Below are 57671 nucleotides of genomic sequence, written 5' to 3'. Positions count from 1 at the left end.
GGATCGACGTTCTTGTGGAAAATCCGAACGAATTGGGTGCCGACCGGCGTCTGAACGGTCTGGCAGGACGTGAAATTTATGGCACGCCTCTGATCGTTGTTGATTTTGGCACTGCGACGACGTTCGATGTGGTCAATACGGCAGGCCAGTTCTGTGGGGGCGCTATTGCTCCGGGTGTGAACCTGTCGATTGATGCGCTGCATCGTGCTGCGGCGCGACTGCCACGTATGAGCATCGGACGTCCTTCAACGGCGATTGGCCGCAACACGAGCGTTGCGATGCGCTCTGGTCTGTTCTGGGGCTATGTCGGCCTGGTTGAAGGATTGATCCGTCGTATTTCCGATGAAATGGACGCAAAACCGACTGTGATCGCAACGGGCGGTCTGGCTCCACTGTTCTCTGAGGGAACGCCGCTTTTTGATGTGCTGGCGCCTGATCTGACACTGGATGGCCTGCGCCTTCTGGCCGACCGCAATACGGGTCCGCCCCTTTCCTATTCCCCTGAGCGCCCACAGGGCGCTGGGCAATGACTCTCGCTTTAATTTTATATCGCATCTGTAAGGAACAATCATGACGGAAAAACCGGACGGTCTGTCTTTCCTGCCCTTGGGCGGGACGGGCGAGATCGGCATGAATTTCAATCTCTACTGCCTCACGAAGAACGGTCGCGACACCTGGCTTGCCATTGACTGCGGTATCGGGTTTTCGGGCAACGACACACCTGAGGCCGAAGTGCTGATGCCGGACCCGACCTTTATTGCGGATCGCGCGCGGGACCTGTGTGGTCTGGTGATTACGCATGCGCATGAAGACCATCTGGGTGCGGTGGCGCATCTGTGGCCGTATCTGCGTTGCCCGGTTTACGCAACGCCGTTCGCGGCTGCCGTTCTGCGGCGTAAGTTGCAGGAAGCGCATCTGAACAACCAGGTGAAGATCCACGTCATCCGTCCGGCTTCGCGCTTTGAGGTGGGGCCGTTCGATCTTCAGTTCGTTTCCGTGACGCATTCCGTCGCCGAGGCGCAGGCGGTGGCACTGCGAACGCCGCATGGCCTGATCGTGCATACGGGTGACTGGAAGCTGGACGAGAACCCGCTGGTTGGCCCGGTGACGGATCTCGAAACGTTCGGCAAGCTGGGTGACGAAGGCGTTCTGGCCATGGTCGGCGACAGCACCAATGTGCTCAAGCCGGGTAAGTCTGAATCCGAAGCAGACGTCCGCAAGGGCCTGACGGATCTGATCATGGGGCTGGAAGGCCGCATTGCCGTGACGTGCTTTGCCAGTAACGTGGCGCGCGTCGAGAGCATCGCCAAGGCGGCCCAGGCTTCGGGACGTGTAGTCATGATCGTCGGCCGTTCGCTGCGCAACCTTGAGACGGCGGCGCGTGAGTGCGGTTATTTTCAGGACCTGCCACCATTCCTGACCGAGCAGGATGCGCGGGACGTGGATGATGACAGCCTGCTGATGATCATCACGGGCAGTCAGGGTGAGCCGCGCTCGGCCCTGTCTCGGATTGCGTCCGACACGCATCCGAACATCGCTCTCGGTGAAGGCGACACGGTGATTTACAGCTCGCGGATGATCCCGGGCAACGAACAGGCCGTCATGGCCGTGCAGGACAATCTGTCGCGTCGTGGCGTGACAGTCCTGACGGACAAGGATGCGAAGGTCCACACGTCCGGTCATGCGACTAGCGAAGATATCCGCACGCTCTATCGGATCGTTCGTCCGAAATACAGCATCCCGACCCATGGCGAATGGCGTCACCTGACGGCCCATGCCGCACTGGCGCATGAAATGGGTTCCGAACCGATCCTGCTGGAAGATGGCGATATCCTGAACCTTTCACCGGGCGAGGTGAAGGTTGTTGATACGGCGCCGACGGGCCGTCTGGCCCTGGACGGGGGCCGTCTGCTGCCCATGACGGGTGGTGTTCTGGCTGCGCGTCGCAAGATGCTGTTCAACGGCATCGTGCTGGCCAGCTTTGCCGTCGATGACGAAGGTTATGTCATTGGCGAGCCGAAGATCAGTGCACCGGGTCTTCTGGAATCCGACGATCCCGAAAGCATCCGGATCCAGGAGGAATTTGCCGACTCCATCGACCAGATCCCCGACGAACTGCGTCAGGACGACGCAGCCTTCCGGGATGCGGCCAAAACGGCCCTGCGTCGTGCTCTGGGGCGCAAACTTCAGAAGCGCCCGCTTGTCGATGTTCATCTGCTGCGCGTCTGAGAGAAGTAACACATGCGTTTGACGAAAGCCTTTCAGCCCACGCTGAAGGAAGTTCCGGCCGAGGCGCAGATCGCGTCTCACCGCCTGATGCTGCGGGCTGGCCTTGTGCGCCAGACCTCTTCGGGCATCTACGCCTGGCTGCCGGCAGGCCTGCGGGTTCTGCGCAATATCGAGCAGATCGTCCGCGAAGAGCAGGATGCTATCGGTGCACAGGAAGTCCTGATGCCGACGCTGCAGTCCGCTGATCTGTGGCGTCGCTCGGGGCGTTATGACGCTTATGGTCCGGAAATGCTCCGGGTTCAGGACCGTCATGGCCGTGATCTGCTGTACGGGCCGACGAACGAGGAAATGATCACGGACATCTTCGGAGCGTCCGTGAAGTCCTACAAGGATCTGCCCAAGGCGCTTTATCACATCCAGTGGAAGTTCCGTGACGAGGTGCGGCCCCGTTTCGGTGTGATGCGTGGGCGCGAATTCCTGATGAAGGATGCCTATTCCTTCGATGCGACATACGAGGATGCCGTCGCCAGCTATCGCCGGATGATGTTGTCCTATCTGCGCATCTTCCAGCGTCTGGGTGTTCGGGCCGTACCAATGGTGGCCGATACGGGACCAATCGGCGGCGATCTGAGCCACGAATTCCTCGTTCTTGCCCCAACGGGTGAAAGCGGCGTGTTCTTCGACGCGGCTCTTGAGGAACAGGACTGGCTGGGTCGTCCGGTCGATTGTGATGACGCTGAAAGCCTCGCCACGTTCTTCTCAACTGTGACAGATCATTATGCGGCAACGGACGAAAAGCACGACGAAGCCGAATGGGCCAAAATTCCGGATGAGCGCAAGCGCGAAGGCCGGGGGATCGAAGTCGGTCACATCTTCTATTTCGGTACGAAGTATACGGAATCGATGGGCATTGAAGTGATCGGCTCTGACGGGGCGTCGTTCCATCCGCAGATGGGTTCCTACGGTATCGGCGTGTCACGTCTGGTCGGTGCGATCATCGAGGCGTCGCATGATGATGCCGGCATCATCTGGCCTGCATCCGTCGCACCGTATCGGGCCGCAATCCTGAATCTGCGTCAGGGTGATGAAGCCTGCGATGCGATCTGTGAGAGCATCTACGGCACCGATCCTGAGAGCCTGCTGTATGATGATCGTTCAGACCGTGCGGGTGTGAAGTTCAACGATGCGGATCTGATGGGACATCCCTGGCAGATCATCGTCGGGCCGCGGGGCGCCAAGGAAGGCAAGGTCGAACTCAAGCAGCGCGCCACGGGCGAGCGGTTTGAGCTGTCGGTCGAGGATGCTCTGGCCAAAATCGGAGCCGCCTGATGTTCGGCCGCTTCGAGCGTATGGTGGCGGGACGATATCTCCGTGCCCGCCGTGGCGAGCGTTTCGCCTCGATCATCGCCATTTTCTCCCTGATCGGGATTGCGCTCGGAGTGGCGACGCTCATCATCGTCATGTCGGTGATGAACGGTTTCAAGGCCGACCTGATGGGGCGTATCCTCGGGCTGCACGGGGATCTGACCGTGTATGGCTACGGGCGTCCTATCGAGGTTTATGAAAACGACGTGGCCGCCATCCGGCAGGTTCCGGGTGTAAAATCCGTCATCCCCATGGCGCAGGGTACTGTTCTGGTAGAAGCGGGACGCTTCTCGTCCGGAGCGGAAATGCAGGGCGTGTCCCAGCAGTCTCTGCGGGACTGGACGGCGCTGAGCAGCGGGATCATTGCTGGAAGCCTGAACAATTTCACGGGTGACGATGCGGTTGCGATCGGCACGACGATGGCTGATCGGGCCGGGCTGTCGATCGGTTCTCCGATCACGCTTCTGTCGCCAGACGGGCAGGCCACGCCGTTCGGAACAATGCCACGGGTCAAAACCTATCATGTGGCCGTCATTTTCGACGCGAACTGGAACGATTACAATTCCAGCATCGTCCTGATGCCGCTGCCTGCCGCACAGAAATTCCTGATGCTGGGATCTTCAGCTGTTTCCCTCATTCAGGTTTCGACGGATGATCCGTCCAATGTCCAGCCGACGCGCAAGGCGATTGCCGAGCGTCTGGAAGATCCGCGCCTGCGGGTACTGGACTGGACCCAGAGCGCCAACGGTTTTCTGGATGCGGTGACGGTCGAGCAGAACGTCATGTTCCTGATCCTGACGCTCATCATTCTGGTGGCTGCGTTCAACGTGATTTCGTCTCTCATCATGATGGTCAAGGACAAGACGCGGGATATCGCGGTGCTGCGGACGCTTGGAGCGAGCCGGGGTGCCATCATGCGGATTTTCCTCATGTGCGGTGCGTCTGTCGGGATTGTGGGAACCGTGGCGGGATCTGCGCTGGGAATTGCTTTTGCGCTGAACATCGAACGAATCCGTCAGTGGCTGCAGTCGCTGACCGGAACCAACCTGTTTAACCCGGAAGTTTATTTTCTGGAGCGTCTGCCCGCGAAACTGGTGTGGTCTCAGGTGTGGGAAGTGATCGGAATGTCTCTGGCTCTCTCGCTTCTGGCGACGCTCTATCCGTCCTGGCGCGCGGCCAGAACCGATCCGATCGAGGCCCTGCGTCATGAATGAGCATTCCGTCGGGGCAAGTGCCCTGCGTCTTGAAGGTCTGAAGCGCCGTTTCCGGTCGGGTGAAGAGACGCTTGAAATCCTGAGCGGTGCCGAGTTCGACTTGCGGGCTGGTGAGATTGTGGCTCTGGTGGCACCGAGTGGTACCGGAAAGTCCACGCTTCTGCACCTTGCAGGTCTGCTGGAAGCGCCGTCAGAAGGTAAGGTTTTCGTGGCGGATCGTCCGGCAAGCGGATTGAGCGATACATTGCGAACGGCGATCCGTCGGGACCAGATCGGGTTCGTGTATCAGTTCCATCACCTTCTGGGTGAGTTCACTGCCTGCGAAAACGTCATGCTCCCGCAGCTTATTGCGGGCGTTTCCCCCCGAAAAGCACGTGAACGTGCCAAAGACCTTCTCGGACGGTTTGGCCTCTCCCATCGCCTTGAGTCGCTGCCCGGTCGTTTGTCCGGCGGAGAGCAGCAGCGGACCGCGATTGCGCGTGCTCTGGCCAATCGGCCCAAGCTTCTTCTGGCGGACGAACCGACAGGTAATCTGGATATCGGAACCGCCGATCATGTGTTTGGGGAGCTCCTGCGCGTTGTGCGGGAAGAGGGCGCAGCGGCGCTGATTGCCACGCATAACGACGAACTGGCCTCACGTATGGACCTGACAGTGACATTGCGGGACGGAAAACTGGTTTCGCTGTAGGGCGCTGAATCGGAGCGGCAGGCCTCAAAAACCCCTGCATCTGATGCCCGTCCCTGATAGACTTGTGGCATGTCTCATGCCGATTTTGTTCATCTCAGAAACCACTCTGCCTATTCCCTGAGTCAGGGCGCAATCCGGATTCCGGAACTTGTGAGTCTGGCCGCCAAAAACGCAATGCCAGCCGTGGCCCTTACGGATAGCGGCAATCTTTTCGGAGCGCTGGAATTCTCGCTCTACTGTCGGAGCAATGGGGTGCAGCCGATTGTGGGCTGTCAGATTTCGCTTCCAGCGCGCTCGACCAAACCCGGAGCCGTTTCAGAGCCCTTGGTCATTCTGGCGCGGAATGAGGAAGGGCTCGCAAATCTTCAGATCCTGTCTTCTGAAGGGTTTCTGAACGGCGATCCTGCAGATCCTTCCATTGCGGTCGAATTTCTCTGTCAGCACGCGGCGGGGTTGTTCCTGCTGACGGGCGGCAATCGCGGTCCGATCAACAGACTGATTCTTGAAGAGCAGAAGTCTGAGGCAAAAGCGCTTCTGACACGGCTGGAAGAGGCTTTCCGGGGAAATATCGCGGTCGAACTGAACCGGCTTGGAGAGGCTGGAGAACAGGAAGTCGAGAGCGTTCTGATCCCGATGGCGGATGAGATGAACATTCCTCTGGTGGCGACCAATGAATGCTTTTTTCCCAAGCCTGAAATGCATGAGGCCCATGACGCTCTTCTCTGCATCGCACAGGGGCGGACCATTGCTGAAGATGATCGCTGGCATGTGTCTCCGCAGGCTTGGTTCAAGACCCCGGCGGAGATGCGGGCTGTCTTTCATGATCTGCCGGAAGCCTGCGACAATACGCTGATCATTGCCCGGAAATGCGCCGTGGCGGCCTGCACGCGCAAGCCGCTTCTGCCAATCTGCCCGAAGGTTCGAGAAGGCTCGACGGAAGAAGAGACCCTGCGGGCCATGGCCTGGGAAGGGCTCGAAAAGCGTCTTGAAGCAGTGAGTGCGGATGAAGAAAAGCGCAGGCTTTATTCCGAACGTCTTCAGATTGAACTCGATATTATCGCAGGGATGGGGTTCCCCGGTTACTTCCTGATCGTTGCCGACTTCATTCAGTGGGCGAAAGCGCACGATATTCCGGTTGGTCCGGGGCGTGGATCAGGCGCAGGGTCGCTTGTGGCCTATGCTCTGACGATTACGGATATCGATCCCATTCCGTTCGGGCTGCTGTTCGAAAGGTTTCTGAACCCCGAACGTGTCTCGATGCCGGATTTCGATATCGATTTCTGTCAGGACCGTCGCGACGAGGTGATCCGTTATGTGCGCGAGGAATACGGCGGAAGTCGTGTGGCGCAGATCATCACGTTCGGAAAGCTTCAGGCCAAGGCGGCGGTTCGGGACGTGGGCCGTGTTCTGGGATTGCCTTATGGCATGGTCAACCGTGTTGCCGAACTGATCCCGAACAATCCCGCCAAGCCCGTGTCGCTCTCGGACGCGATTGATGGAGAGCCACGGCTTCAGGAAATGCGCGACAGTGATGAGTCGCTCAAGCGTCTCATGGAAATCGCGTTGCAACTTGAAGGGCTGTACCGTCATGCCTCCACCCATGCTGCGGGTGTGGTGATCGGTGATCGGGAACTGGTGGAACTTGTCCCACTGTACCGTGACCCGAAGAGCGACATGCTCGTTACGCAGTACAACATGAAATATGTCGAGCAGGCCGGTCTGGTAAAGTTCGACTTCCTTGGTCTGACGACACTTACAATCCTCAAACGTGGCCTAGATTTCCTTAAAGAACAGGGCATTACAGTCGATCTCTCACGCATTCCACTGGATGATGCCAAAACCTTCGAAATGCTGGCCAAAGGCGATACGGCCGGCGTGTTCCAGTTCGAAGGCGCAGGCATGCGGGACATGCTCAAGCAGATGGCGGCCAGCAGGCTCGAAGATCTGATTGCGGGTGTGTCGCTGTATCGTCCGGGGCCAATGGCCAATATTCCGGATTACTGCCGTCGCAAACATGGCGAGCACTGGGAGCCTCCGCACGAGGAAATCCGCGATATTCTTGAAGAGACCTACGGCATCATGGTCTATCAGGAACAGGTCATGCAGATCGCGCAGAAGATGGCTGGCTACAGTCTGGGTGGGGCTGACCTGCTGCGGCGTGCGATGGGCAAGAAGATTGCCTCTGAAATGGAAAAGCAGCGCGCGATCTTTACCGAAGGTGCAACGGCACGCGGAATCCCACAGGATAAAGCCGTCGAAGTCTTTGATCTTATGGCTCGTTTTGCCGATTACGGCTTCAACAAGTCTCATGCGGCTGCCTATGCGCTGGTGTCCTATCAGACGGCCTGGATGAAAGCGAACTATCCTGTGGCGTTTCTTGCTGGCTGCATGTCTCTGGCCCGGGAAAAAACGGATAAGTTGGCAGCACTCTGCCAGGAAGCGCGTCGGATGAAAATTCCCGTGTTACCCGTTGATATTAATAAATCTATGGCGGATTTTTCCATCGAGACGCTGGAGGACGGACAGCAGGGTATTCGTTATGCGCTTTCCGCGATCAAGCGTGTGGGGGCAGCGGCGATGGAAAGCGTTGTTGCTTCGCGCGGCGATCGTCCGTTTCAGGATCTGACGGATTTTTCGGAGCGCTGTGATCCCCGGAGCCTGAACAAGATTCAGATCGAAAGTCTTGCAAAAGCAGGGGCTTTCGACAGTCTTCTTAAAGACAGACATACTGTTTTTGCCAGTGCGGACATTCTTCTGAGGCGCGCGCAGGCGCGTGCGCAGGAAGAAAAAATGGGCCAGACCGGACTTTTTGGTGGAGCGGGACAGGAGCGCGAGATCCTGCGACTGAACGAAGGTCGCCCGTGGCCGGATTTCGAGCGTCTTTCGCTTGAGGCTTCGGCTATCGGTTTTCACATGAGTGCCCATCCGCTGGATGCCTATCGCAGCGTGTTGCGCAGGCTTGGGGTTACCCCATCTAACGCTCTGGAAAATGCCGCAAAAACAGGCACTACCCGTGTCAAAATCGCAGGGTGTGTTGTAGATCGTAAGGAGCGTCCAACCCGGACGGGCAAGAAGATGGCCTGGGTCAATCTGTCTGATAGCGGCGGAGGATGTGAGGTCACGCTCTTCTCGGAAACGCTGATTTCCTGCCGCGATCTGCTGGTGGCCGGACAGGCCATTCTGGTGAATGCCGAACTCAAGATTGACGGGGATGCGCTGCGGATTACGGCTCAGAGCGTCATTGATCTCGAGGCTGCGGCCGCTGCAGAGCGTTCTGAAATCCGGGTCTGGCTGAAGCAGGAAAGCGCTCTGTCCGAGCTCACGGCTCTTCTCGAAGAAGTTCAGGGCGGCTTTGGCCGGGTGAAACTCCTGCCGTCCGTTGAGGAGACGCAGGACGTGGAAATCTCCATTCCGGGGCTGTATCGCGTGACCCCCCGGCTGGCGGAACGACTACGGACAATCCGGGGCGTCGAAAAGGCGCAACAGGTCTGATCCCGTGTGCGGATACTGTGTGAAATCCTGCGGACAGACCTTGCGTCCGCAAGGATTTTCCGTCATATCGCGACCGTTCTTCATCGGGATCTCTCGATGGGAACAATCCGCACGCATGGCTCTCGGGTTTTCTGGTGTCCTGATTTTAAGGACGTTGCCATGCGGAGGTTCAACCAGACGCAAGGAATTCTGAATCATGGCAATGCCTGATTTCACCATGCGCCAGCTGCTCGAAGCCGGCGTTCATTTCGGTCACCACACCCGTCGCTGGAACCCGGCCATGGCGCCGTACCTGTTCGGTGTGCGCAACCAGGTTCATATCATTGACCTGCAGCAGACGGTCCCGATGCTGGACCGCGCCCTGAAGGTTGTTCGTGACACCGTTGCAAATGGCGGTCGCGTCCTGTTCGTTGGCACCAAGCGCGCTGCGGCTGACCATGTTGCTGAAGCTGCACAGCGTTGCGGCCAGTACTATGTCAATCATCGCTGGCTCGGCGGTATGTTGACCAACTGGAAGACCATCACGGGTTCCATCAAGCGTCTGCGCCAGATCGACGAAATGCTCTCCGGTGGCACGGCTGGTCTGACGAAGAAGGAAGTTCTCGACATCACGCGTGACCGCGAGAAGCTCGAGCGTTCCCTCGGTGGCATCAAGGAAATGGGCGGCCTGCCTGACCTGCTGTTCGTGATCGACACGAACAAGGAAAAGCTGGCGATTGAAGAAGCTACGAAGCTTGGCATTCCGGTCATCGGCGTTCTGGACAGCAACTCCAACCCTGCCGGCGTGACCTATCCAATCCCGGGTAACGATGACGCCATCCGCGCCATCACCCTGTATTGCGATCTGGTTTCCGGCGCGGTTCTCGACGGCATTTCCGCCGAGATGGCTGCTTCAGGTCAGGACATCGGTGCTGCCGAGGAACTGCCGGCTGAGACGGCTGTTCTGGAAGCCGCCGCTGCTGAAGGCGCAGAAGCTCCCGCTTCCGCAGGCTGAACAGACTGCCGGGGTCCGGTCATGGAAAACGGCAACTGAAACATGGCATGCGGCCGGGCGAGTTCGTCCGGCCGCATGATCTTTTTTGAGGGATGAGATAAATGGCAGAAATCACAGCAGCCCTGGTTCGCGAACTGCGCGAAGCCACTGGCGCAGGCATGATGGATTGCAAGAAGGCCCTGACGGAAGCTGCCGGCGACATGGACGCCGCCATCGACTGGCTGCGCACGAAGGGTCTGTCCCAGGCTGCAAAGAAGTCCGGTCGCACGACGGCTGAAGGTCTGGTTGGCGTTGTGTCCGCCAAGAACCGCGCCGCCATGGTCGAAGTCAACGCCGAGACGGACTTTGTTGGCCGTAACGAAGCCTTCCAGGCATTCGTCGAGCAGGTTGCTCATGTTGCGCTCGAAGTCGGTGACGATCTGGACACCATCAAGGCTGCAAAGGTTCCGTCCGGCCGTACGGTTGCTGACGAACTGACACACCTGATCGCCACGATCGGCGAGAACATGGCCATCCGTCGGGCCAAGGTCCTGTCGGTCGAGTCCGGCGTTGTTGCCAGCTATGTCCACAGCGCACTGCGCCCGGGCATTGGCAAGATCGGCGTTCTCGCCGCTCTGGAAGCTCCGTCCGAGTCCGATGCGCTGCTGACGCTGGGTCGCCAGATCGGCATGCATGTTGCGGCAACCCGTCCGGCTGCCCTGAACGTTGCCAGCGTCGATCCGGAGTCCCTGGAGCGCGAGCGCGCTGTTCTGATCGAGCAGGCCCGTGAGTCCGGCAAGCCGGAAGCCATCATCGAGAAGATGGTCGAAGGCCGTATCCGCAAGTTCTATGAAGAAGTCGTTCTTCTGGAGCAGGTGTGGGTGCTGGACGGCGAGAGCCGCGTGTCCAAGGTCGTCGAAAAGGCTGGCGCAAAGCTGGCCGGTTTCGAGCGCTTCCAGCTCGGTGAAGGCATCGAGAAGGAAGAAAACGATTTCGCTGCCGAAGTCGCTGCTGCCGCTGGCACCAAGTAAGGTTTTCCGTTTCTGTCCTGAGCCGGGTCTGTCTGGTTCAGGTTGGAGGTGAAAGTCTGTAGAAAGGCCCCTGTGCGCTTTGGCGTACGGGGGCTTTTTTCGTTTTTGGCCGTTTTGGAAGGATCAGGGATGGAATGGGAAGCGGCGGCGCTGGTTCTGTCGGTCCGGCCTTATGGCGAGGGCAGTGCACTGGTCCATCTGTTCAGCGAGGAGCAGGGCGTCTCGCATGGAATGGTGAGGGGCGGTGCTTCGCGTCGGCAGGCATCCCTGTGGCAGACGGGCAATCTGGTTATGGCGCGTTGGCGGGCGCGGCTGGCGGATCAGCTCGGCACATTAACAGCCGAGCCTGTGCAATGTGTGGCAGGGCGTATTCTGGATGCACCGCTACAGCTTGAGATGGTGAGCAGTGCGTGCGCCCTGGTGGACGGAGCCTTGCCACAGGGCGAGGCGCATCCGGAACTGTTCATGCGGCTGGTGCGGCTTCTGACGCTGATCAGTGTAGCCCCGGAACCGGCCCCAATGGGCGCCTATCTGCGCTGGGAAAGCCAGCTTCTGACCGGGCTCGGTTATGGACTGGATCTTTCGGACTGTGCGGTGACAGGTTCGGCGGACGATCTGGTGTACGTGTCGCCACGCTCTGGTCACGCCGTAAGTCGGAATGCCGCAGGAGAGTGGCGGGACCGTTTGTTGTCGTTGCCGGCGTTGATGATGGATGAGGCCGATGACGGGACGCCTGAAGACTGGAAAAACGGTCTTGCGCTGACAGGGCATTTCCTGTCGCGCTGGGTCTTCGGTGTGCGGCATCAGCCCCTGCCGGCAGCGCGGGAGAGGCTGGTCGATTATGTGCAGCGGCTTCAGATTGGTCCGGATAATGCCGCGGACCCGGCTCAGTAGGAAACGTGGCTGGGGCCGGGACGCAGGCCGCTGACGACATCCACGTCGGCCGTACTCGCCCAGACGGACCAGTCCCAGCCAGGATGTTGATTAATCTCGGCTGTCATGCGCTGTTCCTGCGCAAGGTCGACCGGATGGCTGGCTCTGTAGGCAGCATAGGCGCTTTTGTCGCCCATATAGACGCAACCACACGCGATGGGGTCGGCGTAGAGCAGGACCGGCTGTCCGTTCTGCATGCGATAGGCCAGCGTGTCGGGGGGCAGGAGGTTCATCATCGCCCAGCGTGCCGTCGTGTCGGCCGGGTGCGCCGTAAACCCTGCCAGTGCGAGAGACATCTCGGCTTTCTGGATCGGACGGTATGGTGAGCAGGCGGCCATACCGATGAGGAGAGCGCTGGACAGAAGAGCATGCCAGTGTCTAAGTCCTGCACGAAAGAGGGGAGAAGCATGGGAACGGATCTGGCGGGTCATATCGAGGATACCAAGCTCGCTGAGGCTCTGAGCGAGCGATATATTGCGTATGCGATGTCGACAATCATGTCGCGTTCCCTTCCGGACGTGCGTGATGGCCTGAAGCCGGTCCACCGCCGCCTCCTTTATGCGATGCAGCAGTTACGCCTTGATCCCACATCAGGGTTTAAAAAGTGTGCACGTGTCGTCGGTGACGTGATTGGTAAATTCCATCCGCATGGCGATGCGTCCGTATACGAGGCGCTGGTGCGTCTGGCGCAGGATTTTGCGGTCCGATACCCGCTGGTCGAGGGTCAGGGTAATTTCGGCTCCATCGACGGTGATGGCGCGGCAGCCATGCGATACACGGAAAGCCGCCTGACGGAAGTCGCACAGGCGCTGCTGGACGGCATTCAGGACGATGCGGTCGATTTCCGCGCGACATACGACAACGAAGATCATGAACCGATCGTGCTGCCGGGGACGTTCCCGAATCTGCTGGCTAATGGTGCCGCAGGCATTGCCGTTGGTATGGCCACGAGCATTCCGCCCCATAATGCCGCTGAAATCTGCCGGGCCGCGAAGCTTCTGATCGAAAAGCCGGATGTGACGATCGCCGAGCTGGTGGATCTGATGCCGGGGCCGGATTTCCCCACCGGTGGCATTCTGGTCGAAGAGCGCGACTCCATTATCCGCTCTTATGAAACAGGACGCGGCAGTTTCCGGACCCGCGCGCGCTGGGAAGTCGAACAGGGACGTTTCGGCACCTGGATGATTATTGTTACCGAGATCCCGTATCAGGTGCAGAAATCGCGCCTGATCGAACAGATCGCGGACCTGATGGAACAGCGTAAACTGCCGCTTCTGGGCGATGTGCGGGACGAGAGCACGACCGATATCCGCCTCGTGCTGGAACCCAAGACCAAGGGTGTCGAGCCCGAAGTCCTGATGGAGACGCTGTTCCGCAATACGGCGCTTGAGAACCGTTTCAGTCTGAACATGAATGTTTTGGGCGGTGATCGCGTTCCGGGTGTGTTGTCTCTGAAAGAGGTTCTGCGGGCGTGGCTGGACCATGTGCACGAAGTGCTGGTGCGGCGGTCGAACCATCGTCTGGCGGCGGTGCTGCGACGGCTGGAAATCCTTGAAGGTTTCCTTGCGGTTTATCTGAACCTTGATGAGGTCATCCGCATTATCCGCGAGGAAGACGAGCCCAAGGTCAGCTTGATGGAGACGTTCAGCCTGACGGATATTCAGGCTGAAGCCGTGCTGAACATGCGCCTGCGCTCTCTGCGTCGGCTGGAGGAAATGGAAATCCGGCGTGAGCGGGACAAGCTTGCTGACGAGCAGAAGGCGCTTGAAACGCTGCTGGGTTCGGAGCGTCGGCGTTGGACGCGGATCTGTAAGGATCTGGATGGCACCATCAAGAAGTTCGGCTCCGGCCCGCTTGGGGACCGGCGGACGCTGATTGCGGCGGCACCGGAACCCATTGATATTTCCGCAGCATTGGAAATCGACCGTGAACCGCTCACGGTTCTGCTGTCTCGCGAAGGGTGGATCCGGGCGATGAAGGGCCATGGGCTTGATCCGCAGGGACATCGCTTCAAGGAAGGCGATGAAGGCTGGCTGTCGGTGGAATGCCAGAGCACGGACCGGCTGTGCCTGATCTCCAGCAGTGGCAAGGCCTATACCATCAAGGCGGCTGACCTGCCGCGTGGACGAGGGTTCGGGCAGCCGTTCCGGACCGTCGTAGAGGTGCCGCAGGAAGACCGGGTTGTGACCCTTTTCCCGGTTTCAGACGAGGGACGTCGCCTGATCGCCTCTGCATCGGGACGCGGGATGATCGTGTCCGAAGCTGGTCTTGTGGCGGAAAAGCGGACGGGCAAGCAGGTTTTCAACGTCAAGGACGGGGATGAGGTGTTTGCCTGTATTTCGGTGAGCGGCACGCATGTCCTGACGCTGGGGCAGAACAAGCGGGCACTGATTTTCCCGCTGGAACAGGTGCCGGAAATGACCCGTGGAGGTGGTGTCGCATTCCAGAAGCTCGGGGACAGCACATTGCGTGACATGCGGACCCTGACCCTGTCCGAGGGGCTGTTGTGGCAGGAAGGGCAGCGTGTTCGTGCAACAGCCGATCTGACCCCACTGGAAGGTCGCCGGGGAGCCGTGGGCCGCGCGGCCCCGCAATGGATGCTGCGTAAGGGCTAAGGGCAGTTAGGTCGGGAGTGTCCCGGCCAGCAGGCTCCAGTGCCCATCCCGAAAAACTTCGGCGGGCCCGAAGGCGGCTTTATACGCCATCTTTGGGCTTCCGGGGACGTAATAGCCCAGATATAGGTGCTCCAGCCCCATCCGGGCAGTCTGTTCGATCAGCCATAGGATCGAAAACGTCCCCCAAGATGCCGTCAAATCGTTGACATCATAGAACGTATAGACGGCGGACAGCCCATCCGATAGACGGTCAATCAGGCTGACGCAGACAAGCGTTCCATCGGGGCGACGGAATTCGGCCAGAAACGTCTCGACCGGCGTGTTGGCGATGAGTTCCACATAATCGCGCCAGCACATATGGGCCATGTCGCCATCGGGATGGCGGACAGCCTGATATATTTCAAACAAGCGGAACTGTTCGTCCGTGGGAACCGGAGGCACCATGTTGACGATAAGATCAGTATGGCGACTGCTGATTTTTTTCTGGGTCCGGGTCGGGGCGAACGTGGCAGCCGGAATGCGCATGGGCGTGCAGGCGCGGCAGCCTACACAGACGGGCGCATAGGCGATGGCATGGCTGCGGCGGAACCCGGCCTGTGACAAGCGGTTATGTAAGGCAACGGCATCGGGGCCAGCCAGTTCGGTCAGAACCTTGCGCTCTGTCCGGTCGGGCAGGTAGGGGCACGGAGCCGGCGCCGTCGTGTAGAAGAGCTGTGGGCGGTGCTGCATGGGACGCTCTCCTTTTCAGATGACGGGCTGAAAGATGATCCTATCGCAAGGAGAGGGGATGGCGCATCCACGATCTTTGCGAAAGGATGGCGAAAGATGATCCGCGCGGATCGTCCATAACAGGGAAATTTATGCTGCACTGGACCGTTTTCCATCTTCTCGTGCAGATCCTGCGCTGGGTTCTTCCTCTTTTCGTGACGGTTCATGCCCTCGTTCACAAGCGGAACACGGCGTCCTGCACGGGATGGATCGGTATCTGCTGGATTGCGCCGTTTTTGGGTACGGTTCTGTATTTGATGTTCGGCATCAATCGCGTCCGGCGCCGGGCGCAGAAAATGGTGGACCGTCATTTGTGGGAGGGGCGCGACCCGCTGGCGCAGTACCGGCAGATCGTGGACGGCACTCTGGCGCCACTTTCAAAAATGCTGGGCCGTCTGACGGAGCGGCCCCTGATGCGGGGCAACTCCATCACCTGCCTGCATGACGGAGACAATGCCTATCCCGTGATGCTGGAGGCGATCGGGCAGGCGAAGACGTCGATCATTCTGTGCTCCTATATTTTCCGTGACGATAAGGTCGGCCAGCGTTTCGTAGAGGCGCTGGTGGCGGCCAAACGGCGGGGCGTGGAGGTCCGTGTTCTGGTGGACGGGATCGGGAGCGGATATTTCCGCTGCGGCATCGAACGTCGCCTGCGACGTGAGGGTGTGGCCTGCGCGCGCTTTATGCACTCGGTCTGGCCGTGGCGCATGCCGTTCATCAACCTGCGCAACCATCGCAAGATTCTCGTAGTGGACGGCACTATTGGCTTCATGGGCGGCCTGAACATCGGCGAGGAGAACATGCTCCGCCTGCGGACGAAACTGCCGGTGGCGGATACGCATTTCCGTCTGCAAGGGCCGATCGTGCATCAGCTTGCAGTCGCGTTCGCGTGGGACTGGTCGTTCACGACGGGCGAAGAACTTCAGGGCGAGCGTTATCTGCCTGAACCGCAGCCGGTGGGTGATGTGCCGATGCGGATCGTCACGTCAGGACCGGATACGGATCTGGAAAAGATCGAATATGGGATGTTGCAGGCTTTCTCACTGGCGCGGACCCATATCTGGGTGATGACGCCCTATTTCCTGACGGATGACCGCTTCTCGACAGAACTTGTTCTCGCGGCCCTTCGGGGGGTGGTGATTGACATTGTCGTGCCCAAAAGCAGCAATCACGCCCTGATAGATCATGCGCGGGACGCCAATCTGCGGCAGTTTCTGGATGCAGGGTGCCGGGTCTGGATGGCGGATCCGCCGTTCAATCATTCCAAGCTGATGGTCGTGGATGATGAATGGAGCTTCGTTGGAAGTGCCAATATCGACATGCGTTCCCTGCGGCTGAACTTCGAGATCAATCTGGAAATTTATGACCGGGACGTAGCCAAAGAACTGGCCACATTTATGGAAACGCATCGTCGCAACCGGCTGACCCATCATGATCTGGACAGCAAGCCGTTCCTGATCCGGATGCGCAATAATGCCGTCAGGCTTTTGCTGCCGTACCTCTGAGAGATGTCAGGCGCCCAGCCTCAGGGTGACGCAGATGGGGCGGTGATCCGAGCCGAAGCGCGGCAGGGCGCGTGCCTCCATGCGCGCCAGACCGCGCACGAGGCATCGGTCCAGCCGCAGGGGAAGATGGTTCAGCATCCGATGCGTTTTTTCCTGCGGACCGACATCGAGAAAGCCGGGAAGCAGAACAGGGCCGACCAGATTGAAATCGCCCATGATGACAGCACGATGGCGCATATTGGTGCTGATGCTGCGAAGCTGCCGCCGGTTGAGCAGTTGGCCGTGAGACAGATGGACGTTGGCGAGCGAAAAACTGCCGAAATCAATAAGCTGTGCCGTGCGTTTGACCAGCAGGCCGCGCGGCAGGCGGCAGAATGACGGCGGACGCGTGAAGGGCAGGCGGCTCCAGCAGGCTGTGCCATGCGGACGGCCGGGAAGCGGGATGCGGTCATAATAGCCGCCGAGAATTTCGGGGAGTTCGTCCACGGCCTCCTGCGCCTCCTGCATCACGACGATGTCCGGATTTTCCGCACGGATGACGGTCAGAACGTCCTCAAGCGAGGCGCCTTCCCAGCGATAGAGGTTCCAGCTCAGGATTTTGAAAGAGGCTCCGGATTGAGGAAATGCCGTCATTTCGGAGGCTCCGACAGGTAGAGAGGGTTACGCCCGCGATGATGGGGACCGGCGGCGAATTCGCTGGTCAGGGTGTAGCCGACCGCCAGCAGGACAGGACCGAGGAAAATGCCGACGCCGCCAAAGGTCACGATCCCCCCCAGAACGCCGAGGACGGTCAGCAGATAGGGAAGCTGGGCGCCACGCGCAATGAAGGCCGGACGGATGATGTGGTCCGCGCCGGAGATGATGAGAACGCCATAAATCGCGAGAAACAGTCCGTGCCCGACATGATGCGTCATGCCCAGCCAGATGGCGGCCGGCACCCAGACCAGCGGTGCGCCGATCGGGAAGACCGCAACGAAAGCGGTGATGCCCGCCAGCAGAACGGGAGACGGCACTCCTGCCAGCATCAGGCCGATTCCCGTCAGCACGCCCTGGATCAGCGCCGTGCCGAGGATACCATAGACCGTCCCGCGCACGGTGCGGCCAATGATGTTGATGAGCCTTGGCGTGGTCTGCGGACCCGCGATGCGGTCGATCAGGGCCGCAATGGTATTGCCGAGCGTATCGCCGTTCAGCCACAGGAAGAAGGCGACGAACAACGCCATGACGAGTTCAGCGAGGCCGCTTGCGAGCCGCAGGAGGACCGTCAGGGTGAGATGCGCGATCTGTCCGGCATAAGGACGCAGGACTTCAGTCGCAAAAGCACCGACATCATGGCTGAAATGGTGCCAGGCATTGACGAGATGCGGGCCTGCCATGGGAATGCGGTTCATCCACTCCGGAGGCGGATTGGCGCTGGTGACATGCAGGATCAGGGTGTCGATTTCCGAGATCGTGCCGGGAATGTCGTTGATGCCCGCGCTTGTCAGCACCGTCATCGGAACCAGAATGAACAATGCGCTCAGGGCCATCATGGCAAGGGCTGCGAGAACGGGGCGGACATGGCGGCGCATACGGCGATAGATCGGCCATGTCGTGAAGGCGAGAATTGCCGCCCACAGGATGGCTGAAAGGAACGGCCACAGGATGATGCCGCATCCATAGGCGATTCCCGCCAGAACCAAGCCTAGGATAATCCGTTCGGTCGTCATGCGCGGATATGCCCCGATCCGAAGGCGAAGGGACGACACGGATGGCATGACGGTGTGGGCTGCGTGCTCATGGAATGACACATTGGCACGCTCTGGCGTTGGACGCATCCCTCGACCTATGGTGTGGTCATGACGATCTCGCCACTTGTTGATGCCGCGACCCTGATCCCGGAGGTCGGCCGGTTCATTCCCCTTGATGCCAGCGTGCTTTTGCCGGGGCAGAAGGGCGATCCCGATTCCGCATTTGTCGCGCAGCACCTTCCCGGTGCACGCCGATTCGATATCGACGTTTTCGCCGATCCGGAGAGTCCGCTTCCTCATACGGTGCCGGGCGCGACACGGTTTGCCCGGCTGATGTGTGAACTAGGCGTGAGTGAGGAAATACCGGTCGTGTTTTATGACGGGCGTGGAAGTGTGGGTGCCTGTCGTGGATGGTGGCTTGCACGGCTGTTCGGGCATCGGAATGCGCGGATTCTGGATGGCGGTCTTGAGGCCTGGGTGAAGGCGGGCGGTGCGGTTGAAAGTGGTGCACCACCTGTAATTGAACCGGCAGTTTTTCGTCCCCGGCCGCATTATGGGCTTCTGGCGGGTTCGGGCGATGTCCGTCAGGCGCTGAAACGGACCGATGCGCTGGTGCTGGATGCAAGAAGTGCGGGCCGTTTTGCTGCGACGGTACCTGAGCCCCGACCGGGTGTGCGTGGCGGTCACATGCCAGGCGCGCAGAGCATGGACTGGACGCGCCTTGTGGACGGAAATGGCTGCTTTCTGCCCACCGTCGAGCTGAAACGGGTCCTCGCAGGTGCGGAAGGACGTTCCGTTATTGCGAGCTGCGGTTCGGGTCTGACAGCCGCAACGATCGTGGCGGCTCTGGCCATCGCGGGATATGGCGACGCAGCTTTGTATGATGGATCCTGGGCGGAATGGGGAAGCGACCCCGACGCGCCGGTTGTGACGGGAGAGGCATAAGAATGAGTGATCTGGAACAGCGGGTGAGTGCGGGATGGAGCCGGATGGGCTCCATGCTGGTGCGGGAAGGGCGTTCGCATGAGCTTCCCGAAACAGGAACGTTCGTAAATGCACCGGTCAGCCGGGGTTCGACCGTCCTGTTCCCGACGCTGGAGGCCATGAACAGGACGGACGGCCGCAGCCACGCGCACAAGGCGGTGTACGGGGCGATGGGATCGCCGATCCAGCACCAGCTTGAGGAAATGCTCAGCCTGATCGAAGGCGGGACGCATACGCAGGTCGTCAATTCAGGTCTGGCGGCGTGTACGATGCCGCTTCTGGCGTTTCTGGGCTGCGGCGATCATCTGCTTCTGCCCGATTCGGTGTATGGCCCCACGCGACGTTTTGCAGGGACGATGCTTCAGCGGCTGGGCGTGGTGACGACCTATTATCCGCCCATGGCCTCACGCGCCGAGATCGCGGCACTTATACGCCCAGAGACGAAGGTCCTGTTCGCTGAAAGCCCGGGCAGTCATACGTTTGAAGTGCAGGACGTGCCGATGCTGGCCGAAGTGGCGCATGAGGCTGGGGCACTTCTGATGCTGGATAACACCTGGGGCATTGGCGTGTTTCAGCCCTTCGTCCATGGCGTGGACGTGTCGATTCAGGCGCTGACGAAATATCCCGCCGGGCATTCGGACGTCATCATGGGATCGGTTACGGTCAATGACGAAGCACACTGGAAAACGCTGCGTGACGCCGCGATCCAGCTCGGACAATGCGCAGGTCCGGATGACTGCTGGCTGACGCTGCGGGGCCTGCGGACGATGGGCGTGCGGCTGGCGCATCAGGCACGTTCGGCACTGGAAATCGCGCAGTGGCTCAAAACGCGCCCTGAAGTCGCGCGGGTTCTGCATCCGGCACTGCAGGACTGCCCGGGGCATGAATTCTGGAAACGGGATTTTACGGGGGCCTGTGGACTGTTCGGCGTAGAGCTTCAGCCGGACATTTCCATTGAGGCGACCGAACGGATGATCGACGGGCTGAGCCTGTTTGGGATCGGGGCGTCCTGGGGCGGTTATGAAAGTCTCGTCCTGCCAACGACCGGGCATATCCGGCGCGTCACGGGTGAGGGCGGCCCAACATCCGCGACGTTCCGCCTCCATATCGGACTTGAAGGCGTTGAGGACCTGAAGACCGATCTGGCACGCGGACTGGATGGCCTTCAGTTCTGAACCTTAGCGGCGGCGGAAAGTCAGGGCTTCAGCGACGTGATGGCGCTGGATGCTCTGGGTACCTTCCAGATCGGCGATTGTGCGGGAGACGCGGATCAGGCGCGTGATCCCGCGATTGGACAGGCGTAGTTTTTCAGCCGCCTGTTCAGCGATGGACCGGGCGTCGTCGTCCATGTCGAGATCGTCAGGGGAGACCTGCGAATTAGGAACGCCCTGACGGACAATCTGGCGCCTGCGGGCAATTTCCACGCGGGCCCGAACCGTCGCGCTGGTTTCACCTTTCGGGGCGCGGCTGATCTCGATGGGGGAGAGCGGATCGATTTGCACGCACAGGTCGATGCGGTCGAGCATCGGGCCGGAAATCTTGGCCGTATAGTCTTCCCCACAGCGCGGCGCCTTACGGCAGCTTCGCTCCAGATCGCCCAGATAGCCGCAGCGACACGGGTTCATGGCGGCAATGAATTGAAAGCGCGCGGGATAGGTCGTGTGATGGGCCGCGCGGGCGATGGAAATGCTGCCGGTTTCGATCGGCTGGCGCAGAGACTCCAGACAGGATCGTGAGAATTCTGGAAGTTCATCAAGGAACAGGACGCCATTATTGGCAAGGCTGACCTCGCCGGGCCGGGCTTTCGCGCCCCCACCCACAATGGCGGGAAGGCTCGCGCTGTGATGCGGTGCGCGATAGGGTGGCCGGACGACCAGCCTGCCGTTCTGCAGAATGCCGGAGACACTGTGAATGCGGCTTGTTTCTAGGGCTTCTTCGCGTGTCAGATTGGGAAGAATACCGGGCAGACGGCTGGCGAGCATGGATTTACCGGCACCAGGCGGTCCGCTCATGAGCATGGAATGCGCTCCTGCGGCAGCGATTTCCAGAGCGCGCCGTCCAAGCAGCATGCCTTTGACGTCCGCCAGATCGGGGCCGTATTCGATCACCTGTCCCGTTGGTGGCGGTGCCGGGGGCAGGATCTGCTGTCCCTGAAAATGGGAAACGAGAGTGGCGAGCGTCGGCGCCCCGAGAACGTCCGTACTACCATTACCCCAGCGTGCTTCCAGAGCCTGCGCGGCCGGACAGATCAGGCCGAGTTCGTCCGCGACGGCGCCAATCGCGGCTGAAAGGACGCCCGCAACGGGATTGATCCGACCATCCAGCGAGAGTTCGCCGACAGCGGCATAGGCCGAGACTGCCTCGAAAGACAGGATCCCCATGGCGCAGAGCAGGCCAAGCGCGATGGGAAGGTCAAAATGTGCGCCTTCCTTGAGAAGATCAGCGGGCACGAGATTAACGAGAATACGTTTGGGTGGGAGCGCCAGTCCCATGGCCGTCAGCGCGGCGCGGACACGTTCGCGCGCCTCACCGACGGATTTGTCCGCTAGCCCTACAACGAGAAACGCCGGAAGGCCGCTGGACACCTGAACCTCGACCGTGACCGGAACGGCTTCGATCCCCGAAAAGGCGAAGCTCTGGATACGGGCGAGGGCAGGTGCATGCGGGCTGGGACTCGTCATGAGGCAAATCCTAGCCCGAAATTATTTCCTGTTGGTTAACGGAAAAGATGTCAGGAACGCTGGTAAAGCAGACGGGCACGGAGTGTGCCGTCAAGCGCCTTGAGGCCGTCCAGAAGCTTCGTGTCCATCTCAGGGCCCTCCGACTCGGCCTCGACGACGACATAGCCCACTTCGCCATCCGTCTGGAGATACTGGGCGGTCACGTTGCAGTTCTGTGCGGCAAACAGATCGTTGATCTGGCGCATGATGCCGGGACGGTTGGCATGGACATGCATGAAGCGCGTGCCGCGCGGGCGTTCGGGAAGCTGGACGCTGGGGAAGTTGACCGACCCGATCGTGGACCCCACGTCGGAATAATCGACCAGCTTGCGCGCGACTTCGACGCCGATGCGCTCCTGCGCTTCCATGGTGGAACCACCGATATGCGGCGTGAGAATGACATTCTCCAAACCCTGGAGCGGGGATTTGAACGCTTCCCCAGCCTTTTTGGGCTCCACGGGGAACACATCCACGCCCGCACCCATGAGATGGCCGTCCTTGAGGGCGGCGGCGAGGGCGTCGAGGTCCACGACGTTGCCGCGCGCGTTGTTGAGCAGGATAGAATTGGGCTTCATGGCCCGGATTTCCGTCTCTCCGATGAGCAGATCGGTTTCCGGCGTCTGCGGGACGTGGAGGCTGACGATGTCGGACTCGGCCAGCAGATCATGCAGGGTCGGAACAGCGATGGCATTGCCGTGCGGCAGACGAGGCATCACGTCGAAATACAGGACGCGCATGCCGAAAGCTTCGGCAAGGACGGAAAGCTGCGAGCCGATGGAGCCATAGCCGACGATACCGAGCGTTTTGCCGCGGACTTCCCAGGCGTTGGTGGCGGATTTGTCCCAGCCGCCCTTGTGGCAGGCTTCCGAGCGCGACGGGATGCGACGGAGCAGCATGACAACCTCACCCATGACCAGTTCGGCCACGGAACGGGTGTTGCTGAAAGGCGCGTTGAACACCGGAATACCCAGCATGCGGGCAGCATTCAGATCGACCTGATTGGTGCCGATGCAGAAGCAGCCGATGGCCATGAGGCGGTCTGCGACTTCAAGGATTTCGCGCGTGAGCTGGGTCCGGCTGCGGATACCGACCATGTGCACGCCCTGAAGGGCTTCCTTCAGCGCGTCGCCTTCAAGGGCGCCCTTGACCCGCGTGACCTCTGCATAGCCTTCTGCGGCGAAATGGGAAGCGGCGCTTTCGTGAATGCCTTCCAGAAGAAGAATGCGGATCTTGTTCTTGGGGAGAGAGAACTGCGTTTCCATAAATCCGTCCCGGTCATGAACCGGAAGGCTCCGGTTTCAATTCAAACTGGTTCACCAGATCTGGCCGTGACCAGACAGGCCCCGGCTGATGTCTGCCGCCACGTCCGCCGGGGCCCCCTCCCTAGCCGATCAGCGGGTTTCAGGAAAGATGGTGGACAAGTTCGGGAAGCAGGGTTGCGTCTCCGCAGGCCAGGACCGTGCCATCGCTTTCGAGGGTCAGGCTCTGTCCCTGCCAGTCTGTAATGCGGCCTCCTGCACCTTCCACAACTGGAACGAGCGCCCCCCAGTCCCATGGATTCATGGTGCATTCCGCAATGACGTCGATCTGCCCAAGGGCGAGGAGGCCGTAAGCGTAGCAGTCTCCGCCCCAGGACGTGCGGCGGGTGTGCTTCTGCAGATTGGCAAACCGCGGCGCATGACTGGCGGTCATGATTTCCGGTGCGGTGCACGAGAGTTCGGCCTCGGCGGCTTTCGGGCAGGGACGGGTGCCAATGGTTCCGGGAAGACGCTCGGACAGGAACTGCGTGGGTCGTCCCGAAACACCAATCCAGCGCTCCCCGGTCACAGGCTGGTCGATCAGCCCGAGCACGGGACGCCCCTTGTGAAAGAGCGAAATGAGCGTGCCGAAGGTGGGGCGGCCGGTCAGGAAGGCGCGGGTACCATCAATGGGATCGAGAACCCACAGCCAGTCTCCGTTCGCGCCGCTCATGCCATTTTCCTCACCGAGAATGGCGTGTTCCGGCAGGCGTTGTGTGAGAATGTCTCGCATGGCCTGTTCTGCCTGCCGGTCGGCAATGGTGACGGGACTGTCATCGGATTTTGCGTCCGCGCGCAGGGAGGTTCGGAAATAGGGCAGGACAGTCTTGCGGGCGATGTCCGCACAGGCCGTTGCGGCATCGATGGCAGTCTGTACCACGGTTTCATTCATGATTTGTGTCTATTCCCGTCCTGTGAGCGCTGCATGAGATTGACGCCCGTGGTGGCGGGCGGCATCAGGGGAACCATGCATCCGATCATCGTTATTCCCTCCAGACTTGCTTCGACCCGTCTGCCGCGCAAGCCCCTCGCTGATATTGGGGGCGTTCCCATGATCGTCCGGGTCGTCCGTCAGGCTCTGGCAGCACAGATCGGTCCGGTGGTCGTGGCCGCGGGAGACGAAGAGATTCTGGAGGCCATCAGAGGGATACCTGACGTAAAGGGCGTACTGACCGATTCGGATCTGGCGAGCGGCTCGGACCGTGTCCACGCAGCTCTGTCGGAAGTGGATCCTGATGGGGCTCATGATGTGGTCATCAATCTTCAGGGCGATCTGCCTCTGATTGCGCCTTCCAGTCTGGTCGCTGTTCTCAAGCCGCTGGAAGATCCGGCCTTCGACATCGGAACACTGGCCGCTCCTGTCACAAGCGATGCCGAACGCGACGCCCCACAGGTCGTCAAGATTGCGTGTGATTTTAAGGAGGCGGATGTAGCGCGGGCGCTGTATTTCTCGCGCCTGCCCATTCCATGGGGTGCTGGACCCCACTGGCATCATGTGGGCGTATACGCCTGGCGCCGGGCTGCGCTGGAGCGTTTCGTGACGCTCGCGCCTTCCGCTCTGGAGCGCCGGGAGAGCCTTGAGCAGCTTCGTGCCCTACAGGCCGGGATGGCAATTGGGTGTGCAAGGATTGACCATGCCCCCCAGGGCGTGGATACGCCTGCTGATCTTGAGCATGTGAGAGGATTGGTCTGATGCCCGTCATTGCATTTCAGGGCCGTCCGGGTGCCTATTCCGATCTGGCCTGCCGTCAGGCGCGTCCGGGGTGGACGACGCTGCCGTGCCCAACCTTTGCTGACGCGATTGATGCCGTGCATGATGGCCGGGCCGATGAAGCGCTGCTGGCCTGTGAGAATACGCTCGCCGGGCGGGTTCCGGACATTCATTCCCTGCTCCCTGATGCCGGGCTTCATATTGTTGGGGAGTATTTCCAGCGTGTGGAGCACTGCCTGCTTGGCGTTCCGGGGGCAGAAATTGGAGATGTACGGCGGATTCACACGCATCCGGTCGCGATGGGTCAGGTCCGCAAGCTGATCAGCGAGCTGGGTGTAGAACCCGTCATACAGTTCGATACGGCTGGGGCGGCGGAAATGGTCGCGCAGTGGGGGCGTAGGGAGGATGCGGCGATTGCCTCCTCCCTTGCGGCCGAACTGAACGGCCTGACGGTGCTGCGCAGCAATGTGGAGGACGCCTCGCACAACACGACGCGCTTTTATCGTGTGTCCCGCAAGCCTTGCATTCCTTCGCCCGAACGCACAGATGTTCTGACGACTCTGTTGATGAGGGTCGGAAACTGTCCGGGTGCGCTCTATGCGGCATTGGGTGGATTTTCCCGGCATGGTATCAACATGACGCGGATCGAAAGTTACATGCTGGACGGCTCGTTCACGGCGACGCAGTTTCTGATGGATGTCGAAGGACATCCTGAACAGGCGGCTCTGGCCGACGCGCTCGCGGAACTGGAGCAGGTCAGCGATGATCTCAGAATTCTGGGTGTTTACCCAAGCAGCCTCTCACGCCACGCCGCGTGACGGCAGGACAGGAACCCATGACAGAAGACGGAACAATGGCTGACACGAGCATGTATCAGGGGTCTCTGACGGCTCTGGTGACCCCGATGCATACGGACGGGCGGATTGATTTCGACGCTTCGACAAAGCTGATCGAGCGCCAGATTGACGCTGGGACTACGGCACTGATCCCCGCCGGAACGACGGGTGAAAGCCCGACACTGTCGCACGAAGAACACGGCCGTGTTGTCGCACACTGTGTCGAGACGGCAAATGGCCGGGTGCGTGTCATGGCGGGGGCTGGCTCGAACAGTACCTCTGAAGCCGTGCTTATGGCGAAGCATGCTCATTCTGTCGGGGCGGACAGTCTGCTGGTCGTCGTGCCGTATTACAACAAGCCATCTCAGGAAGGGCTGTATCGCCACTTCATGACGATTGCAGATGCGACGCCGCTTCCGATCTTCCTGTACTGCATTCCGGGCCGCTCCGTTGTCGACATTTCGGTGGCGACCATGGCGCGTCTGGGGGAGCACCCCAATATCGTCGGTACGAAGGATGCAACGGCCAATATGGCACGGCCGATCGCGGTGCGTCGGGCGGTGGACAAACCTTTCAACCAGCTTGCCGGTGATGACAATACCGTTCTGTCGTTTCTGGCTGCGGGCGGCGACGGATGTATTGGCGTGACGTCCAATGTCGTGCCGCATCTGTGCGCTGATATGCATCTGGCCTGGCAGGAAGGGCGGATTGAGGATGCGATCGCCATTCAGGACCATCTGACCCCGCTGCATGATGCGATGTTCATGGAAAGTAATCCCGGGCCGGTCAAGTACGCGATGTCGCGGCTCGGTCTATGCGGCGCGACGCTGCGTCTTCCTCTGGCAGAGCCCCAGGAAGCGACTCGGCGGGCTGTTGATGATGCCCTGCGTGCCCTTGAGCTTCTGGACTGAGTGCAGGCATGGCGGGAAAGAAAACCAAGAGCGGCATGATTTCTCATGGCATTGCCGCCCAGAACCGCAAAGGGCGGTTTGATTATACGATTCTGGAAACGACGGAAGCCGGGATTGTCCTGAAGGGGCCAGAAGTCAAAAGCCTGCGTCTTGGACGGGCGACAATCACGGAAGCTTATGCGGCTGAGCGTGATGGCGAAATCTGGCTCTTCAATTCCTATATTCCCGAATATCAAGGCGGTGTCCTCTCGCGTTTCGAGCCTCGGGCGCCACGAAAGCTCCTGATGCATCGTAAGCAGATCGTGCATTTTCTGGATTCGGTCAGTCGTGCAGGCGCCAGTCTGGTGCCGCTTGATATCCACTTTAACGATCGTGGAATGGCAAAAGTGACGCTTGGTCTGGGTCAGGGGCGTCGCAAGGAAGACAAACGGCACGCTATTGCGGAGCGGGACTGGAAACGGGACAAAGCCAGGCTGGTCCGCAGTAGTGGTAAAGATTATGGGTGAGAACCTGAAAGGCCGGATCAGATCCGGCCTTTTTTATGGCTTGAGACAATGTCCGCAATTCCGGGCATAAAAAAACCGCTGCAGCATAAGCTGGCAGCGGTTTTTTATTACTCAGACCGAAGTCCGGGTCGTTCAGTCAGCGCTGATTTCAGCAGCTTCCGGACCCTTCTGGCCCTGAACAACCTTGACGTTGATCGTCTGGCCTTCGTCAAGTGTCGGCAGGCCGGAGCGCTCGAGAGCGGAAGCGTGGACGAAGATGTCCTTGCCGCCGGATTCCGGCGTAATGAAGCCGAAGCCCTTCGTGGCGTTGTACCACTTGACCGTGCCACGCATTTCTTCAGCGCGGGAAAGGTCCGGAGCCGGACGGCCCGGACGAGCCGAACCACCGAAACGGGGCTGGTCGCCGAAAGCAGCGCGCGGACGTGGTGCTTCTGCCGTGCTCTCGTCAACGGAGAGAACTTCAGCGACCTGACGGCCCTTCGGACCCTGGCCGATGCGGACCACGACGGTCGCACCCGGGTTCACGGCGCTGACGCCAGCATTGGTGAGCGCGTTGGCGTGCAGGAAGATGTCGCCCGAACCGTCGGACAGTTCAACAAAACCGAAACCCTTTTCGGTGTTGAACCACTTCACGCGGGAGCTGATTTCCGGGCCTGAAGCTGCGACGAAGCTGTTGCTGCGACGAGGTGCGCCGTAGCCGCCACCACCGCCACCATTTCCACCACCAAAGCCTCCACGGTCGCCATAGGACGGCTGGGACGAGTATGTGTCGTCAAACCCGCCGCGGCGAGGTGAGTTGAAGCTGCTGCGGTCGGTTCTGTTGTTTCTCAACGGTCTAATCCCGAGACTGGGGTGTCATGATAGGGCGGACCCTGCCGTGACGTAATTTCAAAAATTTGGAAAAAAACGATGCTGCTTTTCCCCTGAAATAAGCTGTAGCACGGTTTTTTCCTTCTCTGCCACAGGGAATATCAGGCTGAAACATAACTCGCGCTGATTTTAAGATTATGAAGTGCGCCGCCGACACTTTGATTTCGGTCGGGGAAATGACATACACACGTTTTCCAGTATTTGATGGGTCCCGATCCCGCGCGTAACAGAGGTGTCCATGCGAAGCAGACTGACTTTTTCTATTGGAGCCACTGCCGTGCTGGCGCTGTCTTCATCCGCCATGGCGACACCGTTGCAGGATCCTTACGGAACCTGGACTGTTCAGGGTGAGAATGATGCCATCTCCACACTGAAAGGGACGTCTGATCAGTACTATACGTCTGGTCTGCGGATCAACTGGACGTCTGGAACCGACAATCTGCCGCGTCCGATTGCTAAGCTGAACCGCATCCTGATGGGGGAAGGCGTCCAGCGCATCAGCATCGGTCTGCAGCAGATCATTGATACCCCACGCGACACGCAGGCTGACAATCCGCCGCAGGGCGACCGGCCTTACGCGGGCCTGCTGCTGGGAACGGTCAACCTCATCAACGACACCGATCGTTCCCGGACCGTGATGGGGATCCAGTTTGGCATGCTTGGTCCGGCAGGACTCGGGCGCCAGGTGCAGAACGGGTTCCACAAGGCCATCAGCGATACGCCGAGCACGGGCTGGGGCCACCAGCTTGCGAATCAGCCGATCTTCCAGGTTCAGGCCGGGCGGATCTGGCGTCTGCCGGTTCTGAATGTCTATGGCATTCATGCTGACGTGCTGCCCGCCATCTCGGGCGCCGCGGGTGATTACCGGACCTATGCCGACGTGGCCACGACATTCCGCATCGGTCAGGGGCTCGACAGCGATTTCGGCAATGCGACAATCGGACCAGGGCTGGATGGAACGGATGCATTCCGTGCGACTCGTCCTTTTGCCTGGTATTTCTATGGTGGCGTCGAGGGGCAGGCCGTGGGCTATGACGTGACGCTTCAGGGCAGCACGGTCCGACCGAATGCGCCGCATGTGAGCAAGGTCTGGGATGTGGGTGAGGTTCATGCCGGTGTCGCGGTGATGTGGCATGGTGTACGCCTGTCCTACAGCCAGAACTGGCAAACAGCACAATTCCAGACGCAAAAGGCCGGCCTGTTCAACTACGGATCGCTCAAGCTTTCCGTAAAGTTCTGATCTGAGCCGACGGATGATCTGAAAAAGCCGCCTTCTATAGTGAAGGCGGCTTTTTTTATGTCAGGGCGAGATGAGGTGTGTGGCTGTCACGGACTGGTGCGCCCAGAAGGTAGCCCTGGACTTCCTCGCAGCCATTGGCGTCCAGCAGGGCCATCTGGTGTTCGGTCTCAACACCCTTTGCGCAGCAGGTAATGTTCAGGGACCGTGCCAGCGACAGGATGGCGTACATTACTTCGTCGGCGCGTATGTCTTCGCCCAGATACTGCACAAAGGCGCGATCAAGCTTGATCTGATCCAGTGGATAAATCCGGAGGCGCTCCAGCGAAGAATAACCTGCTCCAAAATCGTCGATGGCGAGACGGACGCCCAGGGCACGAACGCGGGAGAGTTCGCGAAATGCAATGTCGGACGGGCCAAAGGGCCGACATTCGGACAGCTCGATCTGCAGACGGCCGGGAGGGAGGCCGGTCTCGGTCAGGATCGTATCGACAAGAGGGGCAAGGCGCTCATTGACCAGCCAGACCGGAGAAACATTCACGCAGACCCGCAGCGGAGCAGGCCAGCGCAGGGCAGCCAGACAGGCGCTCCGCAGGCTCCAGCTGTCGAGCGCCTCGATCATGCCGGCCTCTTCGGCGTAACGGATGAAGAGGTTGGGCGCGACTTCGCCATGTCCGGGACGCATCCAGCGCAGCAGGGCTTCATGCCCGACAATTTTCTGGGATTCCGTATCAACGATGGGCATCCACTTGAGGAAGAGCGCGTCGTCCTCAACGGCTTTGAGGAGATCCTGCTCAAGATTGGATGTGATGGTGTAGGCGTTGGTGAGTTCTGCAGTCGCGCGCCGCTCATGGCCGCCACCGTTGCGGTTTGCTTCGGTCAGGGCAGCCCGCGCAGCGAGAATCAGCTGGTTTGCATCTTCGGCATCCTGCGGATAGACGCTCCAGCCTGCTGAAATCGAGAAAGGGACCGCTCCCATGTCCAGAGGAACAGGGGTGCTGGAAATCTGGAGGATGGCATTGACCAGGGTACGGGTCGTAACGGCCGTTGTGCCAGGCGGGGTGAGAACCATGAAATGTCCGCCTCCGATCGAGCTGAGGAAAGCTCCCTCGGGCAGAACGGATTTCAGGCGCCGGATCATTTCCGCAAGGATCAGGTCAGCCGTGTCCCATCCATACCGCTCGTTAATTAGCGAGAGATGATCAAGATTGAGATGAATGAGGCTGAAAACCGCCCGGCGCGTGAGTTTTCCGGTTCTTTCAATGAACTGCTGCAGAACGAGCAGGCTTTCCTCGCGGTCAGGGAGCGAAGATTTTCCGGTCTCTTCCATCGCTTCGCCCGCAATTTGCCTTGCCACGTCCTGAAGGGAGTCTTCGGCCGTCGGCAGGAAGCTGCTGCCGTTCAGGCGGAGAGCTACGAGAAACTGTCCGGAGCGACCGTCATCTGATCTGCTGGCGATCGGACGGCCGATGAGCGACCAGTCTTTGAAGAAGGGACATGAAAAAAAGGCTTTGCCATTCCGTTTCTGCTCGGCTGCGAAGATCATCTCCCCCGCGTCCCGCTTGTACAGGGCGACCGGAAGCGATCCTGCGGACTGGAGGATGGAGGGTATTCCGTTTGCCGGGATTTCCAGCAATGCGACAGCCGACCCGCCAGTTGCGGCCAGAAGCAGACGAAAGAGCAGCGATCGGCTGTCCGGAGAGGGGGCGGAGTATTCGTGAGGAGTCTTCTCCTGAACGTCTCTGGCCGGACTGCCTGTCATTCGAAGACTCCATAAAACTCGGTTAAGCGCATTACTGATAAATTCACAGTATTATATCGGTGCGAATTTTTCTGTCTAACCGGAAATCAGAAGCCTTTCGGGATCATTCCGGTCGAATATTTCGAGCAGAAGCCTGAGTGCATGGCCACGGACGCCTTTAAGTTGAGGGTTGCGGACGATTTCGCGCTCGCTGTCCTGCTGCATGGCGGCCAGCAGCAGGGCAAGGCGAGCGCCCTGCGCCAGACGGAAACCGGGAAGACCGGACTGACGGTCTCCCGCAATGTCTCCCCCTCCACGGATCCGGTAGTCTTCGTCAGCAATCAGAAAACCGTCATTCGTGTCGCGCAGCAGGCTCAGACGTCGCACGGCGGTGGGTGTGGCAGTCCTGTCATGCAGCAGAAGACAAAAGGACTGTTTCGAGCCGCGTCCGACGCGACCGCGAAGCTGGTGAAGCTGGGCCAGTCCGAACCGTTCGGCCTGTTCGATCACCATGACGGATGCAGCGGGGATGTCCACGCCGACCTCGATGACGGTCGTGGCGACAAGAAGCCGCGTTTTGCCCAGACGGAACGTATCCAGCGCCTCCTGACGAACGGTAATGTCCTGTTTGCCGTGCGCGAGACCCACAAGCCCCTCAAAGCGCTGCTCCAGTGAGGCCCAGCGCTCTTCCGCGGCAGCCGCGGCCTGCGTTTCGCTGTTTTCGATGAGCGGGCAGACCCAGAAAACCTGAACTCCGTCGCGTATCGCCCGGCTGATGCCTGCAAGAACGCTGTCGAGCGAGTCCATGCTGTGCAGAGTCGTGCGGATCGGCTGGCGGCCGGGGGGCTTCGAGTCCAGACGGCTGACACTCATCTCGCCCCATTCCATGAGCTGAAGCGTGCGGGGAATGGGCGTTGCGGTCATGACAAGGATGTCGGTTGCTTCGCCCTTGGCACTCAGGTTCATGCGCTGCCGGACACCGAATCGGTGCTGTTCGTCGATGACGGCGAGGCCGAGATCGTGAAAAGTCACCCCATCCTGAAACAGTGCATGCGTCCCGACGATGATTTTTGCCGTGCCATCTGCAATGGCTGCGAGCACCTTTCGCCGGGCCGCGCCTTTGATCGTGCCGCTCAGATAGGCGCACTCCGTCGGGCAGAGACGGGAGAGCGTTTCAAAATGCTGGCGGGCAAGGATCTCGGTGGGAGCCATCAGCGCGGCCTGCGCGCCGGACTCGACGGTCTGAAGCATGGCGTTCATGGCCACGAACGTCTTGCCTGCGCCGACATCCCCCTGAAGCAGCCGCATCATGGGCGTCGACGCAGAGAGGTCGGCGGCAATTTCCGCAATGGCCATGGTCTGGGCGTGAGTTGGTTTATGTCCGAAGCGCTGGAGCATTTCGGCCTGAAGTGCACCGGTGCCGGGAAAGCTGCGCCCGTGCCTCTCGCGGGCCTTGAGACGCGCGAGCCCGAAGCAAAGCTGATCGGCCAGCAGTTCATCCGCTGCAAGGCGGGACAGGGCGCGGTTGCGGACAGGCTCCCACGCGATGTCCGGTGGAATGATCTCAGGCGATTGCATCAGGCGCAGGGCCTGGGTGAAGGACGGCCATTTCCGCTGGGTAACAAGGGCCGGGTCCAGCCATTCCGGCAGGTCGGGCAAAAGGCCCAGTGCAGCGCGCATGGCCTTGCGGACCGTATAGGGGAAAAGCCCGGCGGTGAGTGGCCAGACGGGTTCGAGCGAGGGGAAGCTGTCGCGTTTGGCCCAGCTCACGACATGATCGGGCTGCGGCATCGTCAGCTCGCCCTGAAAGCTGCCGGTTTTGCCAGAGACCAGAAGTTCGGCGCCCACGGTCGGGCTGGGCATGTTGCGTGTCTGGAAAAAGACCAGATCGAGCGTTCCGGTATCGTCTTCGGTGCGGATGATGGAAGGCTGTCCAGGGCGTCCGGCCTTGCGCAGGGCCAGCACCCGGACATGGGCCGTCAGGATTTCGCCGGGGGCGAGATTGTGTCCGTCCGCAACTGTGCGCAGAATGCGCCGGTCAACCACCCGTTCGGGCAGGGTGAACAGCAGGTCCAGCACCTTTCGGCCACCTGCGATCTTTTCCAGCAGGCTGGCATGCCGCGGCCCAATTCCGGGCAGGCTTGTCAGCGGCGCAAAAAGCGGTGCGAGCGCATGCTCCGTTTCGGAGTTGGGATCGGAAGGGGACGGGAACTGTTCGGACGGCATCGTGACAACGGGCGCTTCCCGTGCTCCTCGGGCTGACAGGCGATGGAACGGAAGGTATAGGGCATGAGCAGGATGGAACAAAACGAAACCATGACCCGTGAAATGTCCACAACGTCCTTCGACAGGTCTTTCGGGCCGACTGTCTGGGGCGTGCCTGATGGCAGTGTGGCCTTTCTTCTCCGTCAGCGCCTTGCCGAGCATGACGGACCACTGCTGCATGTTGCGCGCGATGACGCTGCCGTGGCCGCGCTGGCCGACATGCTGGCCTGGCTGGTGCCGGAAGTGGAAGTCCTGCGCCTCCCAGCCTGGGACTGTCTGCCCTATGACCGCGTTTCGCCCAATCCGGTTCTGATTGCCGAACGGGCCGGGACACTGTGTCGTCTGCTAGAGCCCACCAAGGCACGTCGCATTGTCCTGACGACCGTGCACAGCCTGATCCAGCGCGTGCCTCCACGCTCGGCGTTCCGAGGGCAGTCCATCAGCGTGAAAACGGGCGAGAGCCTCGATCAGGCGATGCTTATCGAACTGCTGGTGGCCAATGGCTACACCCGGACCGATACAGTCATGGAAGCGGGTGAGTTCGCGACACGGGGTGGCATTTTCGATCTGTTCCCGGCCGGGGAAAGCGATCCGATCCGGCTGGATCTGTTCGGGGATGAAGTCGAGAACATCCGTGCGTTCGACGTCGGAACGCAGCGCTCAACCGAAACGCTGAAACGCTTCGAACTTCGCCCGGTGTCCGAATTCTCGCTGGGCCCCGACAGCATCAGTCGCTTCCGCACCGGCTGGCGCGATTCGTTCGGCCCGGCGGCGACATCCGATACGATTTACGAGAATGTCTCGGACGGGCGGCGTTACCCGGGGCTCGAGCATTACCTGCCACTGTTTCATGACGGTGACGGGCACCAGATGGAAACGCTGCTGGATTATCTGCCGGGCGGGGCGGTCAGTTTTGACCAGCACGCACCGGAGATTCTCAAGGCGCGGCTGGATATGATCGCCGATCATTATCAGGCCCGGCGCGTTCCGACGCGCGAAGGGGAAATCCCGTACCGTCCACTGCCGCCGCACCGGCTCTATCTGGATACACACGGCTGGGAGTCGATGCTGGCGGATGTGCCGTCCGTCATCCTCAATGCGTTCGCCATGCCGGATACGGCACAGGGCGTGGATGCAGGCTATCGGCCCGGCCCGCTGTTTGCACGGGCGAAGGATGGAAGCCGGGCAGGGATGTTCGAGGCTTTCGGGCAGCAGGTGAAAACCTGGGCCGAAGCCGGCCGGCGGACCTATGTCACCGCCTGGAGCCGGGGCTCACGGGAACGGATTTCGCATCTGCTGGCGGAACATGGCGTTACGGTCACGTCCTATGACGACTGGCCGGATGCGGCGGGAATGCCGAAAGGCACGACCGGCCTGCTAACGCTGGGGCTGGAGCGCGGGTTCGTCTCGGACCGTCTGTGCTTCGTCTCCGAACAGGACCTTCTGGGCGAGCGGATTTCGCGTCCGCCACGTCGCCGCAAGCGTGGAGAGCAGTTCATCTCGCAGGTCGGCGAGATTGCGGAAGGCGATCTGGTCGTTCATTCCGATTACGGGATCGGGCGGTATGTCGGGCTGGAGACGGTCGTCGAAGGCCGGGTCGCGCATGACTATCTGTCGATCCTGTATGATGGGGAGCAGCGTCTGCTTCTGCCCGTCGAGAATATCGAACTTCTCAGCCGTTTTGGTTCCGAGCAGGCCGGAGTTCAGCTCGACAAACTGAGTGGAACCGCTTGGCAGGCCCGAAAGGCCAAGATGAAATCCCGCATCCGCGTCATGGCGGGTGAGCTTATCAAGACCGCAGCAGCCCGGGCCATGAAAGATGCGCCAATGCTCGCACCGGCCGAAGGGCTGTGGGACGAGTTCTGCGCGCGCTTCCCGTTCGTGGAAACGGAGGATCAGTCCCGCGCGATTGCGGACGTTCTGGAGGACATGAGCGCCGGGCGACCGATGGATCGGCTGGTCTGTGGCGATGTGGGTTTCGGCAAGACGGAAGTCGCCCTGCGGGCGGCGTTCGTGGCCGCCCTTTCGGGAATGCAGGTGGCGGTCGTGGTGCCGACGACGCTGCTTGCCCGCCAGCATTTCCGGAGCTTTACGGCACGCTTCGAGGGCTTTCCCGTCAATGTGGTGCAGCTTTCACGTCTCGTAACGCCCAAGGAAGCCACGAAGGTGCGCGAGGGCATGGCGAACGGCACGGTGGATATCGTCGTCGGCACCCATGCGCTGCTGGCCAAGACCGTGGCGTTCGAGCGTCTGGGCCTGCTGATCATCGACGAAGAACAGCATTTCGGTGTCTCTCACAAGGAACGCCTGAAAGCGCTGCGTGAAGATGTGCATGTCCTGACGCTCTCCGCTACGCCGTTGCCCAGAACGCTTCAGCTTTCGCTGTCCGGCGTGCGGGAAATGAGTCTGATCGCGACGCCGCCGACGGACCGTCTGGCGGTCCGCACATTCATCACGCCGTTTGACAGCGTCATGATCCGCGAGGCGATCCAGCGCGAACGCTTCCGCGGCGGTCAGGTCTTCTGTGTCGTGCCGCGTCTGGCGGATATGGACCGGATGGCCGAGCGTCTGGCGGAAATCGTGCCGGATGCCAAGACCGTGCAGGCGCATGGTCGTCTGACGCCGACCGAACTCGAACGTGTCATGACGGAGTTCGCGGACGGGAAATACGATATCCTGCTCTCCACCAATATTGTGGAAAGCGGGCTGGATATGCCCAGTGTGAATACGATCATCATCCACCGTGCGGACATGTTCGGTCTGGGGCAGCTCTACCAGCTTCGCGGACGCGTGGGCCGTGGCAAGCAGCGTGGTTACGCCTACCTTACCTGGCCGCAGACGCGTCCGCTGTCTGCTTCGTCTGAAAAACGGCTTGAGGTCATGCAGACGCTGGACTCGCTTGGGGCGGGCTTCACGCTGGCCTCTCACGATCTGGATCTGCGAGGCGCGGGCAACCTGCTGGGGGATGAGCAGTCCGGGCATATCAAGGAAGTCGGGATCGAACTCTACCAGCAGATGCTGGAAGACGCCGTAATCGACATGCGTCGCGAGCGCGGCAAGCGTCTGGAGGAACAGGACAGCTGGACCCCGACCATCATTCTGGGCCTGCCGGTGCTGATCCCCGAAACCTATGTGCCGGACCTGCCGGTGCGTCTGGGGCTGTATCGCCGGATTGCGTCGCTGACGAACGAGGCCGAGGTCGAGGCGATGCGCGCGGAACTGGTGGACCGTTTCGGATCGCTTCCGCCGGAAGTGGGAAATCTGCTCGATGTGGTCCTGATCAAGCGCCTGTGTCGCGAGGCCGGAGTAGAGCGTCTGGAAACCGGGCCGAAGGGCATGGTGATCCAGTTCCGCCGCAACCGGTTCGGAAACCCCGCCGCGCTGATCGACTGGGTAACGCGCAAGAAGGAATCGGGCGTAAAGATCCGCCCCGATCACAAGCTTGCGGTCATCCGTGAAATGACGAATGCGACGCGTATTGGCTACGCCAAGAAGGTCACGACCGTCCTATGCAAAATGATCCGCAAGCTTGAGGTCCAGACATCAGGGGACTGAGAACGGCAGCGGGATGCGGTTGACGGTCACGACGCCGCCGCTCAGTCCGACATCCCACAGGGTCGCATCACCGCTCTGACGGCCCATCAGGCGGGCAATCGTGAGCGCGGCCACGACTTTCTTGGGGGCCGTGTCACGGATCTGGCCGATCAGGGTATCAACGTTGGTCACGCCGATATGCAGGTCCGCAGCCGAGGTGGATGCCGTTGCGCCGGGCTCGATGGTGCCCTTGCCGTCGATGGCGCTGCTGCCCGTGACGGCATGCAGGGCGTTGATCGTGATCTGCTGGCGGGCGGTGTCGAGGCCCTGAACCGTCAGGTCTGCCGAAAGCTGCGTAGGCATGAGCGGCTGCTTGGTGTCGTGGATGCCGCTGCCCTCAACCTTCAGACGCAGGTCTGGCGTTGTCTGGACCGCCTGGATCGACGCCTTGCGGATCGTCATGTCGTGACCGGGGCGGGCGAGGGTCACATTCGTCCAGGTGGCCTGCGGAGTGCCGCCGCGGATGTCGCTGCTGTTGATCGTCAGGCTCTGGTCCTTGCAGGCGGGACTGATGCCGCCGCGAAAGGCGCTGAGCGCGGCGTAGGCCGCAACGGCATTGAACCGCTCCAGAGTTGCAGTCTCGACGTGGCCGGAAGGGTCGGAGAGGGTCACGCCATGGATGTCGAGCGTGATGTCCGTTCCGGTCAGTGTCGCATGAAGGGTCTTCGCCGTCAGGCCATGTGCAGTGGTCTGGGTGCCTCCCAGTTCATAGGTCACGCACGAAGCGGGAAGGCCGTCGGGTGTGGACGCACTGGCCATGACAGGTGTCAGGAGTGCGGCCGTCGCGGCGAGCAGGGTAAGGCGCAGGGACATGAGAGGGTTCCGGACTGTGGAGAGGAGAAAGAAGCGTTAAGACCGTATTAGGGAATGAAGCGGTAAAATGATGGCACCTCCTCCTCTTTCGGAGAAATGCGCGTGTCGTCCTCCATTTCCGCCATGCCCGCCATTCCGCAGTATGTCTCCATTATCAAGAATGAAGAGTCTTCAGCGAACAAGTGGGAAAAAACAAGCGTCTCGACCCAGCAGGCGGTTGCAGCGTTCCAGAGTGATGCGTCTTCGATCAAGACCCCGCAGCAGCTTCTGAAAAATTACAAGGCCCTCAAGGTCGTTCTGGGCGCCTATGGAATGTCCTCGGCCATCGGCGAGACAGCCGTTCTGACGAAGCTGATGACGCAGGACCCGACATCGGCGAAATCCCTGGCTCAGACCAGCGGCAACTCGTCCTGGAAAGCGTTTGCAAAAGCATTTTCCGACTGGTCGACCTCTCCGCTGGCGTCTGCCGATACCATCCAGAGTATCACCCAGAGCTACCTGACCAACAGTTATGAAGACAGTCTGCAGACGGAAACGCCGGGTCTGGGGGATGCGCTCTATTTTACCCGGACTGCCAAAACGGACATGACGCTTGAAAACGTGATGGCTGATCCGAAACTCCTGAAAGTGGCGGAAGTCGTGTCCGGCTTTGATACGACCCAGTTCGGTGCGCTGGATTACGATCAGCAGGTTCGTCTGCTCGGCTCCAAACTCGATCTGTCCAAGCTCAGTACGACCAAGGGAATCCAGCAGTTCGCCCAGCAGTATCTGGCGCTGTTGCAGATCCACCCGACAAAGACCACGACCCCCGCAAGTATGCTGACCCTTTACGGAGGAAACGGCTCCACAACCAGCATCCTTTCCCTTTTCACGAGTGACAGTTCGGACAGCAGTTCTTCCCTGTATTCGGCGCTGTTCTGAACCTGTCTCTCTGACGTGACATCCTGTGTGAGGCCCTGTATCGCAGACACCTGACGGATTTCAGGTGAAGGGATATTTTTCATGGCCGGACTGGACCCCACGGACTGGCGCGGTATCCGTGAGATCGGGCATCGGATGCTGGATGAAGTTTTTGACCGCATGGAGCATATGGGCGAGGGCCCTGTCTGGCGACCGATGCCGTCTGCTGCCCGGCAGGGCCTGAAGGAAGGTCTGCCGGAAAAAGGACATACCCTCGACGCTCTGTATGCTCGCTATCAGGAACTTGTCGTGCCTTATGGTGCGGGCAATACGCATCCCGGGTTCATGGGGTGGGTACATGGTGCTGGCACGCCGGTCGGCATGCTCGCCGAGATGCTGGCCGGGGGGCTGAACGCCAACTGTGGTGGGCGGGATCATGCGCCGATCGAAGTCGAGCGTGAAGTGATCCGCTGGGCTCTGCAGATGGTCGGAATGCCTCAGGACGGATCGGGCTGTCTAGTGACGGGGTCGTCCATGGCCAATTTCATCAGCGTCATTACGGCGAGCCGCGCGCAGGACCTTGCGATCCGCAAAAACGGGATCGGCGGTCGCGGGCTTGTCGGCTATGCTGCAACGACCGCGCACGGATGCCTGCCGCGGGCGTTTGATCTGGCGGGGCTTGGGAGCGAGGCGCTTCGTCGGGTGCCGGTTCTGGCCGATCATCGCATGGACGTCGGGGCCTTGTCCGACATGATCGCAGCGGACCGGAAAGCGGGCTTTGTGCCGTTCATGGTTGCGGGTACGGCGGGCACGGTTGATTGCGGGGCGATTGATGATCTCGTTGCGATCGAGGCTGTCGCTCATGCAGCGGGGATCTGGTTCCATGTGGATGCAGCCTTTGGAGCGCTGGCCTGTCTCTCGCCCCGTTTCAAAGAGCAGCTTTCCGGAATCGAAAAAGCGGATAGTCTGGCGTTCGACTTTCATAAATGGGCGCAGGTTCCTTACGACGCCGGCTGCGTGTTGGTGCGCGACAGCCATAAGCATGCTGCGGCTTTTGCGCAGTCCCTCGATTATCTCGTGCGTGAAGAGCGCGGGCTTGCCGCAGGAGCCCCATGGTTCTGCGATTTTGGCCCGGATCTGTCGCGTGGGTTTCGGGCACTCAAGGTCTGGATGACGCTGGGCCATTACGGGTCCGAGCGTATGGGAGACATGGTCGAGACATGCTGCGATGTCGCGGCTGATCTGGCGCGGCGCGTAGAACGGACCGAAGGATTGGCTCTACTGGCACCCGTGACGCTGAATATCGTCTGTTTCGGCCTCGACGGTCTGGAAGATGTTGAAGTCTCGGAACTGGTGCAGGATCTGCATGAAAGCGGGATCGCTGCGCCGTCCACGACAAGGATCAACGGTCGGCTGGCGGTGCGGGCGGCGATCATCAATCACCGGACTACGACCGTCCATACCGACCGGATGCTGGATGCCGTTATCGCGCTGCGCCGCGACCGGTTGAGGGCGCAAACAGCGCGCTAAGCTGTGCCATCATGGTTCCGCCGAGGTCTTCGGCGGAGCTGATGGTGACGCTGTTGCGGTAATAGCGCGTGACGTCATGTCCGATGCCGATGGCCAGAAGCTCCGTGCCACGGTCCGCTTCGATCCGGGCAATCACCTGTCTGAGATGGTCTTCCAGATAGTTGTGCGGGTTGGCCGAGAACGTACTGTCATCAACCGGCGCGCCATCTGAAATCACCATCAGGATATGGCGGTGCTCCGAACGGCGGCGCAGGCGCTTCCAGGCCCAGAGCAGGGCCTCGCCATCAATGTTTTCCTTCAGCAGCCCGTCACGCAGCATGAGGCCCAGATTGCGCCGGGCCCGCCGCAGAGGCGTGTCCGCGTCCTTGTAGATGATGTGGCGCAGATCATTCAGACGTCCCGGCTGGGCTGTACGACCGCTCTTGAGCCAGCGTTCACGGCTCTGTCCGCCTTTCCACTGCCGTGTGGTGAAGCCAAGAACCTCGACCTTCACGCCGCAGCGTTCGAGCGTCCGGGCCAGAATATCGCCGCAGATGGCTGCCGTTCCGATAGGGCGGCCACGCATGGAGCCTGAATTGTCGATCAGGAGGGTGACAACCGTATCGCGGAACTCGGTCTCGCATTCATGCTTGCACGATAGCGGGAGGGTCGGGTTCGTCACGACGCGCGAAAGGCGCCCGGCGTCGAGAATGCCCTCTTCCTGCTCGAACTCCCAGCGGCGCTGCTGCTGCGCCATGAGGCGGCGTTGCAGTCGGTGTGCGAGGCGCGACACAAGCCCATGAAGCTGGGACATCTGCTGATCGAGCTTCTGGCGCAGGCGGTCCAGCTCATCCGGATCGCACAGATCGGACGCATTCACTTCCTCGTCGAAATCCGTGGTGTATGCCTTGTAGGTGTTTGGCGCTTCGGACGGACCTGTGTCTGCCTGCTGCTCCGAAGGGCCAGCAGCTTCTTCCGTGCCATCTTCCGACATTTCAGCGGCGTCCGTAGCCTCGCTTTCTCCAGAAAGGCCGGTTTCGCCACTTTCGGGCTGGTAGCCGTCTTCTTCTTCCGTCGCGGCGGGAGCCTGCTGATCCTGCCCCTCGGTTTCCGGAGCGTCGCTTTCGGTTGTCTCTTCCTCATCGGACGGCAGATCGGACGGTGCGGTCTGCTCCTCGTCTTCATCAGGGACGGTCGTGAGTTGGCACGCTCCGAGGAAGCGGGTTGTGGCGCGGGCGAAGGCTGTCTGATCGCTCTGGGTGCGGGCCATGTCGGCAAGAGCGGCCTTTGCCGCAGGCGTCAGGGTCGCGCGCCATTCATCGAGCGCGGGCCCGGCCTGAACCGGCATCGAATGGCCACTCATGGCTTCACGCGCGAGAAGATCCAGCGCCACCGGGGCTGGCATGTCTTCGCGGGTCTTCATGCGGTTGCAGCCGATTTCGGCGCAATGCTGGGCGAGTTTCTGCTCCAGATTGGCGCGGACACCCGCCATGTGGCGGGAGCCGTAAACTTCACAACGCGCCTGTTCCAGCGCATCGAAAGCCTGCCGGGCTACAGGTTCAGCTGGTGCGTTTGCGTTTCTGTCCGCATGATACCGCATCCGCAGTGCAGCGGCGTCCGCAGCCCCCCGGATCTTGCGGATTTCCCAGTCGTGCATATGGCGCGACAGATAGGGAAGCTCCACGTTTCCGGCTTCTGGTGCTGCCTTGCGGTTTCCGCTGACGGCACCCTGAAAATCCACGCCCTGTTCCGGGGCGCCACCCATGGCGCGCAGGGTAGCGATGGTGGCCTGACGGAAGCGTTCCTGCCGTTCTTCGTCGGTGAGGGAAGTCTGGGGAGCGGACAAGGGATCAGGCCAGCGGCGAGGTGTTGAAGCAGCGCTGATAGTATTCCGCCACAATTCCGCGCTCGGCCTCATCGCATTTGTTGAGGAAGGTCAGGCGGAAAGAAAACGCCACGTCATTGAAAATACGATTGTTTTCCGCCCATGCGATGACAGCCCGCGGGGACATGACCGTGGAAATGTCACCGGCCATGAAGCCGGAGCGCGTGAGGTTTGCCAGTGCCACCATGCGTTCCACGAGTGTCGTGGCGTCCGTATCCTCTGCCGGGATCTTCAGTTTGGATGTGACGATGCCAACTTCCTGTTCCAGCGGCAGATAGTTCAGTGTGGCGACGATGTTCCAGCGGTCCATCTGGCCCTGATTGATCTGCTGGGTGCCGTGATACAGACCGGTCGTATCGCCCAGTCCGACCGTATTGGCGGTGGCGAACAGACGGAAGGCAGGGTTCGGACGGATGACGCGGTTCTGGTCCAGAAGGGTCAGATGGCCTTCGGCTTCCAGCACGCGCTGGATGACGAACATTACGTCCGGGCGACCCGCGTCATACTCGTCAAAGATCAGGGCGCAGGGATGCTGGAGACACCAGGGCAGCAGACCCTCGCGGAATTCCGTGACCTGCTTGCCGTCCTTGAGCACGATGGCGTCCTTGCCGATCAGGTCGATCCGCGAGACGTGACTGTCCAGATTGATGCGGACGCATGGCCAGTTCAGGCGTGCTGCGATCTGCTCGATGTGGGACGATTTGCCCGTACCGTGAAAGCCCTGAACCATGACACGGCGGTTAAAGGCGAATCCTGCCAGAATTGCGCGGGTCGTGTCCTCGTCGAACTTGTAGGACGGGTCGATGTCGGGAACGTGTTCCGTGCGGACGGAATACGCCGGAACCTGCATGTCCGTATGAATGCCGAAAACGTCTGCCGAGGAGACCATGAGATCCGGCGCGCCGAGAACGCTGGTCGGGACCGAGGCATTTTCAGCGGTGGTCACGGCTTCCGGGGTGTCAATCGTCGCGAAATCACTCATGGGACTGTCAGGCTTTCGTTGGATCTTTGAATACAGGACGTTCTGGAGAAGATGGAGCCTCGGCGCCCTCTGTTCCAGTCTAAAAATTCAGGAAACGAAATCGTCCTGACGCGTGAAATGGACTTTGAGCGCGGCATAGGCCGAACCGATGGCTTTGAACCGCTCTTCGGATTTCTCATCGCCGATATTGGCATCGGGATGATGCTGACGGGCGAGAGCACGGTAACGGCTTTTCACGTCATCGAAAGAAACGGGCCATGTCAGGTCCAGTGTGGCGAGCGGCTGCCGCAGAGGCTCGGGAATACCGGCGGCCTGGGCGGACGCGCGCTGTCTTGCCGCGTCTTTTGCACGTTCCGCACGGCTGTGACGGGTCGCACCGAGGATGTCGAGCGGATCAATGACGTCGTCCTCGTTGAACTCCGCCTTGTTGGCCGTGCCGGTGCCCAGCTTCCACGAAGGCCGCTGCCATGAAACATCGGCCCGCAGATGCGCTTCGATCTGGCCCGGGGTCATGCCGCGATAGAAATCCCAGCGGGAGTTGTATTCACGTACATGCTCAAGACAGAACCAGAAATACGAGCGCAGGGCGTCACGCCCGCGCGGCGCACGGTAGCCGGCAGGTTCGTTGCAGCCCGGATGGTCGCAGACCTGTTCCGGCGCGTCAGGATCGGGATCGAAGGCCCGGTGTCTGGTGGATTTGCGCTGCATGGTGTCTGATATGGGCAATCACCGCGGCCCGATGCAAGCGGCCATTCCTCAAGCCGGACGATTTTCATCATGTCTGAAACAGCTTCACACCCTTCCGCACAGCCTTCCAGCCGACGCAAACGGATTGCGATCCTCCTGCAGCAGGGACTGGCACCCACAAATCTCGAAATCCATGATGACAGCGCCCGCCATGCCCATCATGCCGGAGCCAAGGCTCTGGGGGGGGGAGGCGAAACGCATTTCAATATCGCCATTACGAGCGCGCGTTTTGATGGACTGAACCGGGTAGCGCGGCACCGGCTGGTCAATGACCTGCTGGCGGAGGAGTTCCGCTCCGGACTGCATGCGCTGTCACTTGTCCTGCATGGAGAACAGACCCCATGAAACGCGCTCTTCTCGTTCTGATGCTGCTTTCGGGCTGCGCAACCAGCGGATATGATCGTCTTCCCAAAGCCGACCAGAATGATGTGCATCGCATCGAAGCCTATCTGAACGGCATCCAGGGATTGCAGGCCGCTTTTGTTCAGCATGGACCGGACGCAGGCGAAAGCGGCGGCCGCTTTTCGTATATTCCGGGCCATCTGAGGCTGGATTACGTCGTACCCCACCCAATGGAACTCGTGGCCGGGGAAGGGCATCTCGTTCTGGACGATCAGGGAACGGGTGCTGTCACGCATCTGTCGCTACGGCATAATCCACTTGGGTTGCTGTTGAAGCACCCGATCCGCTTTGATGGTGACATTCAGGTCACGGATGTGCGGCATGGGAACGGATCGCTCCAGATCTCCGTGGCACAGGCCGATAATCCCTCACAGGGCCTGCTGACACTCCAGTTTTCGGATGTGAACGGTCAGCTCAGCCTGATCGGGTTGCAGGGCGTGGATGCCCGGCAGCATCATTTCGGCGTTCTGCTGTCGGATGTGAAGCAGGGGGTGGTGATCGTCCCCTCCGTTTTCACGCCTCCTGCGGGATAGAACCGAAGCGCTCTGGCCATGCGGCGGTCAGCGCGTCATCCAGATCCTTCATTGTCAGACTGCTGTCGAATCGCTGAAGGCTGGTGACGCCGAATTCGCGGATGCCGCACGGTACGATTCCGTCGAAGTCGTTCAGGTCAGGGCTGACATTGATCGAAACGCCATGCCAGCTCACCCAGCGGCTGACACGGATACCCAGAGCGCCGATCTTGGCTTCAAGTCCGCTCAGCGGATCAATCGTCCAGACACCGATCCGGCCCTCACGGGTAAAGGCCGTTACGCCAAGCCGGGCGAGGGCGTCGATCATCCAGCCCTCCAGACCTGCCACGAACGCCCGCAGATCGCGGGGAGGGACGGTACCGTTCGGCTTCGTCAGATCCATCATCACATAACCAAGCCTCTGGCCCGGTCCATGATAGGTCCATTGCCCTCCGCGTCCCGCATCATAGGTCGGATAGCCGTGGGGATTGTAGAGATCGGCGTCCTTGGCTGACGTTCCGGCCGTAAAAACGGGTGGATGTTCCACAATCCAGACCAGCGGGTCGGATGTTCCCTGATGAATCGCGCGTGCGCGCTCCTCCATGAACGCCAGCGCATCTGGGTAGGGTGTCAGTCCCGGAGAGGACGTCCACAAAATTTCTTCACAAATCTCGTCTCGGGTCATTGCCCTCGTATCAGTCATCGGCTATAGCCCCTCCCACACCGGACGGTCATGCACCAAGCAGGATCGTTTGTCACGGGGCGGCCGTGGCGGAATGGTAGACGCGCAAGCTTGAGGTGCTTGTGGGGGCAACCCCGTGGAAGTTCGAGTCTTCTCGGCCGCACCACTGACATTCAGATGTCGGTGTATCCCAAAAAAATAGCGATCCCTGAATTGATTATTTTCTCCCTCAAGGGGGAAGATTTTATTAAGGTTCCAATAGTCTGTGCCATCTTGTTGCCAGACTATTAAGACATGGGTATTCCTCTTGCGTCTTTGAAGAACGTCTGGGCTTCCGTTCGGCAGTCGGGCGTCATCTCGTCTGATGTGTGAGGTTTCGTGATCAAGCCACTGAAAAAAGCTGTCCTTCCCGTTGCCGGACTCGGTACGCGGTTTCTGCCCGCGACGAAGGCCATGCCGAAGGAAATGCTTCCTGTCGTCGACAAGCCTCTGATCCAGTACGCGATCGACGAAGCTCGTGAAGCCGGCATCGAAGAATTCTGTCTTGTTACCGGACGTGGCAAGGACAGCCTGATCGATTATTTCGATATTGCTTACGAGCTCGAGGCGACGCTCAAGGAGCGTGGCAAGAAGAGCGCGCTTGAAGCGCTTGCTCCGAGCAGCGTGCAGGCCGGGTCTCTCGTAGCTGTGCGTCAGCAGGAGCCGCTAGGCCTGGGGCATGCAATCTGGTGCGCCCGCTCCTTCATCGGCGATGATCCGTTTGCGATCCTGCTGCCAGACGATATCGTCAAAGGACGCAGTTGCATTGGCCAGCTGGTCGAAGCCTACAACAAGACCGGTGGTAATGTGGTCGCCGTGACGGAAGTGCCGCGCGAGCACACGAACCGTTACGGCATCCTTGATGTTGGCAGTGACGACGGAAAGCTGGTGGAAGTGAAGGGGCTGGTTGAAAAGCCTGCTCCGGAAGATGCTCCATCGAACCTGTCCATTATCGGACGTTACGTGCTGACGCCGGACGTCATGAAGTACCTGGCGAAGCTGGAGCGTGGCGCAGGCAACGAAGTCCAGCTCACGGATGCGATGGCCAAAACGATCGGTGAAGTGCCGTTCCACGGTCTGCGCTACGAAGGCACCCGCTATGACTGTGGCGACAAGGCCGGCTTCCTTGAGGCACAGATCGCGTTCTCGATCGACCGCGAGGATCTTGGATCGTCGGTGAAGGCGTTCCTCAAGAAGTACAAGCAGTACACAGAAGCGCCCTGATTCCTGTCAGGCACGATTTGATCCGGTTGTCCTGCAAGGCATGCTTTTTGCAGGACGGCGGACAAAAGACCACATCCGGCCAGGGCAGGTCCTGCGGCGAGGAGTCTGGCAAGCATGTCAGTAAGCGGGCCGTTTCAGTCCTTTCTTGAGCCGGGGCAGATTGTCCTGCATCCCGATTACCCGGACTGGGGCTGGGGGCAGGTGCAGTCTGCGGTGGCCGAGCGGGTGACGGTCAATTTCCAGCATCAGGGCAAAGTCCTGATTGATGCGTCACGCGTTACGCTCAGACTGCTGCCGAAATCACGGTGATGCTGACAGGTGGCCTTGTCGCCCGTAGCGTCCGCACGCTTTTCAATACTCTCCTTCCTCCCGTCTGTGCGGCCTGTGGCACGGAAGTCATGACCGAGGGGGCTTTTTGCGGCACGTGCTTCAAAACCGCTCACCGGATTGTTTCCCCCCACTGTGATCGCTGTGGCGTCCCGCTGGAAAACGAAGGTTTGGGGGGTACGCAGAACTGCTGTGCCGCCTGTCAGGCTCATCCTCCTGTCTGGCGTTCCGCCCGAGCCGCGTTTGTTTATGATGCTTGGTCCCGACGCCTGATCCTGCCTCTGAAATATTCCGACCATACTGAAAATGCTGCGGTTCTGGCACAGCATATGGCTGCTGCGGCTGAAGATCTGCTCGGGAAGGCAACGCTTGTCGTTCCCGTTCCGCTGTATCGTACCCGGTTGTGGAAGCGGCGTTACAATCAGGCCGGTCTGATGGCGCAGGGTCTAGGCCGGCTCGCGGGGCTGCCCTGTGCTGTGGACGCCCTTCAGCGCGTCCGTCCCACAAAAGCGCTGGCCCGCCTGTTCGCCGCAGAGCGCGAGCGGGAGATGGCGCAGGCAATTCGGATCAGAAAAGGGCGGGACGCCCGGATACGGGGACAGGCTGTTCTGCTGGTGGATGACGTGCTGACAACAGGCTCCACGGCAACTGCCTGTACGCTGGCTCTGATGAAGGCCGGTGCAGCGAGCGTGGATATTTTGGTTGCAGCCCGGACCGGTAGAGTGGATGAACAGAACCCGCGCTTTGTCCAGGAATGAGAATCCTATGTCGAAAATCGAGATTTTTACCCAGCCTGGATGCCCTTATTGTGTGCATGCCGTCAGTCTTCTCCGCTCCAAGGGCGTGACGTTCCAGGAAATCAACGCCCCACACGGATCCGTCGAACGTGAGGAGTCCATCCGTCGTTCGGGGCGTCGCACGGTGCCCCAGACGTTTGTTGACGGAGAGTCTCTCGGAGGTTGCGATGACCTGATGGCGCTTGATCGCGCCGGGCGGCTTGATGCCCTGCTGGGCACCGTCTGAATGCGCGGTGCGGGCCTTTTCGCGGCTTTCCTGATGGCTATGCTGTCACTTTCAGGTGTCCGGGCCCAGTCCCCCGGTCCGGCGGATGCTCTGCCGCAGAATATTCCCGAGCAGGGCCTGTGGCTGTCGGAAGGGCATGACGGGCTTTTTTCGATCCAGCCCTGCGGTCATGCGCTCTGCGGGCAGCTGATTGGCATGGCCTATGACGGGGAAATGCCGAAGGACGTCTGGGGACGCTCGCAATGCGGTATCCGCATGCTGACAGACTTTGTCCCAATCGAGGATCGCAAGTGGCAGGGCCATATTCTTGATCCAAGAACCGGACGGGTCTATCAGGCGCGGATATGGGTTTCTCAACCCAATGTTCTGAAGCTGCGCGGATTCGTTCTGGGAATGCCTCTTCTGGGTGAAACCCAGACATGGAGCCGCTACACTGGTCCGCCCGTCGGGCCACAATGCAAGCTGCCGAAAGACGCGCGCTAGGCCTGTTGCCGGGAAACCTGCATCATGGCCCGGGCGTTATCCCCGCCATACTGAAAGGAATGCAGACCCATCATGTCCCACCCTGTCTCCCGCCGCAGCTTTGCGGCCGGACTGGTTGCCGGTGTTGCGGCTGCCGGTACTGGTGTTGCTGGTGCCGCCGATCCTGAAAAGACCGTTCCAACGCCGCCTCCGCCACCCAAGCCGGTTTCGAAAACGATCTGCTTTGTCGGCGGATATACGAAACACGGACCTCCAGGGGGCGGAACCGGAAACGGGCAGGGCATCTCTGTTTTCGACATGGACCGCGATACGGGCGTTCTGACGCCGATCACGACGTTCACGGATATTGCCAGTCCGTCCTTTCTGACGATCTCGAAAGACCAGCGCTTCCTCTATGCGCTTAGCGAAATCGACGATTTCAACAAGGATGGTGACGGGTCCGTTACGGCGTTTGCGATCGACCCCAAGACGGGTTCACTGCGCAAGCTGAATGTCGTCAGCTCGATGGGGGCTGTGCCGGCCTATGTAAGCATCCATCATTCAGGGCGGTATGTGCTGGTGGCCAACTATGTGGGCGGCAACGTCGCGGTTCTGCCCATCCGTTCGGACGGGTCTCTTGGGGAGGCATCGGATGTCGTGCACAACACGGGGCCGCGCCAGCCGGAGCGCGCCGCGGATAATCCGCAGGGCAATTTTGCCGTCTCCGATCATTCGGGCTCGCATCCCCACATGATCCATTCCGATCCGAGCGGCAAATTCGTGCTGGCCGATGATGCGGGCCTGGACAGGGTGTATGTCTGGACGCTGAACATCGACACTGGCAAGCTGATCCCGGCCAAGACGCCGTATTACGACATGGAACCGGGGTCGGCGCCGCGCCACTTCCAGTTCAACCATTCCGGCCGGATCCTGTACAATCTGTGTGAACAGGATTCGAAAGTCGTTGTTTCCAATTTCGATCCGGTCACCGGCGCGATCAGCAATATCCAGACGGTCAGCACGGTCACGTCGCATTTCCGCGGCTCGACGCTTGCGGCCGAAATCCTGATCTCGGCCAGCGGCAAGTTCGTTTACGTCTCCAACCGGCTGGGCGACTCCCTGGCCGTGTTCGCCATCGGTACCGATGGAACGCTCACGCTTCAGGACGAAGTCTGGATGCATGCGGATTACGGTCGGGCCCTGATGTTCGATCCGTCCGGAACGTTCCTGTTCTGCGCCAACCAGCGCTCTGATGCGGTGACGTCCTTCAAGGTGGACAAGAAAACGGGTGAAATTGCCTTTACGAACAATTTCACGCCGGTGGGAAGCCCGACAACCTTCGCGTTCATGAACACGCAGGTCTGACCGGTTGTTTTTCCGGCAAGGGCGATTGCGACGGGGTACTCCGCTGCAATCGCCTTTTTTTGTTCAGTCCTTACGAAAAATCGCGATGTAGTTGATGCCGGTGTCGCGGCTTTCGCGCCATTTGAACGGCACATAGCTCATACCTGCGATATCAAGCAGGCGCAGGCCAGCCTGTCGGGCCATGGCGGCCAGTTCGTCCGGCTTGATGAATTTCTTCCAGTCATGCGTGCCGACGGGCAGCATTCGCAGCAGGTATTCCGCGCCGAGCTTTGCGACGGCAAAAGAGCGCGGCGTGCGGTTCAGTGTGGACACCGCAACCATGCCGCCCGGCTTCGTCAGGGTGGCCAGCATGGTCAGGAAGTCCTGGGGATCGTTGACGTGCTCGATGACTTCAAGCGCATTGACGACGTCAAAGCGCGCACCTTCCGCAACAAGGTCTTCCGCACTGCCATTGCGATAGGACAGGGGGGCGGCTTCGGGCGGCAAGGGATGTTCGGCCAGATGCGCCTGTGCCGCATGGATGCCGGGGGCGCTGGCATCGATTCCAAGTGTCTTGAATCCGAGTTTGGCATAAGCCTCGCTGGCCAGCCCCGCGCCACAGCCGATATCAAGCAGGCTCAGAGGCCCGGTGGATGCCTTGCGCAGGGGAGCCACATGCCGGCTGACCCATTCGGTCCGCAGGGGGTTCATGGCATGAAGCGGGGCCATCGGGCCGCGCGGATTCCACCAGTCTTCTGCCAGAGCGCTGAAATGGGCAATTTCGGATTCCGAAACGGATGAACGTCTGAAATCCTGTCCCCGGGATGTTTCTGTGGGCATCAGAACTGTCCTTCTGTGTGCCTGTCTGCCGTGCGTCATCTGGACGTGGCGGAGCGAGACGAGTATGTGGACCGGCAGAGTCTGTTCAGGCGCCGGGTGTTTTGCGTTACCCGATGCCAGACCCGAGCGCGCAACGCCAGACACGTACTGGAGCCTTATCCGCGATGTCCATGCCCGATACTCCCGTCCACGACCAGCTTTCCGGTCGTGCCGATCCTCATGCCGCCATGACTGGCGAAATTGGGAAACGGAAGACGGTTGTCATGAAATTTGGCGGCACATCCGTCGGAAATATCGAGCGTATCCGGAACGTTGCAAAACGCGTGAAGGCGGAACATGATCGCGGCCGCCGCGTGGCGGTCGTTGTGTCGGCGATGGCTGGCGTGACAAACCGGATGGTCGGATACTGTGCGGAACTCGATCCGCTGGCCGATCCGAAGGAATATGATGCCGTGGTTGCGGCAGGCGAGCAGGTGACAAGCGGACTTGTCTCCATCGCGCTTCAGGCGCTCGGTGTGAAGGCGCGGTCCTTTCAGGGCTGGCAGATCCCGCTTGTGACGGATGACGCCCACGGCAAGGCTGCCATTGAGAGCGTGGACGGGGCGGCGCTGCTGGCCTGTCTGGATGACGGCGTCGTGCCGGTTGTCGCAGGCTTTCAGGGCGTAGGGCCGGATGGACGGATCGCAACGCTGGGGCGCGGTGGGTCGGATACATCCGCCGTGGCCGTCGCAGCTGCCATCCATGCCGATCAGTGTGATATCTATACCGATGTTGACGGGATCTACACGACCGATCCGCGCATCGTGAAACGCGCCAAGAAGCTGGATCGCATCACCTATGAAGAGATGCTTGAACTGGCTTCCGTAGGCGCCAAGGTACTTCAGACCCGCAGTGTCGGCCTCGCCATGCGCGAGAATGTCCGGGTGCGGGTGCTGTCATCATTCGCCGAGACGGATGACGACAGTGGTTCGATTGTTGTTGATGAGGACGAGATCATGGAGAAGGAACTGGTTGCGGGGATTGCCAACTCGCATGACGAAGCGAAAATCTCCGTGCGGAACATTCCGGACCGTCCGGGCATTGCTGCTGCGATTTTTGATCCGCTTGCGGCCGCGAACATCAATGTCGACATGATCGTCCAGAGTGTTGGCGTGGACAACATGACGAACATGACCTTCACGGTCAGCAAGGCCGACGAGGCTGCGGCCCGCTCTGTGCTGGAGAAGGCCCGCGAATACGTCCAGTATGGCGAGCTGATTACGTCCCACAACGTCGTAAAGATCAGTGTCGTGGGTATCGGCATGCGCTCCAATGCCGGTCTGGCCGCGCGGATGTTCCGCACGCTGGCCGATCGGGGCATCAACGTGCAGGTCATCTCCACGAGCGAAATCAAGATCTCGGTTCTGATCGATTCCGAATATACGGAACTGGCCATGCGCGCATTGCACACGGCTTACGGCCTTGATGCCAAAGAGGGAGCTGACGCGTGAGCGAAACCCTGAGCCAAACCCGGAGCGAGACCCTGGACGCCCGCGCGACGCTGGACCGGCTGTGGAAGCCAGGCTGTGACTTCCTGGGCAGTGAGGTCGCGATCCTCGGCGGCGCCATGTCCTGGGTCAGCGAGCGGCATCTCGTGTCCGCCATTTCCAATGCTGGCGGGTTTGGTGTCATTGCCTGTGGCGCGATGTCGCCCGAGCGTCTGGAAGAGGAAATCGTTGCCACGCAGGCAATGACGCAGCGCCCGTTCGGCGTGAACCTTATCACCATGCACCCCGAGCTGGACCGTCTCGTAGATGTCTGTCTGGCGCACAACGTCTCCCACATCGTGCTGGCAGGCGGGGTGCCGAACAGCGTCACGATCCGCAAGGTCCGTGATGGCGGAGCGCGGGCGATCGGTTTTGCTCCGGCTCTGGCACTGGGCAAGCGGCTGGTGCGGATGGGGATCGAGGCTCTCGTGATCGAAGGTTCGGAAGCGGGTGGCCATGTCGGGCCGGTGTCGCTGACGGTTCTGGCTCAGGAAATCCTGCCCCATATCCGCGATGTGCCTGTGTTCGTTGCCGGTGGCCTGGGGCGAGGCGATGCAGTCCTGTCCTATCTGGAGCAGGGAGCTGCTGGTGCGCAGCTCGGAACGCTGTTTGCGGCATCCGAAGAGAGCATCGCGCATGAAAACTTCAAAAAGGCTTTCCTCCGCGCCAATGCCCGCGATGCCGTGACGACCGTGCAGCTTGACGAGCTGTTCCCGGTTATTCCGGTGCGTGGCCTGTCGAATGAAGGTGGCCGCCGTTACGCCCGCCTTCAGGGTGAGGCGCTCCAGAAGTTCCAGAGCGGCGAACTGACCAAGGAAGAAGCCCAGCTCTCGATCGAGCATTACTGGGCCGGTGCGCTGCGTCGTGCCGTTATCGAGGGTGACGTGGAAACGGGTTCCGTCATGGCCGGCCAGTCGGTTGGCATGGTCAAGGAAATCCGTCCGGTCGCCGATATCCTCGCGACGCTGGTGCAGCAGGCCGTTGATGCCATAAAGCAGCGTGAAACCCGTATTCACGCTTCCAGCTAACGGATTGTCCGGTCATGTCCTCTCCGTCCTCCAGCCGCCCGTTGTCGCCGCCTTCCGACCAGCCCAGTGTCGGAAAGGTGCTGCGCGAGCGTCGTGAGGAACTGGGCTGGCAGCTTGAGGACGTGGCGGAATGGCTGCGAATCCGCCCGAAACTTCTGGCGGCTCTTGAGGCGGACGATCTGTCGGGCCTGCCAGGTGTGGCGTATGCGGTAGGCTTTCTTCGGACCTATGCGCATGCCATGCAGCTTGATGCGAATGCGCTGGTCGAGCGTTTCCGGCGCGATACGCGTGGGGCCGTGACGCGCAAAACGGAACTGGTTTTCCCGCAACCCGAAGGGGACCGGGGCCTGCCAGTTGGTGTTCTGGTTGGCGCCGGACTTGTGGTTGTGGTCGCGGCATATGTCGGCTGGTATCGCTTTACGGCACATGATACCCCGGCCCAGCGACAGGTTCCGGCCGTTGCAGAACTGATGCCGGGCGCGGCAACCCCTGCCACGACCTCTCCGCAGGTCGCCTCCGTCATGCCGGGACGTGCACCAACGCCGGAGCCTCACGCTCCGGCTGTCGCGTCGTCAGCCCCTGTGGGGGCATCCGCAGTTTCCGGTCTGGCGCAGACGGCTCCGGCTCCGCAAAGTCAGCCTGCGCCTGTTCCTGAACAGGCTGCACCACTCGTTCCCTCTTCTGACGAAGATGATACGACTGTGCCGCCGCCGCCGGCTGGTACAGTTGCGCCTGAGACCGTGGCGCCTGAAAAGATCCCAACAGCCGGACAGCCCGCCACGGACCTGCCTCCCGCTGTTCCCGAAGGGGCCGTTGTCGTGCGGGCGCTGTCCCAGGTCTGGACGCAGGTCCGGGACAAGGACGGACATGTCCTGATCTCGCGCGTGATGCAGCCGGGCGAAAGCTGGCAGGGCGATCCGGCAGGCGCGCCTTTCCACATGTCGTTCGGCAATGCGGGCGGTGTGGTCCTGACCACGGCGGGGGCGACCAGTGCGCCTCTGGGCCGGGAAGGGCAGGTCCGCCGCAATGTGGAAGTGACAGCAGACGCCATCCGCTCCGGCTCTTTCGGATCGGGTGTAGCCCTACCGGTTCAGCCCAGTTCTCCGGCCACAGGGGGCACCACGGCCGCACCGGCGCTGGCGCCCCCTGTGGCTGCCAAACCGGCGTCTGCACCTGTTCCGCACAAAGCCCCGCCGCCGGAGCACGACGTTTCGGCCGATGACCTGAATGCCCGGCAGCTTGAACATCAGCCGCTGGAACAATCGTCGCCACCGCATTAAACCTTTATATCCGTCAGGGGGGCTCAGTGCCCCTGAATACAGCCCCCTGCGTTAGAGCTTCCGGTTTCCACCGGGCACGAAGAGGTAAATCATGAGCAGCTACCGTCCGTATCAGCACATCGAACGTCGCAAGTCGCGCCAGATCCATGTCGGCAAGGTCGCGGTCGGTGGTGATGCCCCGATTTCCGTGCAGACCATGACCAACACCCTGACGTCGGACGCACAGGCCACAATCGACCAGATCCGTCTGTCCGAACTGGCCGGCGTGGACATCGTCCGCGTGTCCTGTCCGGACGAGGCCAGCACCGAGGCTCTGGCGGAGATCGTGCGCGAAGTGAACGTCCCCATCGTTGCGGACATCCACTTCCACTACAAGCGCGCCATCGAGGCAGCCAAGGCCGGTGCTGCGTGCCTGCGAATCAATCCGGGCAATATCGGCAGCGCCGAGCGCGTGCGTGAAGTCGTCAACGCCGCCAAGGATTATGGCTGTTCCATCCGGATCGGCGTGAACGCCGGTTCGCTGGAAAAGCACCTGCTTGAAAAATACGGTGAGCCCAACCCCGAGGCTCTGGTCGAGAGCGCTCTGGAACACGCGAAGATCCTGCAGGATCACGATTTCCACGAGTTCAAGATCAGCGTGAAGGCTTCCGACGTGTTCATGGCGGTTGCAGCCTATCAGCAGCTTGCGGATTGCTGTGACCACCCGCTGCATATCGGCATCACCGAGGCAGGCTCCAAGCGTGCGGGCACCGTGAAGTCGTCCATCGGTCTGGGCAATCTGCTCTGGGCCGGCGTGGGCGACACGATGCGCGTCTCGCTTTCCGCCGCGCCGGAAGAGGAAGTGCTGGTCGGCTGGGATATCCTGAAATCCCTCGGCCTGCGTCATCGCGGTGTGAAGATCATTTCCTGCCCGTCCTGTGCCCGTCAGGGCTTCAATGTCGTCGAGACAGTTCAGACGCTGGAAGATCGCCTCCAGCACATCAAAACGCCGCTGACGCTGTCCATCATCGGCTGCGTGGTGAATGGACCCGGTGAGGCACTGATGACCGATCTCGGCGTGACCGGCGGCGGCAATGGCCGTCACATGGTCTATGCGGCCGGTCGTCAGGATCACACGATGCCGGGTGGCGACATGATCGAGCATATCGTGGACCTCGTGGAAAAGAAGGTCGCAGACATCGAGGCGGGCAAGGTCGAGGCCTCAACGGCCAAGCAGATGGACCCGGCAGCGCACTGATGTCCGGACTTCAGCCCCCCCGCGGAACCCACGATCTCATTGGCGACACCATGCGCCGCCACCACCATGTCGTGGAGACGGCGCGCCGGGTTCTGCGGACCTATGGTTTCGAGGAATGGAGCACGCCCATCTTCGAGGACACGCGCGTCTTTTCGCGTACGCTCGGCGAGACATCCGATGTCGTGTCCAAGGAGATGTATACGTTCGAGGATCGCGGCGGTGAGAGTATCACCCTGCGGCCCGAAGGCACGGCGGCGATCTGCCGCGCGCTGGTTACGAACGGCCTGACGCAGTCCCTGCCGCAGAAAGTGTTCTATCATGGGCCGATGTTCCGTTACGAACGCCCGCAGAAGGGGCGTTACCGCCAGTTCCACCAGATCGGTGCCGAACTGATCGGTGCGGAAAGTCCGCTGCGCGATGCCGAGACGATCGCCATGGCCCAGGACATCCTGCGCGAACTGGGCCTGGGCGATCACGTCACGCTGGAACTCAACACCCTTGGTGATCTGGCCAGCCGTCAGGCTTGGCGGGAAGCTCTGGTGGCGTATTTCCGCGATCATGCCGATGCGCTGTCGGAAGAAAGCCGCGTCCGGCTCGAAGCCAATCCGCTGCGGATTCTGGACAGCAAGTCCGAGCAGGACCGCAAACTGCTCGACGACGCCCCGGCATTCGCGGACTATCTGAACGATGAATCCCGCCAGTTCTGGGACACGCTGCGCTCCAGCCTTCAGGCCTTCGGCGTGGATTTCGTTGAGAACCCGCGCATCGTCCGTGGGCTTGATTACTACAGCCATACGGCCTTTGAGTTCGTGACCTCGAAGCTTGGTGCTCAGGGCACCGTGCTGGCCGGTGGGCGGTATGAAGGTCTTGTGGAGCAGATGGGCGGTCCGGCTATACCCGCGATCGGCTGGGCTGGCGGGATCGAACGTCTGGCGATGCTGCTGGACTCTGTGCCTGAACTCCCTGCCGGAATTGCACTGGTCCCGATGGGAGACGAGGCTGTTCTCAAAGCCGCGTCGCTCGCGCGCGCGCTGCGTTCGGCCGGGCTACGGGCCGAAATCGAGACTCGTGGCAACATGAAGAAGCGGATGGAGCGGGTGGTGAAATCCGGTGCATCGCATGCCGTCGTTCTGGGCGATGAAGAAATTGCCAAAGACGTCGTGCAGCTTCGGGATCTGTCCAGCCGCGAGCAGCAGGAAGTTCCGTTTGCGGATCTGGTGCGTGTTCTAAGCGCAGGACGCGCCTGAGCACATGGCGTTTGATGACAGGCTTGAGCGGATTGTCGCGCGTTCGGAGGAAGTTCAGGCCCTGATGTCTTCCGGCGATCTGACGGGTGAGGATTTCACTCGTCTGTCGCAGGAATATGCCGAACTGGAGCCGGTGGTCGCGTCCATTCGGGCCTGGAAAAGCGCCGAGGAACAGAAAGCGGGGGCGCAGGCCCTGCTTGACGATCCGGAAATGCGCGAGCTGGCGCAGATGGAGCTGGCAGAGATCGAGGCGACTTTGCCCGACCTCCAGCACTCTCTGCGTCTGGCGCTTCTGCCGAAAGATGCGGCAGATGAGCGCAGCGCCATTCTCGAAATCCGGCCGGCCGCTGGCGGAGACGAAGCCGGACTGTTCGCGGCCGAACTGTTCGATGCCTATCGCCGCTTTTCCGAGCAGAATGGCTGGCGTTTCGAGGTCATGGAATATT

Annotated in this window: 51 protein-coding genes and 1 tRNA gene (2 of these 52 cut by a window edge); 36 read left to right on the top strand and 16 right to left on the bottom strand. The window is 60.6% G+C overall.

What is annotated here, in order from left to right:
- The 9 genes from GAL01_RS09755 to recO form a co-directional block, all read left to right on the top strand.
- A protein-coding gene (locus tag GAL01_RS09755) for a type III pantothenate kinase (protein ID WP_062029681.1) crosses the window boundary here: on the top strand, positions 1-530 show its 3' portion. It extends 283 nt beyond the left edge of the window; the window shows 530 of its 813 coding nt (coding positions 284-813); its start codon lies off the left edge, out of view; the stop codon is at positions 528-530.
- Positions 531-570: 40 nt separating this feature from the next.
- A complete protein-coding gene (locus tag GAL01_RS09750) occupies positions 571-2229 on the top strand; it encodes a ribonuclease J (RefSeq protein ID WP_062029683.1) in 1659 nt (552 codons plus the stop codon).
- Between the two features lie 12 nt (positions 2230-2241).
- Positions 2242-3558 (top strand): proline--tRNA ligase, encoded by a 1317-nt coding sequence (gene proS / locus GAL01_RS09745; RefSeq protein WP_062029685.1) that lies wholly within the window; start codon positions 2242-2244, stop codon positions 3556-3558.
- On the top strand, positions 3558-4808 hold the full coding sequence (locus GAL01_RS09740) for a lipoprotein-releasing ABC transporter permease subunit (protein ID WP_062029687.1): 1251 nt from the start codon (positions 3558-3560) through the stop codon (positions 4806-4808). The genes proS and GAL01_RS09740 overlap by 1 nt, the downstream gene beginning before the upstream one ends.
- The gene (locus tag GAL01_RS09735) at positions 4801-5496 is read left to right on the top strand and encodes an ABC transporter ATP-binding protein (protein WP_062029690.1); all 696 of its coding nucleotides are present in this window, start codon (positions 4801-4803) and stop codon (positions 5494-5496) included. Before GAL01_RS09740 ends, GAL01_RS09735 begins: the two co-directional genes overlap by 8 nt.
- A gap of 69 nt (positions 5497-5565) precedes the next feature.
- A complete protein-coding gene (gene dnaE / locus GAL01_RS09730) occupies positions 5566-8988 on the top strand; it encodes a DNA polymerase III subunit alpha (RefSeq protein WP_062029692.1) in 3423 nt (1140 codons plus the stop codon).
- A 196-nt stretch (positions 8989-9184) separates the two neighbouring features.
- Positions 9185-9982, top strand: a complete 798-nt coding sequence (gene rpsB, locus GAL01_RS09725; protein ID WP_062029697.1) for a 30S ribosomal protein S2 — start codon at positions 9185-9187, stop codon at positions 9980-9982.
- Between the two features lie 101 nt (positions 9983-10083).
- Positions 10084-10992, top strand: a complete 909-nt coding sequence (gene tsf, locus GAL01_RS09720) for a translation elongation factor Ts (RefSeq protein ID WP_062029699.1) — start codon at positions 10084-10086, stop codon at positions 10990-10992.
- 129 nt (positions 10993-11121) lie between these two features.
- On the top strand, positions 11122-11886 hold the full coding sequence (gene recO / locus GAL01_RS09715) for a DNA repair protein RecO (RefSeq protein ID WP_062029701.1): 765 nt from the start codon (positions 11122-11124) through the stop codon (positions 11884-11886).
- Here the strand turns inward: recO and GAL01_RS09710 are convergent.
- Positions 11880-12356, bottom strand: a complete 477-nt coding sequence (locus GAL01_RS09710) for a hypothetical protein (RefSeq protein ID WP_062029718.1) — start codon at positions 12354-12356, stop codon at positions 11880-11882. The two genes, recO and GAL01_RS09710, sit on opposite strands and share 7 nt — an antisense overlap.
- Between GAL01_RS09710 and parC the strand changes: the two genes are divergently transcribed.
- Complete coding sequence (gene parC, locus GAL01_RS09705) at positions 12333-14540, top strand: DNA topoisomerase IV subunit A (RefSeq protein WP_062029703.1); 2208 nt, start codon at positions 12333-12335, stop codon at positions 14538-14540. The genes GAL01_RS09710 and parC overlap by 24 nt on opposite strands.
- A 6-nt stretch (positions 14541-14546) precedes the next feature.
- Here the strand turns inward: parC and GAL01_RS09700 are convergent, their stop codons facing one another.
- On the bottom strand, positions 14547-15269 hold the full coding sequence (locus GAL01_RS09700; protein ID WP_082790705.1) for an arginyltransferase: 723 nt from the start codon (positions 15267-15269) through the stop codon (positions 14547-14549).
- 131 nt (positions 15270-15400) lie between these two features.
- On the opposite strand from GAL01_RS09700, the gene cls reads away from it, so the two are divergent.
- Entirely contained in the window at positions 15401-16813 is a 1413-nt protein-coding gene (cls, locus tag GAL01_RS09695) for a cardiolipin synthase (protein WP_062029705.1), read from the top strand.
- A 6-nt stretch (positions 16814-16819) separates the two neighbouring features.
- Here the strand turns inward: cls and GAL01_RS09690 are convergent, their stop codons facing one another.
- Both GAL01_RS09690 and GAL01_RS09685 read right to left on the bottom strand, forming a co-directional pair.
- Complete coding sequence (locus GAL01_RS09690; RefSeq protein ID WP_062029707.1) at positions 16820-17446, bottom strand: endonuclease/exonuclease/phosphatase family protein; 627 nt, start codon at positions 17444-17446, stop codon at positions 16820-16822.
- Positions 17443-18522, bottom strand: a complete 1080-nt coding sequence (locus GAL01_RS09685) for an AI-2E family transporter (RefSeq protein ID WP_062029721.1) — start codon at positions 18520-18522, stop codon at positions 17443-17445. Before GAL01_RS09685 ends, GAL01_RS09690 begins: the two co-directional genes overlap by 4 nt.
- A gap of 129 nt (positions 18523-18651) precedes the next feature.
- Between GAL01_RS09685 and GAL01_RS09680 the strand changes: the two genes are divergently transcribed.
- Together GAL01_RS09680 and metC are read left to right on the top strand one after the other, a co-directional pair.
- Entirely contained in the window at positions 18652-19488 is an 837-nt protein-coding gene (locus GAL01_RS09680; protein WP_062029709.1) for a sulfurtransferase, read from the top strand.
- 2 nt (positions 19489-19490) lie between these two features.
- Positions 19491-20702, top strand: coding sequence for a cystathionine beta-lyase (metC, locus tag GAL01_RS09675; protein ID WP_099253220.1), 1212 nt, complete (start codon positions 19491-19493; stop codon positions 20700-20702).
- A 3-nt stretch (positions 20703-20705) separates the two neighbouring features.
- On the opposite strand, the gene GAL01_RS09670 is transcribed toward metC, so the two are convergent.
- The 3 genes from GAL01_RS09670 to GAL01_RS09660 all read right to left on the bottom strand — a co-directional run bounded on the left by GAL01_RS09670 (position 20706) and on the right by GAL01_RS09660 (position 24437).
- Entirely contained in the window at positions 20706-22208 is a 1503-nt protein-coding gene (locus GAL01_RS09670) for a YifB family Mg chelatase-like AAA ATPase (protein WP_062031537.1), read from the bottom strand.
- Between the two features lie 50 nt (positions 22209-22258).
- Entirely contained in the window at positions 22259-23509 is a 1251-nt protein-coding gene (serA, locus tag GAL01_RS09665; RefSeq protein ID WP_062031534.1) for a phosphoglycerate dehydrogenase, read from the bottom strand.
- A gap of 139 nt (positions 23510-23648) precedes the next feature.
- Positions 23649-24437, bottom strand: a complete 789-nt coding sequence (locus tag GAL01_RS09660; RefSeq protein WP_062031530.1) for an inositol monophosphatase family protein — start codon at positions 24435-24437, stop codon at positions 23649-23651.
- A gap of 75 nt (positions 24438-24512) precedes the next feature.
- On the opposite strand from GAL01_RS09660, the gene GAL01_RS09655 reads away from it, so the two are divergent.
- From GAL01_RS09655 to smpB, 4 genes are read left to right on the top strand one after another with little or no spacing between them, the layout of a single operon-like run.
- Positions 24513-25238, top strand: coding sequence for a 3-deoxy-manno-octulosonate cytidylyltransferase (locus tag GAL01_RS09655; protein WP_062031589.1), 726 nt, complete (start codon positions 24513-24515; stop codon positions 25236-25238).
- Positions 25238-26074 (top strand): prephenate dehydratase, encoded by an 837-nt coding sequence (locus GAL01_RS09650; protein WP_062031527.1) that lies wholly within the window; start codon positions 25238-25240, stop codon positions 26072-26074. The genes GAL01_RS09655 and GAL01_RS09650 overlap by 1 nt, the downstream gene beginning before the upstream one ends.
- 17 nt (positions 26075-26091) lie before the next feature.
- On the top strand, positions 26092-27003 hold the full coding sequence (gene dapA / locus GAL01_RS09645; protein ID WP_082790763.1) for a 4-hydroxy-tetrahydrodipicolinate synthase: 912 nt from the start codon (positions 26092-26094) through the stop codon (positions 27001-27003).
- Positions 27004-27011: 8 nt separating this feature from the next.
- A complete protein-coding gene (smpB, locus tag GAL01_RS09640) occupies positions 27012-27509 on the top strand; it encodes an SsrA-binding protein SmpB (RefSeq protein ID WP_062031523.1) in 498 nt (165 codons plus the stop codon).
- A 132-nt stretch (positions 27510-27641) separates the two neighbouring features.
- Here smpB and GAL01_RS16150 read toward each other — a convergent pair whose 3' ends face one another.
- A complete protein-coding gene (locus GAL01_RS16150; protein ID WP_062031519.1) occupies positions 27642-28340 on the bottom strand; it encodes a cold-shock protein in 699 nt (232 codons plus the stop codon).
- A gap of 277 nt (positions 28341-28617) precedes the next feature.
- Between GAL01_RS16150 and GAL01_RS09630 the strand changes: the two genes are divergently transcribed.
- On the top strand, positions 28618-29619 hold the full coding sequence (locus GAL01_RS09630; protein ID WP_062031516.1) for a lipid A deacylase LpxR family protein: 1002 nt from the start codon (positions 28618-28620) through the stop codon (positions 29617-29619).
- Positions 29620-29674: 55 nt separating this feature from the next.
- On the opposite strand, the gene GAL01_RS09625 is transcribed toward GAL01_RS09630, so the two are convergent.
- The gene (locus GAL01_RS09625; RefSeq protein WP_062031512.1) at positions 29675-31378 is read right to left on the bottom strand and encodes a putative bifunctional diguanylate cyclase/phosphodiesterase; all 1704 of its coding nucleotides are present in this window, start codon (positions 31376-31378) and stop codon (positions 29675-29677) included.
- 75 nt (positions 31379-31453) lie between these two features.
- The gene (recG, locus tag GAL01_RS09620) at positions 31454-33583 is read right to left on the bottom strand and encodes an ATP-dependent DNA helicase RecG (protein ID WP_062031509.1); all 2130 of its coding nucleotides are present in this window, start codon (positions 33581-33583) and stop codon (positions 31454-31456) included.
- A gap of 72 nt (positions 33584-33655) precedes the next feature.
- On the opposite strand from recG, the gene mfd reads away from it, so the two are divergent.
- Complete coding sequence (gene mfd, locus GAL01_RS09615; RefSeq protein ID WP_062031506.1) at positions 33656-37177, top strand: transcription-repair coupling factor; 3522 nt, start codon at positions 33656-33658, stop codon at positions 37175-37177.
- Here mfd and GAL01_RS09610 read toward each other — a convergent pair.
- A complete protein-coding gene (locus GAL01_RS09610; protein WP_062031502.1) occupies positions 37166-38029 on the bottom strand; it encodes a hypothetical protein in 864 nt (287 codons plus the stop codon). The genes mfd and GAL01_RS09610 overlap by 12 nt on opposite strands.
- A gap of 102 nt (positions 38030-38131) precedes the next feature.
- Between GAL01_RS09610 and GAL01_RS09605 the strand changes: the two genes are divergently transcribed.
- Positions 38132-38950 (top strand): DUF1217 domain-containing protein, encoded by an 819-nt coding sequence (locus GAL01_RS09605; RefSeq protein WP_062031581.1) that lies wholly within the window; start codon positions 38132-38134, stop codon positions 38948-38950.
- Between the two features lie 81 nt (positions 38951-39031).
- Entirely contained in the window at positions 39032-40459 is a 1428-nt protein-coding gene (locus GAL01_RS09600) for a pyridoxal phosphate-dependent decarboxylase family protein (protein WP_062031499.1), read from the top strand.
- Here the strand turns inward: GAL01_RS09600 and GAL01_RS09595 are convergent.
- The 3 genes from GAL01_RS09595 to GAL01_RS09585 form a co-directional block, all read right to left on the bottom strand.
- On the bottom strand, positions 40413-42284 hold the full coding sequence (locus GAL01_RS09595) for a cobaltochelatase CobT-related protein (RefSeq protein ID WP_062031495.1): 1872 nt from the start codon (positions 42282-42284) through the stop codon (positions 40413-40415). The two genes, GAL01_RS09600 and GAL01_RS09595, sit on opposite strands and share 47 nt — an antisense overlap.
- A 4-nt stretch (positions 42285-42288) precedes the next feature.
- On the bottom strand, positions 42289-43305 hold the full coding sequence (cobS, locus tag GAL01_RS09590) for a cobaltochelatase subunit CobS (protein WP_062031492.1): 1017 nt from the start codon (positions 43303-43305) through the stop codon (positions 42289-42291).
- Positions 43306-43392: 87 nt separating this feature from the next.
- Positions 43393-44013 carry a DnaJ domain-containing protein gene (locus tag GAL01_RS09585; RefSeq protein WP_062031489.1) on the bottom strand — a complete coding sequence of 207 codons (621 nt, stop codon included), beginning with the start codon at positions 44011-44013 and terminating at the stop codon, positions 43393-43395.
- Positions 44014-44082: 69 nt separating this feature from the next.
- Here GAL01_RS09585 and GAL01_RS09580 point away from each other — a divergent pair, with 69 nt between their 5' ends.
- Together GAL01_RS09580 and GAL01_RS09575 are read left to right on the top strand one after the other, a co-directional pair.
- Positions 44083-44397, top strand: a complete 315-nt coding sequence (locus tag GAL01_RS09580; protein ID WP_062031486.1) for a BolA family protein — start codon at positions 44083-44085, stop codon at positions 44395-44397.
- Positions 44394-44987 carry a LolA family protein gene (locus tag GAL01_RS09575; RefSeq protein WP_062031483.1) on the top strand — a complete coding sequence of 198 codons (594 nt, stop codon included), beginning with the start codon at positions 44394-44396 and terminating at the stop codon, positions 44985-44987. Before GAL01_RS09580 ends, GAL01_RS09575 begins: the two co-directional genes overlap by 4 nt.
- Here the strand turns inward: GAL01_RS09575 and lipB are convergent.
- Positions 44968-45669: a lipoyl(octanoyl) transferase LipB gene (gene lipB, locus GAL01_RS09570; RefSeq protein WP_062031478.1), complete on the bottom strand. Its 702-nt coding sequence runs from the start codon at positions 45667-45669 to the stop codon at positions 44968-44970. The genes GAL01_RS09575 and lipB overlap by 20 nt on opposite strands.
- Before the next feature lie 59 nt (positions 45670-45728).
- Between lipB and GAL01_RS09565 the strand changes: the two genes are divergently transcribed.
- The 7 genes from GAL01_RS09565 to GAL01_RS09535 all read left to right on the top strand — a co-directional run bounded on the left by GAL01_RS09565 (position 45729) and on the right by GAL01_RS09535 (position 50088).
- A tRNA-Leu gene (locus GAL01_RS09565) sits at positions 45729-45814 on the top strand.
- Between the two features lie 212 nt (positions 45815-46026).
- A complete protein-coding gene (gene galU / locus GAL01_RS09560) occupies positions 46027-46911 on the top strand; it encodes a UTP--glucose-1-phosphate uridylyltransferase GalU (RefSeq protein ID WP_062031475.1) in 885 nt (294 codons plus the stop codon).
- 114 nt (positions 46912-47025) lie between these two features.
- Positions 47026-47220: a DUF3553 domain-containing protein gene (locus GAL01_RS09555; protein WP_062031472.1), complete on the top strand. Its 195-nt coding sequence runs from the start codon at positions 47026-47028 to the stop codon at positions 47218-47220.
- Complete coding sequence (locus GAL01_RS09550) at positions 47220-47996, top strand: ComF family protein (protein WP_231865393.1); 777 nt, start codon at positions 47220-47222, stop codon at positions 47994-47996. Before GAL01_RS09555 ends, GAL01_RS09550 begins: the two co-directional genes overlap by 1 nt.
- Before the next feature lie 7 nt (positions 47997-48003).
- A complete protein-coding gene (gene grxC / locus GAL01_RS09545; protein WP_062031468.1) occupies positions 48004-48261 on the top strand; it encodes a glutaredoxin 3 in 258 nt (85 codons plus the stop codon).
- A gap of 33 nt (positions 48262-48294) precedes the next feature.
- The gene (locus GAL01_RS09540; RefSeq protein WP_231865392.1) at positions 48295-48744 is read left to right on the top strand and encodes a DUF2147 domain-containing protein; all 450 of its coding nucleotides are present in this window, start codon (positions 48295-48297) and stop codon (positions 48742-48744) included.
- Positions 48745-48816: 72 nt separating this feature from the next.
- Positions 48817-50088: a lactonase family protein gene (locus tag GAL01_RS09535; protein ID WP_062031462.1), complete on the top strand. Its 1272-nt coding sequence runs from the start codon at positions 48817-48819 to the stop codon at positions 50086-50088.
- Positions 50089-50151: 63 nt separating this feature from the next.
- Here the strand turns inward: GAL01_RS09535 and ubiG are convergent, their stop codons facing one another.
- On the bottom strand, positions 50152-50907 hold the full coding sequence (ubiG, locus tag GAL01_RS09530; RefSeq protein ID WP_062031459.1) for a bifunctional 2-polyprenyl-6-hydroxyphenol methylase/3-demethylubiquinol 3-O-methyltransferase UbiG: 756 nt from the start codon (positions 50905-50907) through the stop codon (positions 50152-50154).
- 164 nt (positions 50908-51071) lie between these two features.
- Here ubiG and GAL01_RS09525 point away from each other — a divergent pair, with 164 nt between their 5' ends.
- The 6 genes from GAL01_RS09525 to prfA all read left to right on the top strand — a co-directional run.
- Positions 51072-52397 (top strand): aspartate kinase, encoded by a 1326-nt coding sequence (locus tag GAL01_RS09525; RefSeq protein WP_077802961.1) that lies wholly within the window; start codon positions 51072-51074, stop codon positions 52395-52397.
- Positions 52394-53461 (top strand): NAD(P)H-dependent flavin oxidoreductase, encoded by a 1068-nt coding sequence (locus GAL01_RS09520; protein ID WP_231865391.1) that lies wholly within the window; start codon positions 52394-52396, stop codon positions 53459-53461. The genes GAL01_RS09525 and GAL01_RS09520 overlap by 4 nt, the downstream gene beginning before the upstream one ends.
- A gap of 14 nt (positions 53462-53475) precedes the next feature.
- Positions 53476-54741 carry a helix-turn-helix domain-containing protein gene (locus GAL01_RS09515; protein WP_062031456.1) on the top strand — a complete coding sequence of 422 codons (1266 nt, stop codon included), beginning with the start codon at positions 53476-53478 and terminating at the stop codon, positions 54739-54741.
- A 91-nt stretch (positions 54742-54832) separates the two neighbouring features.
- Positions 54833-55978: a flavodoxin-dependent (E)-4-hydroxy-3-methylbut-2-enyl-diphosphate synthase gene (gene ispG / locus GAL01_RS09510; RefSeq protein ID WP_062031453.1), complete on the top strand. Its 1146-nt coding sequence runs from the start codon at positions 54833-54835 to the stop codon at positions 55976-55978.
- Complete coding sequence (hisS, locus tag GAL01_RS09505) at positions 55978-57225, top strand: histidine--tRNA ligase (protein WP_062031449.1); 1248 nt, start codon at positions 55978-55980, stop codon at positions 57223-57225. The genes ispG and hisS overlap by 1 nt, the downstream gene beginning before the upstream one ends.
- Positions 57226-57229: 4 nt before the next feature.
- A protein-coding gene (gene prfA / locus GAL01_RS09500) for a peptide chain release factor 1 (protein ID WP_062031446.1) crosses the window boundary here: on the top strand, positions 57230-57671 show its beginning. The gene runs 620 nt beyond the window's last position; only the first 442 of its 1062 coding nucleotides appear in the window; the start codon lies at positions 57230-57232; its stop codon lies beyond the right edge, outside the window.

Origin of the sequence: Gluconobacter albidus (assembly GCF_002723915.1) — a bacterium.
In the GTDB taxonomy this organism is placed as follows: domain Bacteria; phylum Pseudomonadota; class Alphaproteobacteria; order Acetobacterales; family Acetobacteraceae; genus Gluconobacter; species Gluconobacter albidus.
Note: the sequence above shows the minus strand (reverse complement) of the source record. Positions and strands in the feature narration are given on the sequence as shown.

Bases quoted from the DNA above. Each gene is read 5' to 3' on its own strand.
- GAL01_RS09735 (WP_062029690.1), top strand. From the start codon at position 4,801: ATGAATGAGCATTCCGTCGGGGCAAGTGCCCTGCGTCTTGAAGGTCTG.
- recO (WP_062029701.1), top strand. From the start codon at position 11,122: ATGGAATGGGAAGCGGCGGCGCTGGTTCTGTCGGTCCGGCCTTATGGC.
- GAL01_RS09555 (WP_062031472.1), top strand. From the start codon at position 47,026: ATGTCAGTAAGCGGGCCGTTTCAGTCCTTTCTTGAGCCGGGGCAGATT.
- GAL01_RS09550 (WP_231865393.1), top strand. From the start codon at position 47,220: ATGCTGACAGGTGGCCTTGTCGCCCGTAGCGTCCGCACGCTTTTCAAT.
- GAL01_RS09710 (WP_062029718.1), bottom strand. From the start codon at position 12,356: ATGACCCGCCAGATCCGTTCCCATGCTTCTCCCCTCTTTCGTGCAGGA.
- GAL01_RS09700 (WP_082790705.1), bottom strand. From the start codon at position 15,269: ATGCAGCACCGCCCACAGCTCTTCTACACGACGGCGCCGGCTCCGTGC.
- dapA (WP_082790763.1), top strand. From the start codon at position 26,092: ATGACAGAAGACGGAACAATGGCTGACACGAGCATGTATCAGGGGTCT.
- mfd (WP_062031506.1), top strand. From the start codon at position 33,656: ATGGAACAAAACGAAACCATGACCCGTGAAATGTCCACAACGTCCTTC.
- GAL01_RS09670 (WP_062031537.1), bottom strand. From the start codon at position 22,208: ATGACGAGTCCCAGCCCGCATGCACCTGCCCTCGCCCGTATCCAGAGC.
- ubiG (WP_062031459.1), bottom strand. From the start codon at position 50,907: ATGCCCACAGAAACATCCCGGGGACAGGATTTCAGACGTTCATCCGTT.
- GAL01_RS09575 (WP_062031483.1), top strand. From the start codon at position 44,394: ATGAAACGCGCTCTTCTCGTTCTGATGCTGCTTTCGGGCTGCGCAACC.
- GAL01_RS09585 (WP_062031489.1), bottom strand. From the start codon at position 44,013: ATGCAGCGCAAATCCACCAGACACCGGGCCTTCGATCCCGATCCTGAC.
- smpB (WP_062031523.1), top strand. From the start codon at position 27,012: ATGGCGGGAAAGAAAACCAAGAGCGGCATGATTTCTCATGGCATTGCC.
- GAL01_RS09650 (WP_062031527.1), top strand. From the start codon at position 25,238: ATGCCCGTCATTGCATTTCAGGGCCGTCCGGGTGCCTATTCCGATCTG.
- GAL01_RS09625 (WP_062031512.1), bottom strand. From the start codon at position 31,378: ATGACAGGCAGTCCGGCCAGAGACGTTCAGGAGAAGACTCCTCACGAA.
- GAL01_RS09525 (WP_077802961.1), top strand. From the start codon at position 51,072: ATGTCCATGCCCGATACTCCCGTCCACGACCAGCTTTCCGGTCGTGCC.
- rpsB (WP_062029697.1), top strand. From the start codon at position 9,185: ATGGCAATGCCTGATTTCACCATGCGCCAGCTGCTCGAAGCCGGCGTT.
- GAL01_RS09685 (WP_062029721.1), bottom strand. From the start codon at position 18,522: ATGACGACCGAACGGATTATCCTAGGCTTGGTTCTGGCGGGAATCGCC.
- GAL01_RS09660 (WP_062031530.1), bottom strand. From the start codon at position 24,437: ATGAATGAAACCGTGGTACAGACTGCCATCGATGCCGCAACGGCCTGT.
- ispG (WP_062031453.1), top strand. From the start codon at position 54,833: ATGAGCAGCTACCGTCCGTATCAGCACATCGAACGTCGCAAGTCGCGC.
- dnaE (WP_062029692.1), top strand. From the start codon at position 5,566: ATGTCTCATGCCGATTTTGTTCATCTCAGAAACCACTCTGCCTATTCC.
- GAL01_RS09690 (WP_062029707.1), bottom strand. From the start codon at position 17,446: ATGACGGCATTTCCTCAATCCGGAGCCTCTTTCAAAATCCTGAGCTGG.
- GAL01_RS09750 (WP_062029683.1), top strand. From the start codon at position 571: ATGACGGAAAAACCGGACGGTCTGTCTTTCCTGCCCTTGGGCGGGACG.
- GAL01_RS09600 (WP_062031499.1), top strand. From the start codon at position 39,032: ATGGCCGGACTGGACCCCACGGACTGGCGCGGTATCCGTGAGATCGGG.
- GAL01_RS09515 (WP_062031456.1), top strand. From the start codon at position 53,476: ATGTCCTCTCCGTCCTCCAGCCGCCCGTTGTCGCCGCCTTCCGACCAG.
- GAL01_RS09655 (WP_062031589.1), top strand. From the start codon at position 24,513: ATGCATCCGATCATCGTTATTCCCTCCAGACTTGCTTCGACCCGTCTG.
- metC (WP_099253220.1), top strand. From the start codon at position 19,491: ATGAGTGATCTGGAACAGCGGGTGAGTGCGGGATGGAGCCGGATGGGC.
- GAL01_RS09535 (WP_062031462.1), top strand. From the start codon at position 48,817: ATGTCCCACCCTGTCTCCCGCCGCAGCTTTGCGGCCGGACTGGTTGCC.
- hisS (WP_062031449.1), top strand. From the start codon at position 55,978: ATGTCCGGACTTCAGCCCCCCCGCGGAACCCACGATCTCATTGGCGAC.
- lipB (WP_062031478.1), bottom strand. From the start codon at position 45,669: ATGACTGATACGAGGGCAATGACCCGAGACGAGATTTGTGAAGAAATT.
- parC (WP_062029703.1), top strand. From the start codon at position 12,333: ATGGGAACGGATCTGGCGGGTCATATCGAGGATACCAAGCTCGCTGAG.
- tsf (WP_062029699.1), top strand. From the start codon at position 10,084: ATGGCAGAAATCACAGCAGCCCTGGTTCGCGAACTGCGCGAAGCCACT.
- GAL01_RS09580 (WP_062031486.1), top strand. From the start codon at position 44,083: ATGTCTGAAACAGCTTCACACCCTTCCGCACAGCCTTCCAGCCGACGC.
- cls (WP_062029705.1), top strand. From the start codon at position 15,401: ATGCTGCACTGGACCGTTTTCCATCTTCTCGTGCAGATCCTGCGCTGG.
- GAL01_RS09630 (WP_062031516.1), top strand. From the start codon at position 28,618: ATGCGAAGCAGACTGACTTTTTCTATTGGAGCCACTGCCGTGCTGGCG.
- GAL01_RS09740 (WP_062029687.1), top strand. From the start codon at position 3,558: ATGTTCGGCCGCTTCGAGCGTATGGTGGCGGGACGATATCTCCGTGCC.
- GAL01_RS09610 (WP_062031502.1), bottom strand. From the start codon at position 38,029: ATGTCCCTGCGCCTTACCCTGCTCGCCGCGACGGCCGCACTCCTGACA.
- grxC (WP_062031468.1), top strand. From the start codon at position 48,004: ATGTCGAAAATCGAGATTTTTACCCAGCCTGGATGCCCTTATTGTGTG.
- GAL01_RS09680 (WP_062029709.1), top strand. From the start codon at position 18,652: ATGACGATCTCGCCACTTGTTGATGCCGCGACCCTGATCCCGGAGGTC.
- recG (WP_062031509.1), bottom strand. From the start codon at position 33,583: ATGCCGTCCGAACAGTTCCCGTCCCCTTCCGATCCCAACTCCGAAACG.
- GAL01_RS09540 (WP_231865392.1), top strand. From the start codon at position 48,295: ATGGCTATGCTGTCACTTTCAGGTGTCCGGGCCCAGTCCCCCGGTCCG.
- cobS (WP_062031492.1), bottom strand. From the start codon at position 43,305: ATGAGTGATTTCGCGACGATTGACACCCCGGAAGCCGTGACCACCGCT.
- serA (WP_062031534.1), bottom strand. From the start codon at position 23,509: ATGGAAACGCAGTTCTCTCTCCCCAAGAACAAGATCCGCATTCTTCTT.
- proS (WP_062029685.1), top strand. From the start codon at position 2,242: ATGCGTTTGACGAAAGCCTTTCAGCCCACGCTGAAGGAAGTTCCGGCC.